The organism is Phytopseudomonas dryadis, from assembly GCF_004327355.1.
GTDB lineage: Bacteria > Pseudomonadota > Gammaproteobacteria > Pseudomonadales > Pseudomonadaceae > Aquipseudomonas > Aquipseudomonas dryadis.
This window is the reverse complement of the sequence record NZ_QJUM01000012.1, coordinates 112,736-167,033: the sequence shown is the minus strand read 5'-3', so window position 1 is coordinate 167,033 and position 54,298 is coordinate 112,736. Positions and strand designations below refer to the sequence as shown.

Sequence of the window (54,298 nt, the reverse complement as noted above, 5' to 3'; positions counted from 1 at the left end):
TTCCAGTTGCCGCCCCGGGTGTTCTTCCGCTGTACCGCGCTGGCCTTCTTCGGCTTCGTCGCCATCAATCTCTTCGATGCCTACCGTTTCCGCATGCGCGATCCGGGCCTGGCCACCCTGCAGGTCTGCGCCTTGGGGCTGGTACTGTTCTGGTTGAGCCTGTTCGCCTCCTACATGCAGAGCATGCGCCAGCGTATGCGTCAGCGCCGCTTCGCCCTGCAGGCGCACCAAGAAACCCTGCGCGGGATGATGCGCCAGCTCGAGGACCTGGCCGCCACCGATGAACTCACCGGCCTGTGCAACCGTCGGCATTTCCTGCGCCTGGCCGCCCGCGAACTGGACGGCCTTGGCCCCAGGCGCAGGCTCGGCCTGGCGCTGATCGATCTCGACCACTTCAAGCGCATCAACGACAGGTACGGCCATGCCGCGGGGGATCGGGTGCTGCAGGCATTCGCCGGGGTGGCCACGGCCTGCCTGCGTGAGGGTGACGTGGTCGCCCGTTACGGTGGCGAGGAGTTCGTGCTGCTGGTGCCCAATACCGACGCCGAAGCCTTCATGGCCTGCTGCGAACGCTTGCGGCAGGCATTCAGAGAGGCTGAACCGATCGGCGTTAAAGTGGATAATCTCAGCCTGTCCGTGGGAATGACGCTGGTGGCCATGCACGACGATCTCGATGAAGCCCTGCACCGCGCCGACCAGGCGCTCTATCAGGCCAAGCGCACCGGGCGCAATCGCTGCGCTTCGACCTGGGAGCAGGCGGATGCCTGAGCTGCTGGTCGGGGCCACCCGCGTGGCCGTCGCGCCTTCCGCCAACCTGCTCGACGCCTTGCTCGGCGCTGGCATTGCGGTGCCGTACAGTTGCCGCGCCGGCAGTTGCCACGCCTGCCTGGTGCGCTGTCTCGCCGGTGAGCCGCTGGACATGCAGCCGCAGGCGCTGGACGCCGCACGGCGACAGCAGGGCTGGCGACTGGCCTGCCAGTGCCGGGTGGTCGAGGATCTGCAGGTGCAGCCCTTCGACCCTGGGCGCGATGGGCGCCCGGCACGCATCGTCCAGTGCGACTGGTTGAGCGACGAGGTGCTGCGCTTGCGCGTGCAGCCGGAGCAGCCGCTGCGTTACCGCGCCGGCCAGCATCTGTTGCTGTGGACGGCCACCGGCATCGCCCGTCCCTACTCGTTGGCCAGCCTGCCGGGCGACGACGACTTTCTCGAATTCCATCTGGACTGCCGCCGGCGCGGTGCCTTCAGCGACGCCGCCCGGCAGTTCGCGGTGGGGGACGAGCTGCGCCTGGGCGAATTGCGTGGCGGTGCCTTGCATTACGACCCCGACTGGCAGTCACGACCGCTCTGGCTGGTCGCGGCGGGCACCGGCCTGGCGCCGCTGTATGGGGTGCTGCGCGAGGCATTGCGCCAGGGGCACCAGGGCGCCATCCGGGTCATTCACCTGGCGCATGACCAGGACGCGCATTACCTGGCCGGGCCCCTGGCAGCGCTGGCCGCCAGGCATCCACAGGTGCAGGTCGGGTTGTGGACTGCGGCCGAGCTGCCTGCGGCTCTGGCCGAACTGCGGCCTGTTTCGCGACAAACCCTTGCCTTGCTCTGCGGCCATCCCGATAGCGTCGAAGGTTTTACCCGGCGTTTGTACCTGGCCGGCCTGCCGCGCAGCCAGATGTATTGCGACCTGTTTCTACCGCACGCGCCCTGACGGCTTGGCGCCCATCGGAGGCATCGGCTGGTCGGGCGCGAAGACGGCGCTCAGGCCGCGGCGTAAGCCGGATTTTTCCCGTTTCATCAGTATCAGCCCTGTTCCCAGGGCGCGCCGAGCAGGCGTTGCTGCAGGAAGTCGCACAGCGCAAGCACCTTGCGCGAGGCTCGGCTGGAGCGCGGGTACATGGCGTAGATGGAGTAGGGCTTGGGGCGTGCCCGAGGCAACACCTCGATCAGCGAGCCGGCCTCGAGATGGTGATGGACGAGAAAGCTGGGTAGCAGGGCCAGGCCCTGGCCAGCCAGTACCAACTCGCGCATCGCTTCGCCGTTGTTGCTGGAGAACCGCCCCCGCGGCGCGACACTCGCCAGTTCGCCCTGTTCATCGGCATTCTCGAATGACCAGAACTTCCGCGAGGAGACGTTGCTGTAGCCGATGCAGTCGTGTTCATGCAGCTCCTCGATATGTTCCGGAATGCCATGGCGCTCCAGGTAGTCCGGGCTGCCGCAGAGTATCCGTGCACTGCTGGCCAGTTTGCGTGCAATGAGGGCGCTATCGCCAATGCGTGAAACGCGTACGCAGAGGTCATAGCCCTCGCGCTCGAAATCGCTGATCCGGTCGTCCAGGCGCAGGTTGACTTCCAGTTGTGGATGCTGGCCCATGAAGTCGGCGATCAGGGGCGCCAGCCACAACGTTCCGAAACTCATCGGCGCCAGCATGTGCAGGCGTCCGCGCAGGCCGCTGTCGTTGAAGGCCGCCGCCTCTGCCGCTTCGTTCAGGTCGAGCAGCACCTCCTTGGCCTGTCGATAGAAGAGCATGCCGTTGTCCGTTGCCGCGACCTTGCGGGTCGAGCGGTGCAGCAGTTTGGCGCCCAGGCGTTGCTCGAGATCGCTGAGGCGCTTGCTCACCACCGATTTCGACAGGCCCAGGTCTTCCGCTGCCCGGCTGACCCCACCCAGTTCCACCACGCGCAGATAGGTTTCGATTTCCTGCAGATCGAGCTTCATGTGTGCGTTCCTGATTCGACGTCATCAGGGTAATGCCTTCGCGGCGAGATACTGTTCGTTTTTTACGAAAAGCTATTTTCCCGCTGTGTGGTCGATCGCCGGGGACCTTGGCAATTACGCTGAAAACTCATCGAGATGAAATTGCTTCTCTCGTCATCCGAACAGGAGTTTTCCCCATGGCATTCACTTACAAGCGTCTGGACAAGGACGATGCCGTCGTATTGCTGATCGACCATCAGGCGGGTCTGCTTTCCCTGGTGCGCGACTACTCGCCGGACGAGTTCAAGAACAATGTCCTGGCGCTGGCCGACATCGCCAAGTTCTTCGAGCTGCCGACCATCCTCACCACCAGCTTCGAGGAAGGCCCCAACGGGCCGATGGTGCCGGAGCTCAAGGCGCTGTTCCCCGATGCGCCCTATATCGCCCGCCCGGGGCAGATCAATGCCTGGGACAACGAGGATTTCGTCAGGGCGATCGAGGCGACCGGGCGCAAGCAACTGATCATCGCCGGTGTGGTGACCGACGTCTGCGTGGCGTTCCCGACGCTCTCGGCGCTGGAGGCGGGTTATGAAGTCTTCGTGGTGACGGACGCCTCCGGCACCTTCAACACCGCCGTGCGCGATGCGGCGCTGGCGCGTATGGCTCACGCCGGGGCGCAACTGGTCAACTGGTTCAGTGTCGGCGGTGAGCTGCATCGTGACTGGCGCAACGATGTCGAGGGCTTCGGCGGCATCCTCGGCGGCCACCTGCCGGCCTATTCCAACCTGATCCAGAGCTACGACCAGAAGTGAAACGCAACGGCTGAACGCAAAAGGCCGCTCGATGAGCGGCCTTTTGCGTTCAACTGCGAATTACACGATTTGATCGCCGACATGCAGGATCTTCATGCCATTGGTGCCGCCGATGGTGTGGTAGCTGTCGCCCTTGGTCAGGATCACCCAGTCGCCCTGTTCCACCAGACCGCGCTTGAGCAGCTCGTCCACCGCCGCCTGGCTGACTTCGCCCAGGGGCAGGGCCGCCGGGTCGAAGGGGATGGTGTAGACACCGCGGAACATCGCGGCGCGGGCCTGGGTCTCGCGGTGCGGGGAAAAGGAGTAGATCGGCACCGAGGAGCGGATGCGCGACATGATCAGCGGGGTGTAACCGCTTTCGGTGAGGGCGATGATCGCCTTCACGCCGGGGAAATGGTTGGCGGTGTACATGGCCGCCAGGGCGATGCTCTCGTCGCAGCGTTCGAAGGTCTTGCCGATGCGGTGGCTCGAGCTCTTGCCGGTCGGGTGCCGTTCCGCGCCGAGGCAGATACGCGCCATGGCCTGCACGGCTTCCAGCGGATAGGCGCCGGCGGCGCTTTCCGCCGAGAGCATCACCGCATCGGTGTAGTCGAGCACGGCGTTGGCGACGTCGGAGACTTCGGCGCGGGTCGGCATCGGGTTCTGGATCATCGACTCCATCATCTGCGTGGCGACGATCACCGCCTTGTTGTGGCGGCGGGCGTGGAGGATGATCTTCTTCTGGATGCCCACCAGCTCGGCATCGCCGATTTCCACGCCCAGGTCGCCACGGGCGACCATGACCACGTCGCTGGCCTTGATCAGGCCGTCGAGGGTTTCGTCGTTGGCCACGGCTTCGGCACGTTCGATCTTGGCCACCAGCCAGGCCGTGCCGCCGGATTCGTCACGCAGTTTGCGCGCGTATTCCATGTCCGCGGCATCGCGCGGGAAGGACACGGCCAGGTAGTCCAGATCCATTTCCGCGGCGAGCTTGATGTCGGCCTTGTCCTTTTCGGTCAGGGCCGGCGCGGTCAGGCCGCCGCCACGGCGGTTGATGCCCTTGTGGTCGGACAGCGGGCCGCCGATCAGCACCACGCAGTTGAGGGTATCGGCGGTGGTGGTTTCGACGCGCATGACCACGCGGCCGTCGTCGAGCAGCAGTTCGTCGCCGACGCCGCAATCCTTCACCAGATCCGGGTAGTCGATACCGACGACCTGCTGGTTGCCCTCGTTCAGCGGATGGCTGGTGGAGAAGGTGAAACGGTCGCCGACCTTGAGTTCGATGCGCTTGTCGGCGAACTTGGCGATGCGGATCTTCGGCCCTTGCAGGTCGCCGAGCAGGGCGACGTGACGCCCGTGCTTGGCGGCCAGGTCGCGCACCAGTTGGGCCCGTGCCTTGTGGTCTTCCGGCGAGCCGTGGGAGAAGTTCAGGCGGGCCACATCCAGCCCGGCGAGAATCAGTTGCTCGAGTACTTCCGGCGAGTTGCTGGCTGGGCCGAGGGTGGCGACGATTTTGGTGCGGCGAACGGTCATGCGCGGACTCCTGAATTGAAGCAGACCGCGAGGCTACTACGCCGCCGCGCTGTAGTCATTGTTCCTCTGCACTACTTTTCGCCGGCATTTTCACCACCAGCAGGTCGCAGTCCACCGATTCCAGCAGGCGTTCGGCGGTGTGCCCGATGAGGATGGTATCCAGGCGGCCGCGGGCGATGCAGCCCATCACCAGCAGGTCGATTTCCTGCTTGCGCACGAAGCGCGGCAGCACGTTTTCCGGTGCACCTTCGAGCAGGTGGGCGGCGTCGGCGGCGATGTCGTACTGGCGTATCAGCCGTTCGAAGGCCTGGTGATGCTGCGCCGCTTCGTCGGCGATGTATTGCTGGTAGTCGGCCAGCAGTTCGACGTTGCTCAGCAGGGCGCGTGGCAAGGGCGCATGGCAGTGCACGTAGTCGGCGTGCAGGTCGAGTGTCGTGGCGAGGCCCTGGGCGGTCTGGATCAGGTGGTGGTCGAGCGCGGCCGGCTTGTCGTCCTGGTGCAGCGGGTCGACCGCGGTGCACAGGTTGTGGCCGCGCCATTCGGCGTGGTGCACCAGCCACAGCGGGGCCGGGCAATGGCGCATCAACTGCCAGCAGCTGTCGGTCAGCAACAGGCGCCGCAGCAGGTTGTTGTGCGCCGCGGATTTCAGTACCAGATCCGGCTGCAGCTCGGCGACCTTCTCCAGCACCGTTTCGTGCAGGCGCTTGCCCCAGCGTACGTCCTGCTGCAACGGCAGGCCCTCGTCGCGCAGCGGGGTGAGCAGATCCTGCAGCCATTTGCCGCGCTGTTCGAGCAGCGCCTCGCGGGCTTTGTTCTGCAGGCTGTTCTCGAGCAGGCTGCCGTCGAGGGCGGCGCTATACTCGACCAACAGTACGTGCAGGCTGGCGCTGGTTCTGCGCGCCAGCCAGGCGGCGCGTTCAAGGGCCGGGTGGCTGGGTTGGTTGGCGTCGATCACGACCAGTAGTTGTTCGAGTTGCATGGGGGTCGACCTCGCTGGGTTGGGTGGGCTGCATTGCACCCCATCGGCAGAGGGGGCGCGTTGACCTGAATCAGCGTAGAAGACCATCGCCATTCAGGGGTTGAAAACCTTTCATCCCGTGTACCGGTTCAGTTTTTCCGGCGCGCGCCGATAGCTCGCTCATTGGAGGAGAAACCTATGCGAATTCCATTGCTGCTGGCGCTTGTGCTGAGTGTTGTCGGTTGTACCCGCTGGTCGCTCGACCACCATCTGAACAAGGCCTACCGGGCCTATGACCGGGGCGAGTGCGAGGCGGTGATGCTGGAGTTGTCCCGTGCCGAGCGCATGAGCCGTTCGCGCAGCTACCTGCAGCCGGAAATCTCGCTGCTGCGTGGCCAGTGCCTGGAGCGGCAGAGTCTGTATGTCGATGCGGCGCAGACCTATCAGTTCATCATCACCCGCTACCCGAGCAGCGAGTACGCCTTCCGCGCCCGCGCCCGACTGGAAACCCTGCGGCAACTCGGCCATCATGGTGTGCCCGAGCCGGCCAAGGCTTCGCCGGCGGCGCTCTAGCCGGTCGGGACGGGCCGCAGGGCGTGGGTGCGTGGCGCCAGGCGCCGTTTACAGGTGCATGGCAGCGGCGAACGAGGCGACTGGCGTGGCGCTGAATTCGGCGCCGTCCATGTGGGTTGCGCAACCGGATATCCGAAGGTCGTTCCCGGGGCTGGCGCTAAGCCGGGCGCTGCGGCCATACTCGGCAGACATTCATAGCGATTTGCCATTATGCATGCCAATCGACATATAGAACGGCACCAGCTGCCGTACTACCTCAATGTGTTCAATCTCATCACCGACAAGCCGATGGGGCACCTCGGCAATGTGTCGCTGGATGGGCTGATGCTGATCAGCCAGTTACCCATGCTGGTCGGCGGGTGTTTCGACATGCGCCTGAAGATTCCGGGAGCGGACGCGGTACGGCATATCGACTTCACGGCCACCTGCCTGTGGTGCCGCGAAGACGTCACGCCGGGCAGTTTCGATTCCGGTTTCTCGCTGATCGCGCCGCCGGCGGAGTACGTCGAGATGGTCGAGGCGTTGCGTCACTATTTCAGCTTCCATCCCCTGCTCACCTCGGCCTGAGATGCCGTACCGGCAGCGCTAAGCCACAGGCTGCAAACGAAGGAGTGGGGAAGCCCCCGGTCCGCCTTTGCTTGCAGCTTGCAGCTTGCAGCTTGTGGCTTGCCGCTTGTAGCTGCTCAGGCCGGTACCGGCTCGCTCAGTTGCAGCACGGCATCCGAGCGCGACTGCACGGCGCGATACTGCTCGGCGTCGCTGGTCAGCACGGCGGAAGGCGCCGGGAATATCTCGTTCAGCTTGCTGCTCCACTGCGCCGAGGCAGCCTGCTCCGGGAAGCAGCGGCGGATCAGGTCGAGCATGATCGAGACGGTGACCGAGGCGCCCGGCGAAGCGCCGAGCAGGGCGGCGATGGAGCCGTCCTTGGCGGCCACCAGCTCGGTGCCGAACTGCAGCACGCCGCCTTTCTTGGGGTCCTTCTTGATGATCTGCACGCGCTGGCCGGCGATCTCCAGGCGCCAGTCGCTGGCCTTGGCCTGCGGATAGAAACCGCGCAGGGTATCGAGGCGCTGTTCCTGCGACTGCATCACTTCCTTGACCAGGTAGCGGGTCAGGTCGAAGTTGTCACGGGCCACGGCCAGCATCGGGCCGATATTGTTCAGGCGCACCGACAGCGGCAGGTCGAGGAACGAGCCTTTCTTGAGGAACTTGGTGGTGAAGCCGGCATAGGGTCCGAACAGCAGGGACTTCTTGCCGTCGACCACACGGGTGTCCAGGTGCGGTACCGACATGGGCGGCGAGCCGACTTCGGCCTGGCTGTACACCTTGGCCTGGTGCTGGCTGACCACTTCCGGGTTGTCGCAGCGCAGCCACTGGCCGCTTACCGGGAAACCGCCGAAACCCTTGCCCTCGGCGATGCCGGACATCTGCAGCAGCGGCAGGGCGCCACCGCCGGCGCCGAGGAACACGAAGCGGGCCTGCAGCTCGCGATGGTTGCCGTTCTTCAGGTTCTTGATGCCGACGCGCCAGCCCAGCTCGTTGCGGGTCAGGCCGGTGACCTTCTGGCTGCAGCTGACGCGGGCGTTGTCCTGCGCGCCCAGGTGGTCCAGCAGGCCCTTGGTCAGGGCGCCGAAGTTGATGTCGGTGCCGTTCAGCACGCGGGTGGCGGCGATCGGTTCCTGGGGATCGCGGCCCGGCATCATCAGTGGCATCCACTGGGTCATGGTGGCGCGATCTTCGGTGTATTCCATGTCCGCGAAGGCATGGTGCGCGGTCAGCGCCTCGAAGCGTCTCTTCAGGTAGTCGATGCCTTTCTGGCCACGGACGAAACTGAGGTGCGGAACCGGGTTGATGAAGGATTTGGGCGAACCGAAGGTGCCTTTGTCCACCAGGTAGGCCCAGAACTGTTTCGATTCCTCGAACTGGGCATTGATGCTGACCGCTTTCTTGATATCGATGGAGCCGTCGGCCGACTCGGGAGTGTAATTGAGCTCGCACAGCCCGGCGTGGCCGGTGCCCGCGTTGTTCCAGGGGTTGGAGCTTTCCACCGCACCCGAGTCCATCGCTTCCACGACTTCCAGGGTGATGCCCGGGTCGAGCTCCTTGAGCAGCACGGCCAGGGTCGCGCTCATGATGCCGGCTCCGACCAGCACCACATCTACTGCTTCGTAATCGTTCTGCGCCATTACCACGTCTCCAAAAAAATCAGCTTGCAATCGATGGCCTTGGGGCCTGGGCGTCGCAGACGCCTGTCAGCGGTTGTCGAGCTGTCCTGGAACGCTGGGTAACGGAAGGGGGTCGTCTTTGCCTGCCGCAAGATGATTCATATGTTCGCCACACTCTCGTGAAGTTGTTGAAACCGTTTTTTTCACGTCCTTTTGGAACGCGAACCTCAAAAGTTCATGTGCCTGTTGAGCGATCCCCGGCGGCAGTTGTTCCGCTGCAAAGCGGTAATCGTTGCGCAGAGCGGGAAGGGCTACTGGTATCGAGCAGCACGAAGTGGGCGACTCTCTGTGGCGTGGCCGATGGCTCGAAGTGCATCAGCGGTACGGCGAGGCCGATCAGGAGGCGTCCTTATAATCGGGGCGCGATTATAAGGCGAAAGCGAGAAAATTGATCGCTTGGGCGTGACTTTTATTGTGCGCGGCGTTCGCCACCGACAAGGTCGGGTCGCGCCGCTAATGGACAGCCAGGGCGCTGTCGGGCAGGGGCTTGTCCAGCCAGGAAAGGCGCTGCTCGTTGACCTCCCGCCAGTGCGCAGAGCCCGGCGCCTGGGCGCTCAGGCGAAAAGCCCGGCAAATGCCGTGCTCGTCGAGACGGGCGAAGATACGCGGTCGTGGCTGGGCGGCGAGACGCTTACGAAGTGGGCGCATCAGAAGAAATACTCATCAGGCAAAGCGACTAAAGTCTTATACCCACGGCCTGTTACGGGCATGTGACCGGAACCGGGGGCGCGCCATGGCGTCATCCGGCGGTCATGTGTTTCGAGGAAAACGCTGGAGTCTGGAAGACTCGACGCAAAGCCCGGCTTACCATCCAGCCCCCACACTCTTTTCGGTTCTTTGACGGCGTGGCTCGATCGCCCGTGGCCGGAACCTGCCCGGCTCATTGCGAGTCCGAAGAATTGGTTATACTGCGCGGTGCCTTAATGCGCCCCTCCATGGAGAAACGAGTATGCATCGCCTGTTGTTTGGTCTGCTTGCCATTATCGGTCTGGCCCTCGTTGGCTGCGCCCACAGCCCTCAGCAACTCAGCCCGCAGCCCAGGATCAACGGACCGCTGACCGCGGTCGGCCAGGGCCAGCCGGTCGTGGTGCGTGTAGCCGATGGTCGTCCGTCTCCCGTGCTGGGAACCCGTGGTGGCCTGTACCCGGAAACCAGTGCGATCAGCGTGACCGGCCAGGACATACTGCCGAAGCTGCAGGCCCAGGCCGAGGCCGCCGTGCGCCTGCTGGGCTTCACCCCGTCGCCCAATGCCTACAACGCGCCGCAACTGACCCTGACCCTGGCCGAACTGAAGTATCAGTCGCCGAAGGAGGGGCTGTACGTCACCGAGGCCGACATGACCGCCACCTTCCGTGCCGATGTGCAGAACAGCAACCGTCGTTACAGCGGCCGCTACGGCGCCTCGCTGAACCAGCGCTTCGGCATGGCGCCCAACCAGGAGACCAACACCAAGCTGGTCAGCGACGTGTTGAGCGATGCCCTGACCCGCGCCTTCAAGGACCCGACCCTGACGCAGATTCTCAGCGGCCAGTAGGCCGGTTGCCGATGGACAAAAGCCCCGATTCGTCGGGGCTTTTTTATGACTCACGGCCAAGTCTGCCCAGAAATCGCCAAACACCCCACCCTCTCCCCCGGCCCCTCTCCCGGAGGGCGAGGGGTGAACAGCGATAGTGTTCCGGCCTGCCATCCCTGGCGGCCACCCTGCGGGCTGTCGCAAGCGACGTCAAAAATGACTCCCGGTCATTTTTTGGATTCATCGCTCTCTCAACGGCGAGAAGGGGAACCGCGATAGCCTCTGTTGCGCCTGAGAAGAGCGGCGAACCGCCGTCCGTGTAGGAGCGTCGACCTCGGCGCGATGCGCTGGCGGCCATCGCACGAAGCGTGTCACGGCCACCCATCGCCGCGGGGCGCGGCTACAGAGCCTGGTCGAACCAAAGGCTTGACCGACTGGCATCAGGGGCCGGAGTCGTTCAGAGCGGCAGGCCGGCCTTGATGCGGTACTGGTTGCGCACCGGCATGGCGTACTGCAGGACCAGATAGGGCTGTTGCTCGGCCGGGCAGTCGGCCAGGCGCCTGTTCCACTGCTCCCGGGCCTTGGCCAGTTCCTGGGCGTCGAACAGTTGCTCGGCGCTCGGCACCGCCAGCCCGGCATCGCGCTCCTGCCACATGGCGTAGGCCAGGTAGTGCACGGGGAACAGGCGGTAGCCGGTGAGGATGTGCGCATCCATGATGGCGGCCAGCTGCTTGCTGTCGTCGAAGCCTTCGCTGACCGGATCGCCGAAGTGCACGTGCACGCGGCCCTTGTAGCCGGTGATGCCGAGGGCGATGCTCTGGTCATCCTCACCCGGCCCCTTGCTGTAGGTGCCGGTGGTGGCGCGGGTGAACAGTTCGCGCGCCTTGGCCTGGTCGCAGGGGTCGTATTCGTAGCTGATCGATACCGGGGTCAGTCGCAGGCTGCGGATCACGTCGGCGAAGGGTTCGTCCTTGCGGCTCATGTGGAACATCTTCAGGATCGCCGAATCGGTGCGATCGTCGCCGTCCTTGGCGCGGCCTTCGGCCTGGGCGATCCAGATCGATTCGCCGTCGTTGCGGATCGAATGGTTGATGTAGGCCGACAGCAACTGGTAGGCCGCCAGCTTCTCGCGCCTGCCGCTGATCGAGCGGTGTACGATGAAGCTCTTGTTCAGGCGCATCAGGTCGCTGACGAAGGGTTTCTGCAGCAGGTTGTCGCCGATGGCGATCCGTGGCGTCTGCAGCTTGGCGTGGTACACCGCGTAGTTGACGAAGGCCGGGTCCATGACGATGTCGCGGTGGTTGGCGAGAAACAGGTAGGCGCTGCCGGCCTTGAGGGTTTCCACCCCGGAGTAGGTCACGCCGTCGGTGGCGTTCTCGATGGTACGGTCGACATAGGGCTCGATCCTATCCTGTAGCGTGCCGATCGAGTCGATGGCGCGGAACTGCGCCCGCAGTCGATAGGCTATAAGAGGTTTGAGCAGCCAGCCGAACGAACCCGCCAGACGCGGGAAACGGAACTGGGTAAGGATGTCGAGGAATGCATCGTCGGCCAGCAGGCGTGCCAGTACCGCAGGAATTTCCGCGTCGGCATAGGGTCGGATGCTATCGAATTCGCCCATCATGATCTCTTGTGATTGTCGCTGCGTTTGAGTGGATTGGCCGCCGGAGCGGCAATAGACCGTCGATTATACCCTGCAAGTCACACGGAGGCGTCGATGCTGGAAACCCAGGACTACCAATGCCCTTATTGCGGTGAGCCGGTCGAGGCGCTGCTCGATCTTTCCGCGGGGGATCAGCAATACATCGAGGATTGCCCGGTGTGCTGCCGGCCGATCCTGTTCTCGCTCAGTACCGACGGTGTGGCCTGGGAGTTGGACGTGCGTGGGGAGAACGAGTGATGCAGCGTATCTACGAGCCGCAGGACCTGATGGAAGGCGAGTTGCTGCAGAGCATGCTGGCCAGCGAAGGGATCGAGGCGCATCTCACCGGGCGGCATCTGGTCGGCGCCGTCGGTGAGCTGCCGGCGTGCGGCCTGCTGGGGCTGTTGGTCGACGATGCCGACGCCGAGCGCGCACGCCGGTTGATCGCTGAGTACAATGGCGCGCAACCGCTGCCGGGCGATGAACCGGACAGTTTCCAAGGTGTATTGCTATGCTAGGGCGCCCGCGCGCCCGCTGGCGATCGACCGCTCAGCTGTAATCGAGTCGCCTCATGTGTGGACGTTTTGCCCTGTTTCGCTGGACGCCCGCGTTCGCCGCGTCGCCCGGATTTCCCGCTGATCAGCCGCCGCACTGGAGCCTCGCGCCGGGCAGCCAGGTGCTGCTGCAGCGGGCCGACGCGCAGGGCGCGCGTTCGCTGGTGCGCGCGCGCTGGGGGCTGACCCCGCCCTGGTTGAAGGATCTGTCGAAGACCCCGGCCCAGGCCCGGGCCGAAACCCTGGCCGAGCAGCCGATGTTCCGCGAAGCCCTGCGCCTGCGCCGCGGCCTGATACCGGCCAACGGTTTCTACGAATGGCGCGGTGCGGCGCGCAAGCGGCCCTACTGGCTCAGCGGCCAGGAACCGATGCTGTATTTCGCCGCCCTGTGGGAGGCCTACCCGGTCGAGGGGCACGTCTACCTGAGCACCGCGGTGGTCACCCAGGCGGCGGCCAGCCTGCGCCGCCCGCTGATCCTGAGCGAAGCCCAGCAGGCCCTGTGGCTGGCCACGGACACGCCGCTGGACAGCCTGCGCGACCTGCTCGCCGGCACCCAGCCGGTGCTGCGCGAGCGGGTGCTGGCGAACCTGGTCAACGATCCGCGCCTCGATGGCCCGGAGTGCCTGACACCTGCCTGAGGGCCTGGCTTGCGAGCGACCTTCGACACCTGGGGTCTGTTGCCGTTTCAACGCGGTTTGCGCTGAAACGGCAACAGACCCTAGCATACGTTGCCTACGTCCTATGGAGATTCAGCATGAAACCGTCGTTGTCCTTCACCACCCTGGCTGCGGCCTTGCTGCTGGCAGGATGCCAGGTCGTCAACACCACCAGCGGCGGCGCCGTGGGGGTCGAGCGCAAGCAGTACATGTTCAGCATGCTGTCGACCGATGAGGTCAACCAGATGTACGCGCAGTCGTATCAGCAGACCCTGAGCGAAGCCTCGAGCAAGGGTGTATTGAAGAAGACCGGCGCCGATGCCAAGCGTCTGCAGAGCATCGCCGACCGGCTGATCAAGCAGGCGCCGATCTTCCGTCCCGATGCGGCGCAATGGCAGTGGGAGGTCGCCCTGATCGACAGCCCCGAGCTGAACGCCAACTGTGGCCCTGGCGGCAAGATCATCTTCTACAGCGGGATCATCGAGAAGCTGAAACTGACCGATGACGAAATCGCCGCGGTCATGGGCCACGAGATCGCCCATGCCTTGCGCGAACACGGTCGCGAAGCGATGTCCAAGGCCTATGGCATCAGCCTGGCCAAGCAGGGCGCCGCCGCACTGCTGGGCGTGACCGAGGACAAGATGGCCCTGGCCGACGCCGCGGTGAATTACGGCATGACCCTGCCCAACAGCCGTGGCAACGAGAACGAAGCCGACCTGATCGGCCTGGAGCTGGCGGCGCGTGGCGGTTTCAATCCGAATGCCGCCGTCACCCTGTGGGAGAAGATGGCCGCGGCCAGCGAGGGCGCTCCGCCCGAGTTCATGAGCACGCACCCCTCGTCGGTGAGCCGGATCGCCTCGCTGCAGGCGGCCATTCCCAAGGTCATGCCGTTGTACGAGCAGGCCAAGAAGGGGAGCTGAGAACCTGGCCGCGGCCGAGAGGAGGCGTCGTGAAAATTGCCGTACTGGGTGCCACCGGCCTGCTCGGCCATCACACGGCCCGGGCCGTCAAGGCGGCGGGCCATGAGCTGGTGCTCATTCATCGCCTCTCTTCGCGCATCGAGCGCCTGGCTTACCTGGGCGCCGAGTGCCGCGCCGCCGAACTGCTCGATCAACGTGCCCTGAGCCGCGCCCTGCACGGCGTGGACGGGGTCATCTTCTGCGCCGGTCATTATCCGCGCCGGCCACGCCGCTGGCAGGACGAGGTGGCCAGCGCGCTGGATCAGACCCAGCATTTCTACGCCGCCTGCCAGGCCGTCGGGGTGGGACGCATCGTCTATGTCGGTTCGGCCATCGCCTTGCCGCGCCACCCACAAGGGTTGCCCGGTCATGAGGGGCTGTTCTACGAGGGCATGCCGCGCTGGCGCAACCCCTATGTCCTGTCGAAATGGGCGCTGGACGAACAGGCCCGCGAACAGGCCCGGGCCGGCCTGCCGGTGATGATCGGCATACCCGGGCTGAGCCTGGGCGAGCTGGATGCGGGGCCGAGCAGCGGGCGCCTGATCACGGCCATCGACAGCGGCGAGATGCGTGGCTATGTGCCGGGGCAGCGCAACCTGGTCGATGCCCGTGAAGCGGGGCGCGGGCTGCTGCTGACCCTGGAGCGCGGCCGGGTGGGCGAGCGTTACCTGATCACCGGCGAGAACATCCAGATGGCCGACCTGACGGCGCGGATCGCCGAGCGCCTGGGGGTGCCCATGCCGGTCGAGTTATCGCTGAGCAAGGCCAACGGCCTGGCGGCCTGGGGGCGTTTGCGCTATCGCCTGACCGGCGCCTGGCCGTGGCTGGATGAGACCGCCATCGCGCTGATGTCCGGCAGCCAGTTCCTCGATGGCCGCAAGGCCCGGGAGGAGTTGGGGTTCGTCGCGCGGCAATCGGTGGACGACACGCTGCAGCATACGATCCAGTGGTTCGCCGACAATGGCTACCTGCGGCAGCGGGCTGGCTGAGGCCCGCGCCGCGTTGCCGTCAGGCGCCGAGGTAGCCGCTCAGGATCAGGGCCTGGTAGCCCGCATAGATGGCCAGGGCGGCGAACGCGGCGGCGGCCAGGCGGCGGATCAGCGTCAGCGGCAGGCGGTCGGCGGCGAAGTTGCCGGCCAGCACCACCGGCACGTTGGCGATCAGCATGCCCAGCGTGGTACCGATCACCACCATGAGGAAGTGCGGATACTGGGCGGCCAGCATGACCGTGGCCACCTGGGTCTTGTCACCCATCTCGGCGAGGAAGAAGGCGATCAGGGTGGTGAGGAACGGACCGTAGCGTTTCAGGTTGGAGCTTTCGTCGTCATCCAGCTTGTCCGGTATCAGCGTCCACAGGGCCACGGCGATGAACGAGGCGGCGAGAATCCAACTGAGCAGGGCGGGCGAGAACAGGCCGGCGACCCAGTTGCCTACCGCGCCGGCGACCAGGTGATTGGCCAGGGTGGCGGCGACCATGCCCCAGATGATCGGCCACGGCCGGCGAAAACGGGCGGCCAGCAGCAGGGCGAGCAGCTGCGTCTTGTCACCGATTTCCGCCAGGGCGACGATCAGCGTGGGGACGAAGAGGGATTCCAGCATCAGGTTTTCCTAAAGGGGCGGGTCGACACGGCTATGACACGTACGACCTCCCCGCCCCGGGTAAGGTGTTCGTGTCATAGGTCTTGTCAAACCCAGCGCTCGCTTCGTGCCTGCAGTGGCCGAAATGGCGCAAGCCCGTCTTGGCGGGCCTTGGGTCGCACGCACCATGGTCATCGACCAAGTATGTTGATGCATGCCGGGCGAGCTGGCGCTCGCGGGAGACTACTCCCCTAGGACGCGCGCATTCTGCCCAAGTAGGGGCGATTGGGCAAGCACTGCGCGCACCTGACGCAGGCCGGGTTTCAGCCGCGGCTGGCCTGGTAGATGCGGAAACCGTCGGCGTCCGCCAGGGTCTGGCAGGGGCCGATGTATTGCTCGATCAGCGCGGGGTACCTGAGGAAGCGGTTGGCCACCAGGCGTATCTGCCCGCCGGGCCGCAGGTGCTGGGCGGCATGGCGCAGCAGGTCCTCGCTGGCCTGGTAGTGGGTGTGCACGCCCTGGTGGAACGGCGGATTGCTGAGGATGGCGCTCAGGGCATGGGGCGCGGCGGCAATGCCGTCGCCACTGACGACCTCGGCCTCCAGGCCATTGGCGGCCAGGGTCATGCGGCTGCTGGCCACGGCGAAGGCATCGACGTCCAGCAGGGTGACCCGGCTGTCCGGGTAGCGGCGTTTCAGCACCGCGCCGAGCACGCCGGCGCCACAGCCGAAATCCAGCAGGTGGCCGCTGGGCAATTGTCCGAGGTGTTCGAGCAGCAGGGCGCTGCCGACATCCAGGCGCCCATGGCTGAACACCCCGGGCAGGGTGACCACGCTGAGCGGGCCGTCATCCAGTTGCAGCTGGTAATGCTGCGCCAGAGCATCCAGTTGCGGCGTTGCCGGCGCCTGCTCCACGCGTACCTGCCAGAGCTGGCAATGGCGGGCGCTGTCCAGCTTGCGCGGCGTACCGTAGGCGCCCATTTGCCTGGCCGCCCGCTCCACGCCGGCGCGCTTCTCGCCGACCAGATACAGCAGGCCCCCGGACAGCCGCGCCGCCAGGGCATCGAGCAGGTAGGCGGTCAGCTCGCGGGATTTGGGCAGAAACAGCACCGCCGCGTCGAAGGCGCTCTGCGCTGGCGTCACGCCGAAGCTGCAGCGTGCGCCGAAGCGTGTTTCAAGGAGGGCCTGGTCGCCCGCATGCCAGCTCCAGCCTTGCGCCGCCGGCAAGCGGCCGAGCAGGTCGTCGGCCGGCAGGCCGGCGAGCAGCAGCGAACCGCCGAACAACTCGGCCTGACGCAGCAGCACTTCGCTTCGCGGATCCATGACACCTCCCCGGCAAAAGCGCGAAGGGTAGGGGGGCCAGCCTCAAGCTGCAAGCCTAAAGCTACAAGCGAAGCGGGGAGCCTTCAGTTCACTTGCCGCTTTGCCTGGCCAGACAGAAAACCTGCCGCGTTCTCGGCCAGTTGTCCGACGATCCGCTGGCGCGCCTCGCGGCTGCCCCAGGCACTGTGCGGGGTGACGATCAGCCGGGGGATATCCTCGGCCAGCAGCGGGTTGCCGTTCCTGGGCGGTTCCTCGGTCAGCACGTCCGTGGCGGCGCCGCCGAGGTGCCCGGCGCGCAGGGCGTCGGCCAGCGCCTGTTCGTTGACCAGGCCACCGCGGGCGGTGTTGATCAGGAAGGCGCCGGGTTTCATCAGGGCCAGTTCCCTGGCATCGATCAGGTTGCGGGTCTCAGGGGTGAGCGGGCAGTGCAGGGTCAGGGCGTCGACCTGGGGCAGCAGCTCATCCAGGGGCAGGCGATCGGCGCGTGGCGGGCGCCCGGGCAACTGGCCGAAGATCACCCGCATGCCGAAGGCTTCGGCGAGCCTGGCCACGGCACCGCCCAGTTCGCCATGGCCGAGCAGGCCCAGGGTCTTGCCTTCGAGCTCGACGATGGGGTGGTCGAGAAAGCAGAACATCGGCGACTGTTGCCAGCGTCCGGCGCGGATATCGCGCTGGTAGTCCGGCAGGCGGGTGGCCAGGGCGAGCAGCAGCATCAGGCTGTGCTGGGCCACCGAGGGGGTGCCGTAGCCCTGGCAGTTGCAGACGCTGACGCCCTGTTCCCGGGCGGCGCCCAGGTCGACGTTGTTGGTGCCGGTGGCGGCGACCAGGATCAGCTCGAGTTCCGCGCAGGCGGCGATGGTCCTGGCATCGAGCTGTACCTTGTTGCTGATCGCCACTTGGGCGCCTTGCAGGCGTTCGACGACCTGATCGGGCGTGCTGCTGTCGTGCAGGATCAGCTCGCCGAACGCCTCCCGCAACGGCGCCATGTCCAGGTCACCGAGATCCAGTGACGCGTAGTCGAGAAATACCGCGCGGCTTGCATTGCTCATCAGCTGTACCTTTTGTGCGAGTCGGGTGGGGGCGTAGAGTGCAGCCTATCAGAAGCTTTTCCTGTTCTTCCCCGTTGCGGAGCCGCTATGTACTGGATGGAATTCTTCACCGTGGCCCTGATCCACCTGCTGGCGGTCGCCAGCCCGGGGCCGGATTTCGCCATCGTGGTGCGCGAAAGCGTCGCCCATGGCCGGCGTACCGGGGTGTTCTGCGCGCTGGGCGTGGGCAGCGGGATCTTCGTCCATGTCGCCTACTCGCTGCTCGGCATCGGCCTGATCGTGTCGCAGTCGATCGTGCTGTTCAACGCCCTGAAATGGCTGGCGGCGGCCTACCTGCTGTACATCGGCTGCAAGGCGTTGCGGGCCAGGCCGGCCCGGGTCGAGGCCTGCGAGGAACAGGCGCCGGCCACGCCGCGCACGGGCAAGGGCGCCTTCGTCACCGGCTTCGTCACCAACGGCCTCAACCCCAAGGCCACGCTGTTCTTCCTGTCGTTGTTCACCGTGGTGATCAACCCCCACACCCCGCTGCTCGTTCAGGGCGGTTACGGCGTCTACCTGGCCGTGGCCACGGCACTGTGGTTCTGCCTGGTGGCGCTGCTGTTCAGCCAGCAGCGGGTGCGCAGCGGCTTCGCCCGCCTGGGGCACTGGTTCGACCGCCTGATGGGCGCGGTGCTGGTGGGGCTGGGCATCAAGCTGGCGTTCACCGAGCTGAAGTGAGTTCCGACCTGCAGCCATCGCCCGGTTCGGCAGGTCGGGCCAGGCTGCTGGCGACCCCAGGCGGCACGAGCCCTGTCTTACAGCAGCTCCACGGCGATTGCCGTGGCTTCGCCGCCACCGATGCAGAGCGAGGCGATACCGCGCTTGCCGCCGGTCTGGCGCAGGGCATTGAGCAGGGTGACGATGATCCGCGAGCCGGTGGAGCCGACCGGGTGGCCCTGGGCACAGGCGCCGCCGTAGATGTTGACCCTGGCCGGGTCGAGGCCGTGTTCGCGGATGGCCAGCATGGTGACCATGGCGAAGGCCTCGTTGATCTCGAACAGGTCGACCTCGTCCTTGTTCCAGCCGACCTTGCGCAACAGGTTGCTGATCGCGCCGATCGGCGCGAGGGTGAACTCGCTGGGGTCCTGGCTCTGGGTGGCGTGCCCGACGATTCTGGCCAGCGGCCGCAGGCTGCGCCCTTCGGCCTGTTCGGCGGTCATCAGCAGCAGCGCGCTGGCGCCGTCGGAGATGGAACTGGCGTTGGCGGCGGTGATGCTGCCGCTCTTGCTGAAGGCGGGCTTGAGGGTGGGGATCTTTGCCAGGTTGGCATTGCGCGGCTGCTCGTCCTCGTTCACCAGGACCACGCCCTGGCGGGTGGAGACGCTGACCGGAACGATCTCGGCGTCCAGCACGCCAGCGGCCATGGCCGTCTGCGCGCGTTTCAGCGACTCGATGGCGTAGGCGTCCATCTCTTCCCGACCGATGCCGTACTGGTCGGCGGTCTCCTGGGCGAAGGAGCCCATCAGCCGGCCACTGCGGGCATCCTCCAGGCCATCGAGGAACATGTGATCCTTGACCTCGCCATGGCCCATGCGCAAGCCGCCGCGTGCCTTCTCCAGCAGGTAGGGGGCATTGGACATGCTCTCCATGCCGCCGGCGAGCATCACCTGGTTGCTGCCGGCCTTGATCAGGTCGTGGGCCAGCATCACCGCTTTCATGCCCGAACCGCAGAGTTTGTTGATGGTGGTGCAACCGGTGGCGCTGGGCAGGCCGGCGCCGAGTGCGGCCTGGCGTGCGGGGCCCTGCTTGAGTCCGGCAGGCAGGACGCAGCCCATGATCACTTCCTCCACGTCCTCGGGGGCGATACCGGCACGGGCGATGGTTTCACGCAGGGCGATGGCGCCCAGTTCCACGGCCGAGACGCTGGACAGGCTGCCCTGAAAACCGCCCATGGGGGTGCGGGCGCCGCTGACGATGACGATATCGGACATGCTGTTACCTCTGCGCATAGGGTTCGATTCGGCGGTGTTTCAAGACCGCTTGTTGGATTCGATTCTATATCGTGACCGAAAATTAATGCACGGTCACATTGCAAATCATTCTTTAGGCTGATGGCGAGGGCTCTGCCACGGCGCTAGTGTCCGTATCCACATCCTGCTAACCCGGGGGCGGCGATACCGCGCGCAGCGCCCCGAGCCCATAACAATAGTCCAGCAGACAGGTATGCCCATGTTGTCGACCCGTGTCCTCGCGCCATCCGCCAGCGCCCATCACTATCCCTTGCTGATCAAGCACCTGCTGTTGTCCGGCAGCCGTTACGAGAAAACCCGGGAGATCGTCTACCGCGACCGGTTGCGCTACAGCTACGCGACCTTCAACGAGCGTGTCGCGCGCCTGGCCAACGTGCTCAGCGAAGCGGGGGTGAAGGCGGGCGATACCGTGGCGGTGATGGACTGGGACAGCCACCGCTACCTGGAGTGCATGTTCGCCGTGCCCATGCTCGGTGCCGTGCTGCACACCATCAACATCCGTCTGTCGCCCGAGCAGATCCTCTACACCATGAACCACGCCGAAGACCGCTTCGTACTGGTCAACAGCGACTTCGTGGCGCTCTACCAGGGGATCGCCGCCCAGCTCGAGAGCGTCGACAAGACGCTGCTGCTGACCGATGGCGAAAACAAAAGCGCGGATCTGCCCGGCCTGGTCGGCGAATACGAGCAACTGCTGGCGGCGGCCAGCCCAAGGTACGCGTTCGCCGATTTCGACGAGAACTCGGTCGCCACCACCTTCTACACCACCGGCACCACCGGTAATCCGAAGGGGGTGTACTTCACCCATCGCCAGCTCGTGCTGCACACGCTGTCCATGGCCAGTACCGTGGGCTGCCTGGACAGCATCCGCCTGATGGGCAGCGATGACGTGTACATGCCGATCACGCCGATGTTCCACGTGCATGCCTGGGGCGTGCCGTACGTGGCGACCCTGCTCGGCATCAAGCAGGTCTACCCCGGGCGCTACGAGCCGGAGATGCTGTGCAGCCTGATCAAGGGCGAGCAGGTCACCTTCTCCCATTGCGTGCCGACCATTCTGCAGATGCTGCTCAACGCCCCGGGCGCCCAGGGGCACGATTTCCAGGGGCTGAAAATCATCATCGGCGGCAGCGCCCTCAATCGGGCCACCTACGATGCCGCCAAAGCGCGCAACATCCAGCTGACCGCCGCCTATGGCATGTCGGAAACCTGCCCGCTGATTTCCTGCGGCTACCTCAACGAGGAACTGCGTGCCGGCAGCGAGGACGAACGCATCACCTACCGTATCAAGGCCGGCGTTCCGGTGGCGCTGGTCGAGGCCGCGATCATGGACGCCGATGGCAACTTCCTGCCGGCCGATGGCGAGACCCAGGGCGAGCTGGTGCTGCGGGCGCCCTGGCTGACCCAGGGCTATTTCCGCGAGCCGGAAAAGGGCGAGGAGCTGTGGGCCCATGGCTGGATGCACACCGGCGATGTGGCGACGCTCGACAGCATGGGTTTCATCGATATCCGCGACCGGATCAAGGATGTGATCAAGACCGGCGGCGAGTGGGTGTCCTCGCTGGAGCTGGAAGACCTGATCAGTCGCCACCACGCCGTGCGTGAAGTGGCGGTGGTCGGCGTAGCCGACCCGCAATGGGGCGAGCGCCCCTTCGCCCTGCTGGTCGGCCACGACGGGCAGGCACTGGACGCGAAGATCCTCAAGGAGCACCTCAAGCCGTTCGTCGAGCAGGGCCACATCAACAAGTGGGCCATTCCCACGCAGATCGCGCTTGTTACCGAAATTCCCAAGACCAGTGTGGGTAAGCTGGACAAGAAACGCATTCGCCTGGATATCGCCCAGTGGCAGGCGGCTGGAAGCGCCTTCCTGTCGACCCTGTAAGGCACGGCTTGCGTACCGCCGAAATGTGACTGATCAGTCAAACAAGCGTTTGGCTTGCTAATTGCTGTTTTCAAGCCATTCTTGGCTTGTCGCGGATGGGACTGATCCGCCGAAACCAGCGAGCCAGAGTGTCTCGGGCACTGCAAATCACACTTTCGAGGGATCAAGCAGTTCCGCCCGCTGGCTATAGTCACAGCAGCCATAACAAAAACAAACGGAGTAGCGTCGATGACAATCACAACAAGGCCGTTCTGGCGTCTGGCAAAACTGCCGCTGGCCGTCAGCCTCGCATCAACCCTCGCCAGCCCGGCATTCGCCGTCAATTTCAATATCGGTGAAATCGAAGGGCAATTCGACTCGGCGCTGTCCGTGGGCGCCAGCTGGTCGACCGCGAAGGCGGACAAGGACCTGATCGGCGCCAACAACGGTGGGCGAGGGCTGTCCCAGACCTCCGACGACGGGCGCCTGAATTTCAAGCGTGGCGAGACCTTCTCGAAGATCTTCAAGGGTATCCATGACCTCGAGTTGAGGTACGGGGATACCGGGGTTTTCGTGCGTGGCAAGTACTGGTACGACTTCGAACTCAAGGACGAGGGCCGCGAGTTCAAGGACATCAGTGATTCCAACCGCAAGGAGGGCGCCAAGTCGTCAGGCGGCGAGATCCTCGATGCCTTCGTCTATCACAACTATGCCATCGCCGATCAGCCGGGCACCGTGCGTCTGGGCAGGCAGGTGGTGAGCTGGGGGGAAAGCACGTTCCTGCAGAACAGCATCAACTCGATCAATCCGGTCGACGTAGCGGCTTTCCGCCGGCCCGGCGCGGAGGTCAAGGAAGCGCTCATCCCGGTCAATATGTTCTATGTGTCGCAGAGCCTGACCGACAGGCTGTCGATGGAGGCCTTCTATCAGATCGAATGGGATCAGACCATCACCGAGAACTGCGGCACATTCTTTTCCCAGGTCGATATCATCTCCGACGGCTGCGACAACAACCTGGCCGTGCTGAGCACCCGTGACACGGTCTACAACTCGCTGCTGGCCGCGACGGGCGGCAATGCCGCCCTCGCCAATGGCGTGCTTCAGCAACTCGTCGGCGCCGGCGCGACCTGGGGCAATCCCGATGAAGGGGTCATCGTGCGTCGCCATGGCGATCAGGATGCCCGCGACTCTGGCCAGTGGGGCGTTGCCTTTCGCTATCTGTTCGAACCGCTCGATACCGAGTTTGGCGCCTATTTCATGAACTACCACAGCCGGGCGCCGATATTCAGCGGCGTGGCGCCCAGCGCTGCCGGCCTGGCGACGGCCAATGCCGTCGCCAGCGCGCTGGCCGGCACGGTCGGCGCCGCCAACGCGGCACGCCTCGGCGCCCTGCCGCTGGCCGGCTCGGGTGGCTACTTCGCCGAGTACCCGGAAGACATCCGCCTGTACGGCTTGAGTTTCTCCACCACCCTGCCCACCGGTACCGCATGGAGTGGTGAAATCAGCTATCGCCCCAATGCGCCGGTGCAGCTGAACAGCACCGATGTGCTCTATGCCGGCCTGAAGGACATGGCGATCACCGTCGCCCCGGGTGTCGTGGTCAATCCCTACGGCGACGTTTCGCCGCTGAGCGCAGGGGCCGACGGTTTGCTGCACGGCTACAACCGCAAGGAAATCACCCAGATCCAGACGACCTTCACGCATTTCTTCGATCAGGTCATGGGCGCGTCGCGTCTGACCCTGGTCGGTGAAATCGGCTGGACGCACGTGGGTGGTCTGGAGAGCACACGCGATGTCCGTTACGGACGCGACCCCGTATTCGGCTCGGCGGGCGACATGTGCGTCACCGTCAACACCGGCACGGCGGGTCCCAACCCGGATCAGGGCAACATCGCCAAGGGCTGCGATCGTGACGGTTTCACCACCAGCAACTCATGGGGCTACCGGACCCGGGCCATCTGGGAGTACCCGGACGTGATCGCCGGCGTCAACTTCAAGCCCAACGTGGCCTGGTCCCATGACGTGAAAGGCTATTCCCCGGGCCCTGGCGGCAACTTCGAGGAAGGTCGCAAGGCGATCAGCCTGGGCCTCGATGCCGAATACCAGAATACCTACACCGCCAGCCTGGCCTATACCGACTTTTTCGACGGCAAGTACTCCACCGTCCACGACCGTGATTTCATTTCGCTCAGCTTCGGCATGAACTTCTAAGCGGCCCGTATTCTCGAGGAAGACAGATTCTATGAAAACAACAAAAAGACTCTTGCAGACCGGCGCCCTGACCCTGTCGTTGCTGGCTTGCGGCGTGATGGCCGCGGTTTCTCCGCAGGAGGCCGCCAAGCTGGGCACCTCGCTGACGCCGCTCGGCGCGGAAATGGCCGGCAATGCCGATGGCAGCATCCCGGCGTGGACCGGTGGGCTGCCGGTCAATGCCGGCGCGGTGGACGCCGCCGGCTTCCTGGCCGACCCGTTCCCCGACGAGAAACCGCTGTTCATCATCACCGCGCAGAACGTCGAGCAATACAAGGACAAGCTGACCCCCGGGCAGTACGCGATGTTCAAGCGTTATCCGGAAACCTACCGCATGCCGGTCTTCACCACGCACCGTACCGCCACGGTGCCGGAGAGGATCATCGCCGCGACCAGGAACAACGCGGTCAATACCCGGCTGGTGCAGGGCGGTAACGGCCTGGAGAACTTCGACCAGGCCAACCCCTTCCCGATTCCGAAGGACGGCCTGGAGGCGATCTGGAACCACATCACCCGCTATCGCGGCGGCAGCGTGCGGCGCAACGTCGTCCAGGTGACCCCGCAGGCCAACGGTTCCTACAGTCCGGTCAGCCTGCAGGAAGAGTTCGCCTTCCGCGGGTCGTTGAAGGATGCCGATACCAGCAAGCCGAGCAACGTGCTGTTCTACTTCAAGCAGCGGGTGACGGCGCCCTCGCGGTTGGCGGGCAACGTGCTGCTGGTGCACGAGACCCTCGATCAGGTGAAGGAGCCGCGCATGGCCTGGCTGTACAACGCCGGTCAACGCCGTGTGCGCCGTGCGCCGCAGGTTTCCTATGACGGCCCGGGTACTGCGGCCGATGGCCTGCGGACCTCGGACAACCTGGACATGTACAACGGCGCGCCGGATCGCTACGACTGGCAGCTGATCGGCAAGAAGGAAATCTACATTCCCTACAACAGCTACCGCCTCGATTCGCCGAAGCTCAAGTACAGCGACATCGTCAAGGCCGGCCACATCAACCAGGATCTGACCCGCTATGAGCTGCACCGTGTCTGGCACGTGACCGCGACCCTGAAACAGGGCGAGCGGCACATCTATGCCAAACGCGATTTCTACATCGACGAGGACACCTGGCAGGCCGCTGCGATCGATCACTACGACGGTCGCGGTACCCTGTGGCGCGTGGCCGAGGCCCATGCCCAGTACTACTACGACAAGCAGGTGCCGTGGTACAGCATCGAAACCCTCTACGACCTGCTCTCCGGCCGTTACCTGGCGCTGGGCATGAAGAACGAGGAGAAGCGTGCCTACGAGTTCGACTATCCCGCCAGGGAAAGCGACTACACGCCAGCGGCCTTGCGCCAGGCCGGCGTCCGCTGAGCCAAGCGAAGGGATGGGCCTAATGCCGTCAGTTAGGCATTGGGCCCGCAAAACGGCGGTTTGCCCTGGCCCTGTGGGAGCCGCGACCCCGCGGCGATTGCAGGTCGCACCACTGGTCTGCGGGATGGCCGCCATCGCATCGCGCCGAGGTCGATGCTCCTGCATGGGCAGCGGTTCGCTGCTCTTCTGTCGGCGCCCCCTGCTCCTACAAAAAACCTCATCTGGTCGGCCTTAGCCAGGGCCCGGCTTTTTTCCCTCTGCGCCAGCGCCGTTGCCCGCTTCCCGGCCGAGCGGGACTGACGCATCCTGAATCATCCATGGCGCTTATCGAGGCTTCAAATGCGCCAGGCAAGGGTCTAGTCTCAAGGTATCCGCGCGACCTGCCGCCGGCCTGTCCAAGAACCCGGGTGATGACCGACCTGCTTCCCTCTCCGCGCTTTGCCTGCCCCGTTCCGTCGGCCGTCGATCGGCAGGGGCATTTCTTCCGCCCACCGCTGCCCACGGCTTATGTGCAGCGTCCGCGCCTGTGCCAGCGCCTGGAGCAAGGGCTGGAGGGACGCCTGCTGCTGATCAGCGCCCCGGCGGGTTTCGGCAAGAGCTCCCTGGCCATCGAATTCTGCGAGCGCCTGCCGGCGCACTGGCAAAGCCTGTGGCTGGGGCTGAGTGCCCGTGACAGCGAACCGGGGCGTTTTCTCGAACGTCTGCTCGGTGGCTTGCAACCGTTCTTCCCCGGGCTGGGGGAGGAAGCCCTGAACCTGCTCAAACTGCGCCAGCGCCATCAGCCCTTCGCCTTCGAGGAGTGGCTCGACGGGCTGCTCGACGAACTGGCCGTGCGCCTCGAGCCCGGCCAGCCACTGCTGATCGTGCTCGACGATTATCACCTGGCCCAGGGCGCGGTTCTCGACGGCTGTCTGCAGTTCCTGCTCAACCATTTGCCGAACGGCCTGCTGTTGCTGGTCACCAGCCGTCAGCGTCCGCAATGGCACCTGGCGCGTCTGCGCCTCTCGCAGCAACTGCTGGAGCTGCATGAGCAGGACCTGCGCCTGAATGACCAGGAAATCGCCTCGCTGCTGGCGCGGCAGGGCGCCAGCCTGTCGGCCGCGGCACTGGCCAGCCTGCAGCAGCGCAGCGAAGGCTGGGTGGCCGGCCTGCGCCTGTGGCTGCTGGCGGCGGACGAGTCCGCCGAGTCCGTGGCGGGCCTGGCGCAGCCCCATGGGGCCCAGGGGCTGATCCGCGACTACCTGCTCGAGGAGGTCATCGAGCGGCAGCCCGTGGACGTGCAGACGTTCCTGTACCAGACCGCCGGCCAGGAGCGCTTCTGCGCCGAACTCTGCGACGCCCTGCGCGACGGCCACGACAGCGCCGCGATCCTGCGGCATCTGCAGGCGCACCAGGTATTCCTGGTGCCGCTCGACGAGCAGGGCAAATGGTTTCGTTACCATCATCTGTTCTCCGATCTGCTGCGCGCGCGGCCGGCGGGGCCATCTCCCGCGGCGCGCCACCTGCGCGCCTGTGGCTGGTTCGCCGCCCAGGGCCTGATCGACGAAGCGGTGGAGCAGGCCCTGCGCGCGGGGCAGCCCGATGTGGCGGCCAACCTGGTGCAGAACCTGTCCGAGGAAAAACTGCTCGGTGAGCAGAACGTCGCCACCCTGCTGCGCTGGAAGACCAACCTGCCCGACAGCCTGCTGGCCAGCACGCCGCGGTTGATCGTCCTGTACGGCTGGGCGCTGGCATTGGCCTGCCAGCTGGATGCGGCCGAGGAACTGGTCGGCCAGTTGCAACGCTTCGTTCCGGCTGCCAGTGCCGCCCAGCAACGCAGCCTGATGGCGCAATGGCTGGCGCTGAGCGGGGTGATCGCGCGTGGTCGTGGCGACAGCGAGCGGGCCCGGCAGTACTGTGAGGCGGCGCTGATCGACCTGCCCCAGGAGCGCTACGGGCAGCGTCTGATGTGCCTGTCGACGCTGGGCAACCTGGCTATCGTGCAGGGCGATTTCTGGCAGGCCCGCGGGCTCAATCGCCATGCGCTGGAGCTGGCGCAGCGGGTCGGCAACCCGCTGTTCGAGGCCCTGGCCCATTACGACCGGGCGCGTACCCTGCAGATGCGTGGCGAGGTGCTGCGGGCGCAGGACGAAGTGGAGCAGGGGCTGGCCCGCTTGCGCGATCTGCCACAGCGGCCCCACGTCGCCCATGCACGGCTGCGCATCTATCAGGGCCATCTGCTCGCCTTGCGCCTGCGCCCGCAGGAGGCCCGCGAGCGCCTGCGCGGCGCTATCGATGACGCCCGCGCCTGTCGCGACATCAGCCTGCTGCCGGGGCACTGTTCGCTGGCCGCCCTGGAGGGGCGGGCGGGGAACTTCGCCGAAGCCTTCGCGCAACTGGCCGAGGCCGAGCGGTTGATGCACATATGGGACGTGCCGGCGATCTACTACCTGGCGATCATCACCCTGAACAAGTGCGAGTTGTGGCTGGCCCAGGGCAGGACCGAACTCGCCGGCACCTGGCTGGAGCGCCTGGCCGAAACCTATTGCGGCGAGGCCGCCGCCGCGGCGCCGGAGTTCCATCCGCAACTGCCCGTGCATATCGCCTTGCTGCAGGCGAACCTGGCCGCCGTCACTGGCCGCCAGGAGGAGGCTGAACAACGCCTGCGCGGCCTCTGCCAGGCTCGCGCGGAGGGCGGCGACAGCCTGCCAGGGCTGATGGCCCGCACGCAGTTGACGGCGTTGTTGCGAGCCGCGGGCCGTGAGCGCGAGGCGCAGTTGGAACTGGGGATCTGTGTGCAGGCCGTCTCCGGTGGCGCCCTGCTACCGTTCCACTGTCTGTTGGCCCAGCAGGGCGATTGGCTGATCGAGCGCCTGCGCGGTTATCCGCAGTGTCCACTGCGTCGGATGCTGCTCGGCGAGTTACCGAGCATGCCACCCGGTCCGCCCGGCAGTGGCGCGGTGCCAAGCGCGCTTGCCGAAGCCTTGAGCAGCCGGGAGCTGGCCGTGCTGCAACTGATCGCCCAGGGCTGCTCCAACCAGGAGATCAGCGACCGCCTGTTCATCTCCCTGCATACGGTGAAAACCCACGCCCGGCATATCAACAGCAAGCTCAACGTGGAGCGGCGCACCCAGGCGGTGGCGCGGGCCAAAGGCCTGGGGCTGCTGAGTTGAGGTCGTTCTGCCGACGGCGCCACAAGATATCTGGCCAGGCGCTTGAACGGGCAGGGTCATTGCGGCCACCCTGTATTCCTGACCTCATCAAGACCGCCTTGCACAGGAACATCCATGCCCTCCACTGTCCCCAGCCTGATCCGCGAAACCTTTCCCGTCGGCCCGTTGCAGTGCAACTGCAGCATCATCGGCGATCCGCTGACCGGCAAGGCCATGGTGGTCGATCCGGGTGGCGATCCGGAGCTGATCATGGCGCGCCTGGAGGCGTTGGGGCTCAAGGTGGTCAGCATCATTCACACCCATGCCCATCTCGATCATTTTCTCGCCTCGGGACAGATGAAGGAGAAGACCGGGGCGACGCTGCACCTGCACAAGGACGATCAGTTCCTCTGGGACAACCTGGAAATGCAGTGTCGCCTGTTCGGCGTGCCCTACGTGCCGGTACCGGCGCCGGACCGGTGGCTGGTCGATGACGAGGCGCTGGCCTGTGGCTGTGGCGTGGCGTTGCACACGCCAGGGCATACGCCGGGCTCGATGAGTTTCTGGTTTCCCCGGGCCAAGCTGCTGATCGCCGGCGATACGCTGTTCCGCCGTGGCATTGGCCGTACCGACTTGTGGGGCGGCGATTACGCGACCATCGAGCGCTCGATCAGGCAGCGCCTGTACCGCCTGGATGAAGACGCCTGCGTGGTGACCGGCCATGGTGCCGATACCCGGCTGGGTGACGAGATGCGCGAAAATCCATTCGTCCGGGCTTGAGAAACCGGCTTTAGTGTAGGCTCTGCCGGGAACTTGACGGTGCTTACCGGCTCGAAGGGGCGCCGCCAGTTATGGCGGGCCACAAGAAACCTGACACAACACGCACGAATGCAAAGGAATCATCCATGAAGAAGTGGCGTCATCTGCTAGCCGCAAGCGCGGTTCTGACTGTTCTGGCCGGCTGTACGACCAACCCCTATACCGGTGAAAGCCAGGCGGGCAAGGCCGGTATCTATGGCGGGCTCGGCGCGTTGACCGGCGCGGCGGTCGGCGCCGCCACATCGAGCAAGAAGGATCGCGGCAAGGGCGCGCTGATCGGTGCCGCCGTGGGTGGCGCGGCGGGCGGCGGCTATGGCTACTACGTCGATACCCAGGAAGCCAAGCTGCGCCAGCAACTGCAGGGTACCGGTGTGCAGGTGCAGCGTAACGGCGATGACCTGAAGCTGATCATGCCGGGCAACATCACCTTCGCCAGCAACTCGGCGGATATTTCCAGTAGCTTCTACCCGACGCTCAACTCCCTGGTGCTGACCTTCAAGGAGTTCAACAAGAACGGGGTGAACATCGTCGGCCATACCGACAGCACCGGCTCCGCCGAGCTCAACCAGAACCTCTCCAACCGCCGGGCCCAGAGCGTGGCCTCGTACCTGTCGAACAACGGTGTCGCGGCGTCGCGCATCTCCGCCTATGGCGCCGGCCCGAGCCAGCCGATCGCGAGCAACGCCAACGAAGCCGGCCGCGCGCAGAACCGCCGCGTGGAAATCAACCTGCGTCCGCTGTAAGCGGGCGTCGTCGCGTTCTGCGGCCAATGGAAGAGGCCTCCTGCTCAGGAGGCCTTTTTCGTATCCGCCAGCTGTCGTCCGGCCGTCAGCCCGTGCAGGTCGGCCAGCCGGGCGTCCTTGTCGGCCCACAGCTGGTTGATCCATTGCTGGAAGCGCAGGCGATAGGTTTCGTCCTGATCGTAGTTGCGGCCGATGAAGTCCGCCGGAATCGGCAGGTGCTCGAGGCTCACCACCACTTCGTGCACTTCGCCGCTGAGCAGCGCCCAGAAGCCGGGGCTGCCCTGGGGGTAGTGGATGGTGACGTTGATGATGCCGTGCAACTGCTCGCCCATGGCGTCGAGCACGAAGGCGATGCCGCCGGCCTTGGGTTTGAGCAGGTAGCGGTAGGGCGATTGCTGTTCCCGATGCTTGGCCCGGGTGAAGCGCGTGCCCTCGACGAAGTTGAAGATGCCCACCGGGTTGTTGCGGAACTTGGCGCAGGTGCGTCGCGTGGTCTGCAGATCCTTGCCCTTCTTCTCCGGGTGCCTGGTCAGGTAGGCCTTGGAGTAGCGCTTCATGAACGGGAAACCCAGCGCCCACCAGCACAGGCCGATGACCGGCACCCAGATCAGTTCCTGCTTGAGGAAGAACTTCAACGGGCGGATGCGCCGGTTGAGCAGGTACTGCAGCACCAGAATGTCGACCCAGCTCTGGTGGTTGCTGGTGACCAGGTAGGAATGCTGGTAATCGAAGCGTTGCAGGCCCTCGACCTGCCAGCGCGTGGCGCCCAGCAGGTCCATCCAGGCCTTGTTGCCGCTGATCCAGGCTTCGTGGATGACGTTCATCAGCCGGTTGCACAGGCGCTCTACGGCGGCGAACGGCAGGACGATCCTGAGCAGGGTCACGGCGAACAGTGGCCAGCACCAGAACAGGGTATTGAGGGCCAGCAGGCTGGCTCCGAGCAGGCCGCGAAGGGGAGCGGGCAGAATGTGCAGCATGGCAGAGCGGGTCTCCGAAAACCGATGATCCCCGGCCCGCACTAAACAGGCCATGGAAAAACGTGGGCGATGGCAACGCAGGTAGTTTTGCAACGGTCTGCTGAGCCCGGCCGGGGCGACTGGCGCACAGGGTAACCGTTGCCCAGCGAACTGCAAGCCCGTGCAGATGCTGCCGGCGGCGCCCCTCCTTGGGCGCCGGGGCGGCGCCTCATTTCGGCAGGTTGGCGGCCTGGATCGCGGTCAGGGCGATGGTGTAGACGATGTCGTCCACCAGGGCCCCGCGCGAGAGGTCGTTCACCGGCTTGCGCAGGCCCTGCAGCATGGGGCCGACGCTGATGCAGTCGGCACTGCGCTGTACCGCCTTGTAGGTGGTGTTGCCGGTATTCAGGTCGGGGAACACGAACACCGTGGCGCGGCCGGCCACCTGGCTGTTGGGCGCCTTCTGCCGGCCGACGCTTTCGATGGCGGCGGCGTCGTACTGCAACGGGCCGTCGAGCAGCAGGTTGGGGTTGGCCTGCCTGGCCAGGCGCGTGGCTTCGCGCACCTTTTCCACTTCTTCGCCGCTGCCCGAGTCGCCGGTGGAGTAACTGAGCATCGCCACCCGTGGCGGAATGCCGAAGGCCGTGGCCGAGGCCGCGCTCTGCAGGGCGATTTCCGCCAGTTCCGATGCGCTCGGATCAGGGTTCACCGCGCAGTCGCCATAGACCACCACCTGATCCGGCAGGAGCATGAAGAACACCGAGGACACCAGCTTGTAGCCGGGGGCGGTCTTGATCAGTTGCAGGGCCGGGCGGATGGTGTTGGCGGTGGTGTGCACGGCCCCGGACACCAGCCCGTCGACCTCGTCCAGGGCCAGCATCATGGTGCCCAGCACCACGCTGTCCTCCAGTTGCGCGCTGGCCATGGGCGCGTTCAGGCCCTTGCCCTTGCGCAGCTCGACCATGGGCTCGACGTAGCGTTCGCGGATCAGGTCCGGGTCGAGGATCTCCAGCCCCGGCGGCAGTTCGATGCCCTGGGCCTGGGCCACGGCGTGCACGTCCTCGGCCTTGGCCAGCAGCACGCAGCGGGCGATGCCGCGCGCCTGGCAGATGGCCGCGGCCTGCACGGTGCGCGGTTCGGCGCCTTCGGGCAGGACGATGCGCTTGTTCGCCGCCTTGGCCTGCTGCACCAGTTGGTAGCGAAACGCCGGTGGCGACAGGCGCAGTTCGCGCGGCGTGCCGCAGCGGGCGGCGAGCCAGTCGTGGTCGATATGGCTGGCGACGAAGTCGGCGACCTTCTCGGCGCGCTCCTTGTCGTCGACCGGGATCTCCTTGTTCAGGCGGTTGAGGTTGGTCGCCGTGTCGTAGGAGCCGGTGCTCACGGTCATCACCGGCAGGCCGCTCTGCAGGGCGCCGCGGCACAGTTCCATGATCCGTGGATCGGGGGCGAAATCGCTGCACAGCAGCAGGCCGGCCAGGGGCATGCCGTTCATCGCCGCCAGGCTGGCGGCGAGGATGATGTCGTCGCGATCGCCGGGGGTCACCACCAAGGTGCCGGGCTTGAGCAGTTGCACGGTGTTGGCCACCGCCCGGGCGCAGAGCACGATCTTGAGCATGCGCCGCTGTTCGTAGTCACCGGCATTGAGCACCCGGGCGCCTAGCAGGTCGGCGATGTCGCGGGTGCGTGGCGCGTTCAGCTCTTCCAGCCAGGGAATGCAGCCGAGCAGGCGGAAATCGTCATGGCGCAGCAGCGAGGAATGCTCGTGCAGGCGTTCGGCGAACGCCTCCAGGCCATCGTCGCTGCGCACCTTGTTGAGGATCACGCCGAGTACCTTGGGGTCCTTCGGCCCGCCGAATTGCTGGGCCTGGATTTCCACGCGGTCGCACAGTTCGTTGAGGCTTTCCTGCTCCGGCGCCGACACCAGGATCACATCGGCGTCCAGGCTCTTGGCCAGGTGGAAGTTGACCCGCGCGGCGTAGCTGGCCTGGCGCGTCGGCACCATGCCTTCGACGATGACCACGTCCTTGCCCAGGGCGGCCTCCTGATAGAGGCTGATGATCTCTTCGAGCAACTCGTCCAGGTCGCCATCGCCCAGACGCCGTTCGACATGGGCCAGGGCCAGTGGCTTGGGCGAGTGCAGGCCGTGGGTGCGGGCGATCAGCTCGCTGGAGCGCTCCGGCCCGGCATCGCCCTGGTGGGGCTGGGCGATGGGCTTGAAGAAGCCGACCTTGAGCCCGGCACGCTCCAGGGCGCCGACCAGGCCCAGGCTGATGGAGGTGAGGCCGACGCCGAAACCGGTGGGGGCGATGAAGAAGGTATGCATGGTTTCTCCAGTCTTGTCAGGCGAGCGCCGCCTGTCGTTTGCTGCCGAGCGTGGCGACCGGGCCCGGGCTTTGTCGCCCTGCCCGGCATGCCGGTCCAGGTGGCAGGTCGGCGCTCGTGGCTATTCAGGTATCGAGCAGGGCCAGGGTGTCCAGGGCGATCTGCCGCTCCTCGTTGGTGGGGATCACCAGCACGCGCGGGTGGTCGGCGGCCTGGATGGGCCCGCTGACGCCACGGATGCAGCGGGCGTTGGCGTCCTCGTCCAGGGCCAGGCCGAGCAGGCGCAGGTGGGCGACGGTCTTGCTGCGGATCAGCGGCGAGTTCTCGCCGATGCCGCCGGTGAAGATCAGGCCGTCGAGCCTGGGCAGGGCGCAGCTCATGGCCGCCAGGGATTTGCTCAAACGGTAGCAGAACACCTCGATGGCCAGGGTGGCGCCGGCATGGCCCTGTTCGCGCGCCTGCTCCAGGCTGCGCATGTCGTTGGACAGCCCGGAGAGGCCGAGCAGCCCACTGTCGTGATTGAGCATGCGATCGGTCTGTTCCAGGCTCCAGCCCAGGGTGCGCGCCAGGTGGCTGTGCAGGTTGGGGTCGACATCGCCGCTGCGGGTGCCCATCACCAGGCCTTCCAGCGGTGTCATGCCCATGCTGGTGTCGCGGCTCTGGCCGTCGACCACGGCGCAGGTCGAGCAGCCATTGCCCAGGTGGGCGACCAGCCAGCTGCTGTCCGTGACGGCCAGCCCGGTGACCTCGGCGGCGCGCAGGCTGACGAAGCGGTGGCTGGTGCCATGGAAGCCGTAGCGGCGTACGCCATGCTCGCGGTACAGCTGTTGCGGTACCGCGTAGCGGTAGGCGTGCTCGGGCAGGGTCTGGTGGAAGGCGGTGTCGAACACCGCGACCTGGGGCAGTTCGGGATAGAGCGCGAGGGCGGCCTCGATACCCAGCAGGCTGGCCGGGTTGTGCAGCGGCGCCAGTGGCGCGATGGCGCGGATCGCATCGATCACCTCGGCATCCAGGCGCTGGGCGCTGGTGAAGCGCTCGCCGCCATGTACCACGCGGTGGCCGATACCGTGCAACTGGCCGTCGGCCGCTTCCTGGACCATGGGCAGCAGGTGGGCCAGGGCGCTGCGGTGATCGCCTCCGGCGATGGCCAGGCTGTGCTTGGCATTATCGCGTTGCCAGTGCAGCACCGCGTCGGTGCTGCCCAGGCGTTCGGCCAGGCCGCTGATGGCGAACTGCGCCTGGTCGGGTTTGACCAGGGCGAACTTGATCGATGAACTGCCGCAGTTGATCACCAGAATATTGCGTGAGGGCATTCAAGTGTCCTTGTTGTTGTTACTGGCGGTGGGCGTGCCGTGCGCTACTGCTGCGACACACCAGCCGCACCTGAAGTTCTGTCCTATGTGGGCGCGGCGCTGGGTTTCGTCGAGCACCCAGGCGCGATTCTGCCATGGCGGCTGGTGACGCAGGTGTTGAGTATGGCCACAAGATAAGACTGCCACCCAGTGACCGTCCTCGTCCTGACGAAAATCAACCAGGGTCTGTTGTGCCGGCATCGTCAGTCGCCGTGCCGCGGCCGTGATGAAGCGGCGCGGCGAGCCCATGCCACAGCGTTGCCCGCGGCCCGTCCGTCAGGGCTCGGGTCGCTTTCGTGCGCCCCCTTGGTTAAACTCCGGTCTTCTACATTCCTGAGCAAAAGGTCTCGCCCCATGCTGATCGCCGCCAATAAGGCCGTTTCCATCGACTATACCCTGACCAACGATGCCGGTGAGGTTATCGATAGTTCCGCTGGCGGCGCGCCGCTGGTCTACCTGCACGGTGCCGGCAACATCATCGTCGGCCTGGAAAAGGCACTGGTCGGCAAGCAGGCCGGTGACGAAGTGAAAGTGGCCGTCGAACCCGAGGAAGCCTACGGCGAGTACAGCGCCGAACTGGTGGCCACCCTCAACCGCTCCATGTTCGAAGGCGTCGACGAGCTGGAAGTCGGCATGCAGTTCCATGCCTCCGGCCCGGACGGCGGCATGCAGATCGTCACCATCCGCGAACTGGACGGCGACGACGTGATCGTCGACGGCAACCACCCGCTGGCCGGTCAGCGCCTGAACTTCGCGGTCAAGGTGGTCGACGTGCGTGACGCCAGCGCCGAAGAAGTGGCCCACGGGCATGTCCACGGCGAAGGTGGTCACCACCACTGATCGCCGTCCGTATGTCGGGCCATGGCCTGCCATTGGTGGCCGCCCGCCATACGTGACTGCTAAGCTGTCGTGGCTAAAAGGGCGCCTTTGAGGCGCCTTTTTCGTCCCCTGATCGACCTTCGTTTGCGTTACCCGGGAGCAAGTCATGAGCGCCTTTCACGACCTCAATCTGCGTGCACTGGATGGCCAGGATCTGCCTCTTGCACCCTTCAAGGGCAAGGTGTTGCTGGTCGTCAACGTCGCTTCGAAGTGTGGCCTGACGCCACAGTACGCCGGCCTGGAGCGGTTGCAGCAGCAATACCAGTCCCAGGGCTTCAGCGTGCTCGGCCTGCCCTGCAACCAGTTCGCCGGGCAGGAGCCCGACAGCGAAGAGGCGATCAGCCAGTTCTGCAGCCTGAACTACGGCGTGACCTTTCCCCTGAGCAGCAAGCTGGAAGTCAACGGCAGTGGTCGCCATCCGTTGTACCGCCTGCTGGCGGGCGAGGGCGCCGAGTTCCCCGGCGACATCACCTGGAACTTCGAGAAATTCCTGGTCGGCCAGGATGGCCGCGTGCTGGCGCGCTTCTCGCCGCGTACGGCCCCGGATGATCCGGCGCTGATCCAGGCCATCGAAAAGGCGCTTGGCTGAAGCGCTCGCTGATCCGCCACCGAGCCGATTCCCCCGCCTGGCGCTGACAGCCATGCCCAACCGAGCCATACCACCCATCGCCGCGGGGTCGCGGCTCCTACACCACGGGGGCTGTCAGCGACCCCGTAGGAGCCCCGACCTCGGGGCGATGCGATAGTGGCCATTGCGTTGAGATAGATCCTTTCACGTTACGCCTGTGCCCCGTCGGTCTTGCTGGCCGCCAGCGCAATGCCCTGGGTATCGAAAGCAACCTGTCTTCATTCGCCATGATCACCGCCATCGATAGTGCTGGTGAACCTGCCTTGAGCCACTCTATTCTGGCGCTCCGATACGTTCCGGCGGTGCTCCCGTGCGCCGCCACTTCCCGTCCGCCACGCTCCGGCCACTCTGTCCGCCGGGGTTGAAGCGCCTGTTGTCTGGCGCCCGAGGAGTCCTGATGAGCAACCCCGCCAGTGTCCTGTTCCGCCCCTTCACGCTCGGCAAGCTGGTGCTGCCGAGCCGCGTAGTGATGGCGCCGATGACCCGTTCCTTCTCGCCGGGTGGCGTGCCCAATGCCAAGGTGGTCGAGTACTACCGGCGCCGGGCGGCGGCAGGCGTTGGCCTGATCGTCACCGAGGGCACCACGGTTGGCCACAAGGCCGCCAACGGTTATCCCGACGTGCCGCGTTTCCATGGCGAGGATGCCCTGGAAGGTTGGCGCCAGGTGGTCGAGGCGGTGCATGCCGAGGGTGGGCGGATCGTGCCGCAGCTCTGGCACGTGGGTAACGTGCGCAAGCTGGGAACCGAGCCGGATGCCAGCGTGCCGGGCTATGGCCCCTGCGAGAAGGTCAAGGATGGCCGCGTGGTCGTGCATGGCATGAGCGAGGCGGATATCCACGAAGTGATCGCCGCCTTCGCCCAGGCCGCCCGGGATGCCCAGCGCATCGGCATGGACGGCGTCGAGATCCACGGTGCCCACGGTTACCTGATCGACCAGTTCTTCTGGGCCGGCAGCAACCAGCGCAGCGATGGCTACGGCGGTGATCTGGCCCAGCGCTCGCGTTTCGCCATCGAGCTGATTCAGGCGGTGCGCGCCGCCGTGGGTGCGGATTTCCCGATCATCTTCCGCTTCTCCCAGTGGAAGCAGCAGGACTACGGCGCGCGTCTGGTGCAGACCCCGGAGCAACTGGCGGCCTTCCTGCAGCCGCTGAGCGAGGCGGGCGTGGACATCTTCCATTGCTCGACCCGGCGTTTCTGGGAAGCCGAGTTCGACGGCTCGCCCCTGAACCTGGCCGGCTGGACGCGCAAGCTGACCGGCAAGCCGACCATCACCGTCGGCAGTGTCGGTCTCGATGGCGAGTTCCTGCAGTTCATGGTCGCCACCGACAAGGTCGCCCAGCCGGCCCGGCTCGAGGGGCTGCTCGAACGCCTGCGCCAGGAAGAATTCGACCTGGTCGCCGTGGGCCGCGCGCTGCTGGTCGATCCGGACTGGGCGGTCAAGGTGCGCGACGGCCGCGAGGCGGATATCCTGCCCTTCAGCCGCGCGGCCTTGAGCAGCCTGGCCTGATCAGCCGCTGCGCTGCGCGCCTGGCAGGGGCCGGGGCGCCGCGCTGGCGTTGCGCGGGGTGTTGGGCAGCATGGCCGTGCGCAGCAGTTCCTCGAAGCGTTCGACGATCGTCGACCAGCCTTGCCGGGCTGCGTGCTGACGAGCGTTGAGGCGTACCCGGCGCAGGTTCTCCGGGGTCTCCAGCAGCCATTGCGCGGCGTCGACGAAGCTCTGCGCGTCGTCCGCATTGGCCAGGGCGCCGTTGTGCCCATGCTCGATGTGCTGCGCCGCGGCGGCCTGGTCGAAGGCGACCACGCCGAGCCCCGCGGCCATGGCTTCGAGCAGCACGTTGCCGAAGGTTTCCGAGAGGCTGGGGAACAGGAACAGGTCGGCCGAGGCGTAGTGTTCGGCCAGGGCTTCGCCACGCCGTACGCCGCAGAACAGGGCGTCCGGCAGTTGCTGTTGCAGGCTGGCGCGTTGCGGGCCGTCGCCGACCACGATCAACTTCAGGCGCTGTGTCGGGTAGCGCACCCGCAGTGCGTCGAAGGTGCTGGCCAGCAGGCCGAGGTTCTTCTCCGCGGCCAACCGGCCGACATGCAGCACGGCGATATCCGTTTCCTCCAGGCCCCATTGGCGGCGCAACTCATCGCTGCGCCTGGCCGGGTTGAACAGCCCCGCGTCCACGCCGCGGGCGAGCAGTTCCAGGCGTTCGAAGCCACGGCGCTGCAGTTCGCTGCGCTGGCTGAGACTGGGCACCAGGGTCATGTGCGAGGCGTTGTGGAACCAGCGCAGGTAGTTGGTCAGCAGGCGGGTGAGCAGGGCGATGCCGTAGTGGCCGGTGTACTGCTGGAAGTTGGTGTGAAAGCCGCTGATCACCGGAATGCGCAGGCGCCTGGCGGCGCGCAGGGCGGACAGCCCCAGCGGGCCTTCGGTGGCGATGTAGAGCACGTCGGGCGGTTGCTTGCGCCACAGCCGCAGCAGCTTGTGCCGCGCCGACTGTCCCCATTGCAGGCCGCGGTAGCCGGGCAGCGGCCAGCCGCGGGTGAGCAGCAGGTCGGCGTCCTGGCAGGGGCGCGCATCGTTGCTCTGCCGGGGGCGTATCAGTTGCAGGCGATGACCGCGGGCCCGCAGGCCGCCGACCAGGTGGCCGAGGGTATTGGCCACACCGTTGATTTCCGGGGTGAAGGTCTCGCTGACCAGGGCGATGAATAGCGCGGGAGTGCTCATGACGACAGTGTCGGCCGCCGCCATGTAGCCTTTGTGACGTTAGCGTGGCGTTTGCGTGACGCTGCGCGCGCCGCCTTCGCGCACCCAGAACAGGGTGGCGCCAGCCACCGCGGCCGGCATCATCAGGAGATTGACGACGGGGATCAGCAGCGCGGCGTAGGTGATGCCGCCGAAGCCCAGGGACTGCCAGCGCTTCTCGCGCAGCCAGGCGAGCATGTCCTGCCAGCTCATCTTGTTGTTGTCGGCCGGGTAGTCGATGTACTGGATGGCCATCATCCACACGCCGAACAGCAGCCACAGCGGGGCGGCCACCAGGTTGACCACGGGAATGAACGAGAGGATCAGCAAGCCCAGCGCCCGGGGCAGGAAGTACGCCAGCTTGCGGGCCTCGCGGCCGAGGGTGCGCGGCACCATGGCCAGCAGCTCGGCCCAGCTGAAGGGCGGGAAGGTGTCTTCGCCGCGCACCACCACCTCGACCTTCTCCGCGAGAAAACCGTTGAAGGGCGCGGCGATGATGTTGGCCAGCATGGTGAAGCTGAAGAACACCATCAGCACCACCAGCACCACGAACAACGGCCAGAGGATGTATTGCAGAAAGCTCAGCCAGCTCGGCAGGCTCGGCATGAAGGCGTCGACCCAGCCGCTGAACTGCTGCGTGGCGAAACCGATCAGCAGCACGAACAGGAGCAGGTTGATCGCCAGCGGCAGCAGCACGAAGAGCCGAAGACCGGGGCTCAGCACCAGTTTCAGGCCTTCTCTGAGGTATTGCGGGCCGGACAGCACGGGGGCGGGCATGTCGATGTCTCCTGGGAGCAGAACGTCGCGCGACCTTACCGATTTTGCCCTCCCGGGGAAAGCGCGGCGGCGCTACCAGCCGTTACCGGCGTCATCATAGGCTGCGGCTATGCGCGGGATTGGCAAACGGCATTTCCGTCAGGCGGTACGCCACCTTAGTCTGCACGGCATCCCTTTGCGGAGCCATCCTTGCCTTCCCGCTTTTCGATGGCTCCTTTTTATGCTGGCGGCAGCCGTGCCGTGAGGAGTTCGTGATGTCTGCTACACGCCATGCCCGGGTGATCATTCTCGGTTCCGGTCCGGCTGGCTACAGTGCCGCGGTCTACGCGGCGCGCGCCAACCTCAAGCCCTTGCTGATCACCGGGCTGCAGGCCGGCGGCCAACTGACCACCACCACCGAGGTGGACAACTGGCCCGGGGGTGTCCACGGCCTTACCGGCCCGGACCTGATGCAGCGCATGCAGGCCCACGCCGAGCGTTTCGAGACCGAGATCGTCTTCGACCACATCCAGGCGGTGGACCTGGCTGGCCGGCCCTTCACCCTGATGGGCGACAGCACCCGTTACAGCTGCGATGCACTGATCATCGCCACGGGCGCCAGTGCCCGCTACCTCGGTCTGCCCAGCGAAGAGGCGTTCATGGGCCGGGGCGTATCGGCCTGCGCCACCTGCGACGGCTTCTTCTACCGCAACCGCGAGGTGGCGGTGGTCGGTGGCGGCAACACGGCGGTGGAGGAGGCGCTGTACCTGGCCAACATCGCCAGTCGCGTGACCCTGGTGCACCGACGCGGCGCCTTTCGCGCCGAGAAGATCCTGCAGAACAAACTGCAGGCCCGGGTCGCCGAAGGCCGCATCGAACTCGTTCTCAACGCCGAAGTGGACGAGGTACTGGGCGATGCCTCGGGGGTGACCGGCGTACGCCTGCGCCAGCAGGACGGCAGCGCCCGCACCCTGCAGGTCGACGGGCTGTTCGTGGCCATCGGACATACGCCGAACACGGCGCTGTTCGACGGGCAACTGGCGCTCAAGGACGGTTATCTGCAGGTCAACGGCGGCCGTGAAGGCAACGCCACGGCGACCAGTATTCCCGGCGTGTTCGCCGCCGGCGACGTGGCCGATCAGGTCTATCGTCAGGCGATCACCTCGGCCGGGGCCGGCTGCATGGCCGCGCTGGACGTGGAGCGCTATCTGGATGGCCTTTGAGGGACCTGCACGCCAGTGCGCTATTGCCAGACTCGTGTAGGAGCCGCGACCTCGCGGCGAATCGTGGCCATACCACGGATTCTGCGGAGTGGCCACGATCGCATCGCGCCGGGGGCGACGCTCCTACGCGGTCGGTGGTGTGCCGCGATCCCGTAGGAGCCGCGACCTCGCGGCGAATCGTGGCCATCCCGCGATTTCTGCAGCATGGCCGCCATCGCATCGCGCCGGGGTCGACGCTCCTACGCGGTCGGTGGTGTGCCGCGATCCCGTAGGAGCCGCGACCTCGCGGCGAATCGTGGCCATACCACGGATTCTGCGGAGTGGCCACGATCGCATCGCGCCGGGGTCGACGCTCCTACGCGGTCGGTGGTGTGCCGCGATCCCGTAGGAGCCGCGACCTCGCGGCGAATCGTGGCCATCCCGCGATTCCTGCAGCATGGCCGCCACCGCATCGCGCCGGGGTCGACGCTGCTACGTGCCGGACGCTTGCAGGCCAAGGAGCAAGACGCTATCCACGGACGGCGGCAGGCCCAGGTTTCAGTCCTTGCGGGTCAGCGGTTGCCGCTCGAAGCGCACGGCGCTCAGGCCGCTGCTCATCAGCGCGCGGATATTGCCGTGGTCGTTGCCGTCCGGTGTTGCCAGGACGCTGCGGTAATGCTCGCCGAAGCACAGCAGGCTTTCTTCCTGGCTCAGGCCTTCGAGCAGGGCCAGGCCGAGGGTCTTGCAGGAGCCTTCGTTCTGCCCGGCGGCGTTGTTCAGCGCGCCATTGCTGAAGGCGCTCGGCTGGTAATCGTAGTGTTCGGCGATGAACGCCAGGGTTTCGGCGAAGGCGAAATGTTCGGCGCCGAGGCGGGCGCGGAAGTCGTTCAGGGTACTCATGCTTGTCCTTTCGGGTTACGGGCGCCGAAGGCGGCCTGCTGTTCGGCGCTGGCTTCGGTCTGGTACCTGGCCTTCCATTCGGCGTAGGGCATGCCGTAGACCTCTTCGCGGGCCTGATCCGGGGTCACGTTCAGGTCGAGGTCGTCGGCGGCGGCCTTGTACCATTTGGACAGGCAGTTGCGGCAGAAGCCGGCGAGGTTCATCAGGTCGATGTTCTGCACATCCGGCCGGCTGCGCAGGTGCTGCACCAGGCGGCGGAAGGCGGCAGCTTCGATTTCCAGGCGTTCTTGATCGGTCATGGCGGTGCTCTCTGTGCCGACAGGGACATGGCGGCGATGATAAAAGCCTGCCGGGGGCTCGGCAATGGGCCAGCTCCACGGCGCGGCTGACGGGATGCGCCGCCGCCCGGCGCTCAGCGATGGCCGGCGAGGGTGATCGAGACCGATTCGGCGAAACGCAGGGCGTGGGGCTTGTCGACCTCGACCTCGGCGTAGCGCACGGCTTCGTGGCTCATCACCAGGTCGAGGATCTCCTGGGTCAGGCGTTCGAGCAGAGCGAAGCGATTGCCCTCCACGTGGCCGATGATGGCCTTGGTGATGGTGCGGTAGTTGAGGGCGTGATCGATGTCGTTGTCGCGTACCGCGTCGACGGCCGGGTAGAGGATGGTCAGGTTGATCAGCACGTCCTGCTTGTTGTTGATCTCCTCTTCCTTGATACCGATGAAGGTGCGCAGGCGCAGATCCTTGACGCGGATGCGCGCCATGCCGGGTTCCAGTCTGGGCATCGTTATTTGCTCCGTCCGATCAGTTGCAGGAATTCATGGCGGGTATTGTAGGACTCGCGGAAGGCGCCGAGCATCACCGAGGTGTTCATCACCGAGTTCTGCTTCTCCACGCCGCGCATCATCATGCACATGTGCTGGGCCTCGATGACCACGGCCACGCCGGCGGCCTGGGTCACCTGCGCGATGGCGTCGGCGATCTGCCGGGTGAGGTTCTCCTGGATCTGCAGGCGGCGCGCGTACATGTCGACGATGCGGGCGATCTTCGACAGGCCCAGCACCTTGCCGGTGGGGATGTAGGCGACGTGGGCCTTGCCGATGAAGGGCAGCAGGTGATGCTCGCACAGCGAGTAGAGCTCGACGTCCTTGACGATCACCATCTCGTCGCTGTCGGAGCTGAACAGCGCGCCGTTGACCACTTCTTCCAGGCTCTTCTCATAGCCGTTGCACAGGTACTGCATGGCCTTGGCGGCCCGCTTCGGGGTGTCCAGCAGGCCTTCGCGATCCGGGTTTTCGCCGAGGCCGAGGAGGATGTCGCGGTAATGGTCGGGCAGTGAAGGGTTCATCGTCAGGGTCCTCGCGGCGCCTCACTTGAGGTGGCGGCCGCCGTTCACGGTCAGGGTGGTGCCGGTGATGTAGGGCGTATCCAGCAGGTAGCGCAGGCTCTGGTAGATCACCTGGGGGCCGGGTTCGAAGCCCAGTGCGGACTTGCTCAATGCCTTGGCGCGGTATTCGGTGTCGTCTTCGGGGTTGAACATCAGCAGCGCCGGGGCGATGCCGTTGACCTTGATCGTCGGCGCGAAGCGGGCGGCGAAGGACAGCGTCAGGCTGTCCAGGCCGGCCTTGCTGGCGCAGTAGGCGGGGCGCTTGGCGCTGCCCTTGCGCGCCACGTCGTCGCTGATGTGCACGATGTCGGCTTCGGCGCTGCGCTCCAACAGGGGCGCGCAGTGCAGGTTGATCAGATAGGGCGCGAGCATGTGCACGGTGAACAGTTGCTGGAAATCGCTGGCCTGTTCATCGGCAGGCCAGGACGAGGCGTTGTGCACGATGGCGCGCAGGCTGTCGGTGTGGCCCTGCAATTGTTCGATGAAGGCCAGGATGCTCGCTTCGCTGTCGAAGTCGGCGTGCAAGGTCAGCGCGCCGCGCTCGCGCAGCGCCGCCAGTGCGGGTTTTTCATGGCGATAGGTGACGATCAGGCGATGGCCGTCGGCGAGCAGGCGCTCGGCGCAGTGCAGACCGACGCGCTGGCCGGCGCCGGTGATGAGGATCGGGGCGTTGCTGACGCTCATGGGCATTGGGCCGCGGATGGAGAGGGAGGGCGCCCGGTGGCCCCGGGCCCTGCAAAGTTATAGCAGGCACCGAAGCTGTACAACCCTGCAGACGGTGGGGGTGTGCAGGGTAAGGGGGCGGCCGTGCCTTGCGCCGGGCCGCCGCATTGGGAGCTGTTGCCGTTTCAGCGCCCGGTGGACGGGCTGATGCGGCGCAGCAGGCTGCCGGAGCGGTTGCCCTGCAGCCAGGGCGCCAGCAGGCGGGTGACCAGGGGGATGAACAGGTAGGTCATCAGCGGGGTCAGCGCCAGGGTGCTGAGCAGCACGCGCGGCACCAGGGCGACGTCCGCCAGCAGGTTGCCGAACAGCAGGTTGAAGGCCAGCGACACGGGAAAGAACGCCAGCCAGATGGCAACGGTCTGCTTCCAGCGCGGTGGTTGCCGGTGGCCACTGCCGAACCAGGCGTCGATGCCCAGGGCCCGGTGCTCGTGGGGCTGGGCGAACAGGCCCTTGCCACGGGCGAGCCAGGCACGGCGGGAGGCCGAATGCTCCCAGGTACTCATGGTCTGTTCGTCGGTGAAGCGGAAGACCATCTGGAATTCGTCATCGCCCGGTGGGGGGGCGAGGACGCCGGAGCCGAGATAGCCGGGGAAGTCGGTAGCCAGTTGCTCGCCTTCGCGCAGCCAGGCCATGAAGTCATGATAGCGCCCGTTGGCAACACGGCGCGCCACCATCAGGGTGACGGGTTCGGTAGACATTGTGTATCTCCAGTCAGGGCGCGTGGCCAGGGTAGGGCCGTGCGCATCGCGCGACTCGGGGTGATGAGTCGCGTGCTCGGGTCTGTTGCCGACAACAGACCCCTTGAACCAGCAAGGATTATTCCTGTTTTCGGGAAATTAGCCAGCGCCGTGTTGGATACGGCCCGCGAGTTCGCGGTAAGCCGCTGCACGGCCGGGCTCGGGCGACGGGCCGTTCGTCCGATGCCCACCAGGCCATCGAGCGGCGGGGTTGCGCCCGGCCGCTACAGGCACTGTCCAGGTGCAGGATGACCGGGGCGAAGGCCACATCCTGGTGCGTCCGGGACGCCGGCTGCTGCCGACGGCCGCTTGTACAAGGTTCGTACAATGAAAGGTAACGGGAGCTGGAGTACACTTGCAGGCTTCTGACCGCGTGGCGATTTCCCCATGTCCGATCTCGTTGATACCCAGGCGTTCGTTTCGAGTGTCCTCAAACAGCAGGAGCTGTTTCCCATTCGTGAGGTGGCGCGGCTGACGGGGGTCAATCCGGTGACGTTGCGGGCCTGGGAGCGACGTTACGGGTTGATTCAGCCGATCCGTACCGACAGTGGCCATCGCCTGTATTCCCAGGTCGACGTGGAAACGGTGCGCAGTGTTCTGGCCTGGATCGAGCGTGGCGTCCCGGTGAGCAAGGTCGGCAAGATCCTGGCCAGGAGCAGCATGGCCCAGGTGACCAGCGCGCCGGTCTACGAGGCGGCCACCTCCGTCGAGTGGGCGCAGTGGCAGAGCCGTGTGCACGAGGCGATCCAGGCCTTCGACGAGGCCGAACTGGATCGCGTGTACGGGCAGGTGTTTTCCAGCTATCCGTTGTCGGTGGCGTTCCAGGATATCCTCATGCCGCTCTGGCAGACCCTGTTGCTGCGCCAGGATCAGCGGGGGCGCAGCAGCGAGTGGCTGTTCTTCGACACCTTTCTGCGCGGCCGCGTGCTGCAGCGGCTGCACAACCTGCGCGACCAGCCGGGCGGCCGGCTGCTATTGGTGGCGCTGCCGGGACGTTGCCGGGAACTGGAGCTGCTGGTCAGCGGCCTGCTGTTGAACCCGGGCGAGGTGGTCATCCATGTCCTCGGCATCGGTCAGTCGCTGGAGGAGTTACCGCTGGTCTGCGCGAAGATGCGGCCTCTGGCCGTGGTGGTGTTCTCCAACCAGGCGCCGAACGACGACACGCCGAAGGCGCTGGAGCGCCTGGCGCTGACGCTCGAGTGTCCGCTGGTGATGGCGGGTGAGGGCGCCGATCTGCTGCAGGAGAGCCTCAGGGGGTCGCCCATCGCCTGCCTGGGCAGCGAAGGGCGCCTGATGCAGCGCCGTCTGCGCCAGTTCCTCGCCGGCCACCTGGATACCTGACGCGCCCGCAGGACATGGCTCAGGCGCGATGCGCCTGGGGATACAGCTGGCGGTGCTGCTGGTAGAGGTACTTCTGCAGGCGCGTACTGCTGTCTTCGTCCAGGGTGTTGATCTCGTAGGCCAGCAGCCCCTCGTCCGTGGTGCGGATCAGGCTGCCCTGCAGGGTGATCGGCGGTTGCCCGTGCAGGGGCAGATCCAGGCTGAATCGCTCGGGGGGCTGAGTGTCGGCGGTCTGTTCGAGCAGCAGTCCGCTCATCGAGACCTCGTGCACGCGCAGGTGGCTCGGCTCGCCGTTGCGGTCGAGCAGCGCCAGCGGCTTTTCCAGCGACAGACGCCAGGCGCGGTTGAGCGAACCTTCTTCGAAAATCTGCGGTACGCCGAGTTCCAGGTGCGGTGTGTCCTGCTCGTCCTTGACCAGGTGGGGGGTGAAGGACAGCCGTTGATTGGCGAAGTGCGCCTCGATGGTCAGTTGTTCCTTGGCGGCGCAGTTGGCGAGCAGGGCGGTGGTCTGCGTGGCGGCATCCACCTGCAGGCCGCTGTCCGGCTCCGGCCTGGATGACGGCGCGTCATTGAGGTGCTGGATGAACTCCAGTTCGAGTGGCGTAAGGAGAGGCGATTCCCGCATGGCGGCATTCTGCGCAAGGATGGTTGTCTAGTTGTGACAACCTTTTGCGTGTTTCGTTACCGCGTGGTGCGACCGTTCAGCCGATCCAGCTCCTGCCGCAGTGCGAGCACCTCGGCTTCGAGCTTTTTCACCCGCTCCTGGGCGTTGACGTACTCGGTGACGTTCTTCTGGATGCCGATGAAATAGGTGAGCTGATCGCCTTCGTTGAACACCGGGGTGATGGACAGCTCGTTCCAGAAGGCACTGCCGTCCTTGCGGTAGTTGCGCAGCACCTGGCGGCAGGGCTGCTGGCTGCGCACCGCCTGGCGAATGGCCGCGATCGCTGGCTGATCGCGATCACCGGCCTGGAGAAAGCGGCAGTCCTGGTAGAGGATTTCGTCGCTGCTGTAGCCGGTGAGCTGCTCGAACGCCGGGTTGGCATAGATGAGGATGTTGTCCTCGCCCTCCTGCTCGGCGATCACGATGCCGTCGTTCGAGGCGTTAATCGCCAGTTGCAGTAGTTTGGCATTGATCATGAGGGATATTCCCGATCCGGATGGCGCATTCTAGAACATCCGGTCAGGCTGTCCACTTGCGGCATACTGACCTAGGGTCTGTTGACGTTTCAGCGCAAGCCGCGTTGCCGCGTGAAATCTCGCCAGGCTAGGCGGAGGACGCCGGGAATGGCGTTCCCTTGCCAAGTCCTCCAACGACGCATGGCGAGATTTCCCGCGCACCCCGTAGGGCCGGGCCCGTTTTGCCGCGATGCGGCGTTTCTCGCCGGCTCATTTAGCCCACTAAACTTCGCGGCTCGTGCCTTGCCTCGCGGCAAAACGGGCTCCGGCGCGGTCGTGCTGAAACGTCAACAGACCCTAATGCCGATCAGACAAGGTTTTTTCAGAAGCAGGGGCGCCTGCAGAGGAGCGGCAGACCGCTGCCCATGTAGGAGCGTCGACCTCGGCGCGATGCGATGGCGGCCATCCCGCAGACCGGTGGTGCGACCAGCAATCGCCGCGGGGTCGCGGCTCCCACAGGGCCAGGGCAAAGCGTCTCTTTGTGGGCCAAGCGCTTAACTGGCTGGCATTAGGCATACTGGCCGGCGTTTTTATGGTTCAGCAGCGATGGTGTTTGCTCCGGTCTGCCTACCGGGTAGCCAGCCTGCTGGCCGCCGCTGCACGCCGTTAAAAACGTCTCCCGGAATCTTTCATCTGCAAGTGGAGTTTTCATGAAGATCGCTGTTCTTTCCGGTTCGGTTTACGGCACCGCCGAAGAGGTTGCCCGGCACGCCACGCGGCTGTTGCAGGAGGCCGGTTGCGACGCCCGGCACGACCCGCGCGCCAGCCTGGCGGATCTGCAGGCATTCGCTCCCCAGGCCTTCCTGACGGTGACCTCGACCACCGGCATGGGCGAGTTGCCGGACAACCTGCAGCCCCTGTACTACGCCATTCGCGATCATCTGCCGGCCTGGAGCGGTTTGCCGGGGGCGGTGATCGCCCTGGGCGATTCCAGCTACGGCGATACCTATTGCGCGGGTGGCGAACAGGTGCGGGAACTGTACGCCGAACTGGGCATTCGCGAGGTGCTGCCGATGCTGCGCCTGGATGCCAGCGAGAGTGTCACCCCCGAGCAGGACGCCGAGCCCTGGGTGGCCGAATTCATCGTAGCGCTGACAGCCTGATGGCGGCGCGGCGACCGTCCATCCACGGAGGCGAACCCCGCAAGCGGCGTGCCGGTCGTCTGTAAGAGCCTGCTCGTCATGCCTGGATCGCCAGGGACGTGCAGCCATCGGACGTACTGACACGAAGGTGACAACAATGAATAACATGAAGCTTTCCGTACTGCTGCTCAGTGGCCTGCTGGCCGGGGCGGGTCTGCCCGCCATGGCCGATTCCGGCGCGCCTGCCCCGACCGGGCCGACCAATCCGATCTCGCCACCGCCGCCGAGCGTGCCTTCGGATGACGATGGCATGGGCAATGACATGGACGACGGCACCCTGACGCCGGGCACCGATGGCAGCAGCACCGGGCCGGGTATGGGAAGCGGTACAGGTACGGGAACCGGCAGTGAAACCATGCCCGGCACAGGCCCCAACACCGGCGGTGGCGCAGGTAGTGGCGGTACGGGTGGTGCCGACGGCGCTGACGGTGCGGGGGATGGCGGAGCTGGTGCCGGCGGCGAGTAGCGCTTGAAGGGCAGGGGGATAGCGCTTCCTGCTCGCTGATCCAGCGCCCTTTCAGCCCTCTCTCCCGGTCCATGCGCCCGGGGAAGCGGGCTGAACGGCGATAGCCTTCGGACGCTGCGGGCCTCGCCGTGCGCCGACGAATGATGAGATCGCTGAAACTTAGCGTTTGCCGCCGATGCCGTACTTGCGCAGCCGCGTGGCGATGGCGCTGTGCGAGGTCTGCAGGCGCGCGGCCAGTTGTCGGGTCGATGGGTAGCTGGCGTAGAGTTTTTCCAGCAACCCCTTCTCGAAGCTGGAGACAGCGGCCTCCAGGCTCTCGACTTCTTCGCCCTCGATCCCTGGCGCCACGGCGGTGCCGGCGATATCCAGATCGTCGATCTGCACCAGGTTGCTGTCGCAGATCGCCGCGGCGCGGAAGATCACGTTCTGCAGCTGGCGCACGTTGCCCGGCCAGCGGTTGCCGAGCAAGGCCGGGTAGGTCTCCGGGGTCAGCCGACACTGGCTGCGCTGGATCTGCGCGCAGGCCTGCTGCATGAAGTGGCGCGCCAATAGCAGGATGTCCTGGCCGCGCTCGCGCAGCGGCGGCACTTCCAGGTTGAGCACGTTGAGGCGATAGAACAGGTCCTCGCGGAAGCCGCCTTCGCTGACCATGCGCTCCAGGTCGCGGTGGGTGGCGCTGAGAATCCGCACATCGACCCGTTCCTCGCGCTCGCCGCCGACCCGGCGGAAGGTGCCGTCGCTGAGAAAGCGCAGCAGCTTGGCCTGCAGGTAGGGCGACATTTCGCCGATCTCGTCGAGAAACACCGTGCCGTGGTTGGCCAGCTCCAGCAGGCCGGGCTTGCCGCCGCGCTGGGCGCCGGTGAAGGCCCCCGGGGCGTAGCCGAACAGTTCGCTCTCGGCCAGGTTCTCCGGCAGTGCGGCGCAGTTCAAGGCCAGAAAGGGGGCGGCCCGGCGGGCGCTGAGGGCGTGACAGGCGCGTGCCACCAGTTCCTTGCCGGTGCCGGTCTCGCCATGGATCAGCAGCGGTGCGTCGAGCGTCGCCACCCGCTGGGCGCGGGCCTTGAGGGTGCGCACCGGCGGTGAGTCGCCGAGCAGGGAGTCGAAGCCTTCGGCGTAGTCGTGGTGCAGGGCGGCCAGGCGCGCGCCGATGCGGCTGGGTTCGTAGAGCGTCAGCAGGGCGCCGGCCAACTGGTCGGTACCGGCGGTTTCGCTGATCGGCATGGCATCGAGCAGCAGGGCCTGGCCATTGAGGGTCACTTCGCGCAGCGGCAGGCGGAAATGCTGCGTCAGCAGCGCGTTCTGCAGGTCCGGTTCGTTGAACAGCTCGCCCAGGGCCTGGCCCTCGGGCTCCTGGCCACAGAGCGCGATCAGTGCCGGGTTGGCCAGCAGCACCCGACCGCCGCCGTCGACCGCCAGCACCGGATCGCTCATGGCCGCTAGCAGGGCGTCGAGCTGCAGGCGCCGCCGTTGCCCGGGGAGGATGTCGACGATGGTCACCGCCTGCACCCCGTGCACCTTGAACAGCGCCTCGCGCAGTTCGTCGAGTACCGCGGGGCTCAGCGTCGGCGCGTCGATGTAGACGTTGGGCGGCACCATTTCCACGGCGTCCAGGTTGAGGTTGCGCCCGCCGAGCAGGGCCAGCACTTCCTGGGTGATGCCGACGCGGTCGATGAAGGTGACGTGAATGCGCATGGGAAACCGGGCTGCTGGGTGACGGTGGCGCAGTATGCCCGGTCTGCGCGGTGGCGTTAACCGTCGGGCTGGGTGGCTGCATCGTTAACCTGATCGTAACGATATGACGCCGAGCGTGATTGATGACTGCCGGCTCCGGCTTCTACTGTGCAATCACCCAGCGGAACCCGTGGAGTCTTCAATGACAGCAACAATCGCCCCGCCGCCGCAGTGGTCGCGCCGTCGTGCTGAAAAGGCGCGGCGCCTCGATCAGGTGCGCAGCCTCGCAGATGGCGTGATTCTGCCCAGCGACAGGATCGTCGCGGCCCTCGAAGCGCTGATCGCGCCCGGCGACCGGGTGGTGCTCGAAGGCAACAACCAGAAGCAGGCGGACTTTCTGTCGCGCTCCCTGGCCCAGGTCGACCCCGCCCGCCTGCATGACCTGCACATGATCATGCCCAGCGTCAGTCGCGCCGAGCACCTCGATCTGTTCGAGCGCGGCATCGCGCGCAAGCTCGATTTTTCCTTCGCCGGCCCGCAGAGCCTGCGCATCGGCCAACTGCTCGAGGACGGGCAGATGGAAGTCGGTGCGATCCATACCTACATCGAGCTGTATTCGCGCCTGCTGGTCGACCTGATCCCCAACGTGGCGCTGGTGGCCGGCTTCCAGGCCGATCGTCACGGCAATGTCTACACCGGGCCGAGCACCGAGGATACGCCGGCGCTGGTCGAGCCCACCGCGTTCAGCGATGGCATCGTCATCTTCCAGGTCAACGAGATCGTCGACGAGCTGCCGCGGGTGGACATTCCCGCCTCCTGGGTCGATTTCGTGGTGGTGGCGGACAAGCCGTTCTACATCGAGCCGCTGTTCACCCGCGATCCACGCCATATCAAGCCGGTGCACGTGCTGATGGCGATGATGGCGATCCGCGGCATCTACGAGAAGCACAAGGTGCAGTCGCTCAACCATGGCATTGGCTTCAACACCGCGGCCATCGAACTGATCCTGCCCACCTACGGCGAGTCCCTCGGGCTGAAGGGCAAGATCTGCCGCAACTGGACGCTCAACCCGCACCCGACGCTGATCCCGGCCATCGAGACCGGCTGGGTCGAGAGCGTGCACTGCTTCGGTACCGAGCTGGGCATGGAGGGCTATATCGCCCAGCGTCCGGATGTGTTCTTCACCGGCCGCGACGGCTCGATGCGCTCCAACCGCATGATGTGCCAACTGGCTGGACAGTACGCGGTGGATCTGTTCATCGGCGCCACCCTGCAGGTGGACGGCGATGGCCATTCTTCCACCGTTACCCGCGGCCGCCTGGCCGGCTTCGGCGGGGCGCCGAACATGGGCCATGACCCGCGCGGGCGGCGTCACGGCACGCCGGCCTGGCTGGACATGTGCACCCCGGACGGCAACGGCCCGGTGACCCTGCTCGAGCGCGGCAAGAAGCTGGTGGTGCAGATGGTCGAGACCTTTCAGGAAGGCGGCAAGCCCACCTTCGTCGAGCGCCTCGATGCCGTGGACATGGCGAAGAAGACCGGCATGCCGCTGGCGCCGATCATGATCTATGGCGACGACGTCACCCATCTGCTCACCGAAGAGGGCATCGCCTACCTGTACAAGGCGCGTTCGCTGCAAGAGCGCCAGGCGATGATCGCCGCCGTGGCCGGCATCACCGCCATCGGCCTGCGCCATGACCCGAAAGACACCGGGCGCATGCGCCGCGAAGGCCTGATCGCCCTGCCGGAAGACCTCGGCATCCGGCGCAGCGATGCCCGCCGCGAACTGCTCGCGGCCAAGAGCATCGCCGAACTGGTCGAGTGGTCCGGCGGCCTGTACCAGCCGCCGGCCAAGTTCAGGAGCTGGTGATGAACGCACTCACGACGGTACCAGCGCAGCTGTCGCTCGGCGACTGGCTGGCGGACCTGGCGGTGCAAGCGCTGATCGACGAGGCCGAGCTGTCGCCCAAGCCGGGCCTGGTCGACCGCCGCGGCAGCGGCGCCCACAGCGACCTGCACCTGGGGCTGATGCAGGCGTCGGCGCTGTCGCTGTGGCCAATGTTCGGGGCCATGGCCGATGCCGCGCGCGACGCGGGTGAACTCAGCCAGCCTCTGCGTGAAACCCTGGGCCGCCTCGGCCGCGAGGGCGAGGCGGACATGCTGCGGGTCACCGGCGGGGTCAACACCCACCGTGGGGCGATCTGGGCCCTGGGCCTGCTCACGGCCGCCGCCGCCCTGGACAGCTCGGCTCTCGGGCCGGCAGCGGTGGCCCTGCGCGCCGCCCGTCTGGCCTTGCTGCCCGACCCTGGCGCGCCGGCCGGGCATGCCAGCCATGGTGCGCAGGTCTGCCGCCGCTACGGCGTGCACGGCGCCCGCGAGGAGGCGCAACTGGGCTTCCCGGCGATCATCCGGCAGGCCTTGCCGCAGCTGGCGCGTAGCCGCGAGGCCGGTGCCGGCGAGCAGAACGCGCGGCTGGACGCCCTGCTGGCGATCATGAGCGGTCTGGCCGACACCTGCGTGCTCTACCGCGCCGGGCTGGCCGGTCTGGCCTGCATGCAGGACGGTGCCCGTGCGGTACTCGAGGCCGGCGGTTGCGCCAGCCTGGCCGGCCGCCGCCGCCTGGGCGAGCTCGAACGCGACATGCTGCGCCTGCGCGCCTCGCCCGGTGGTGCGGCCGACCTGCTCGCCGCTTCTCTGTTCCTCGACCGCCTGCAGCCTGGACTGCCGGCGCAGATTGGGAGTGTCTGATGATGGAAACCCTGTCCTTTGAATTTGCCGCCGGGCAGCCCGCCCGCGGTCGTGCGCTGGTCGGCTGTGTCGGTTCCGGCGATCTGGAGGCGCTGCTCGAGCCTGGCGCCGGCGGCACCCTGGCGATCCAGGTGGTGACCTCGGTGAACGGCAGCGCGCCGCGCTGGCAGCAACTGTTCGAGCGCATGTTCAGCGAACAGCAGTGGCCGGCGCTGAACATCGTGATCCATGACTTCGGCGCCACGCCCGGTGTGGTGCGTCTGCGTCTGGAGCAGGGCCTGGAGGAGGTCGGACATGACTGATGTGCAGCGTTTGCTCGCCGGTCGCAGTTTCGTCGAACTGAACGCCCGGCAACGGGCGCGGCAACTGCTGGATGCCGGCAGCTTTCGCGAGTTGCTCGATCCGTTCCAGCGCATCATGTCGCCCTGGCTGGCGCGCCAGGGCGTGGTGCCCCAGGCCGACGATGGCGTGGTCATCGCCAAGGGCGCCCTGGATGGGCAGCCAGCGGTGGTCGCCGCCATCGAGGGCAATTTCCAGGGCGGCAGCATGGGCGAGGTGGGCGCGGCGAAGATCGCCGGCGCCCTGGAACTGGCTGTCGAGGACAACCGCCAGGGCATTCCCACGCGCGCCGTGTTGCTGCTGGAAACCGGGGGTGTGCGCCTGCAGGAGGCCAACCTCGGGCTGGCGGCCATCGCCGAGATCCATTCGGCCATCGTCGAGTTGCGCCAGTACCAGCCGGTGATTGGCCTGATCGCCGGGAGCGTGGGGTGTTTCGGCGGCATGGGCATCGCCGCCGGGCTGTGCAGCTACCTGGTGATGACCCGTGAGGCGCGCCTGGGATTGAACGGCCCGCAGGTGATCGAACAGGAGGCCGGTGTCGAGGAGTACGACTCCCGTGATCGGCCGTTCATCTGGAGCCTGTCCGGTGGCCAGCAGCGTCAGGCCTGCGGCCTCGCCGATCGCTA

The 54,298-nt window shown here is 66.1% G+C and carries 53 protein-coding genes and 1 pseudogene (2 of these 54 cut by a window edge); 29 read left to right on the top strand and 25 right to left on the bottom strand.

The genetic code is table 11. The features are described from left to right. Together DNK34_RS12500 and DNK34_RS12495 are read left to right on the top strand one after the other, a co-directional pair. Window positions 1-768: the 3' portion of a GGDEF domain-containing protein gene (locus tag DNK34_RS12500; RefSeq protein WP_131175219.1), read on the top strand. The gene continues 360 nt to the left of window position 1, outside the view; the window shows 768 of its 1,128 coding nt (coding positions 361-1,128); its start codon lies off the left edge, out of view; the stop codon is at window positions 766-768. After that, window positions 761-1,702, top strand: coding sequence for an iron-sulfur-binding ferredoxin reductase (locus tag DNK34_RS12495; RefSeq protein WP_131175218.1), 942 nt, complete (start codon window positions 761-763; stop codon window positions 1,700-1,702). The genes DNK34_RS12500 and DNK34_RS12495 overlap by 8 nt, the downstream gene beginning before the upstream one ends. Window positions 1,703-1,794: 92 nt before the next feature. On the opposite strand, the gene DNK34_RS12490 is transcribed toward DNK34_RS12495, so the two are convergent. Continuing rightward, entirely contained in the window at window positions 1,795-2,709 is a 915-nt protein-coding gene (locus DNK34_RS12490; RefSeq protein ID WP_131175217.1) for a LysR family transcriptional regulator, read from the bottom strand. Window positions 2,710-2,885: 176 nt separating this feature from the next. Between DNK34_RS12490 and ycaC the strand changes: the two genes are divergently transcribed. Next, window positions 2,886-3,500: an isochorismate family cysteine hydrolase YcaC gene (gene ycaC / locus DNK34_RS12485; RefSeq protein WP_131175216.1), complete on the top strand. Its 615-nt coding sequence runs from the start codon at window positions 2,886-2,888 to the stop codon at window positions 3,498-3,500. Between the two features lie 60 nt (window positions 3,501-3,560). Here ycaC and pyk read toward each other — a convergent pair whose 3' ends face one another. Then, window positions 3,561-5,012 (bottom strand): pyruvate kinase, encoded by a 1,452-nt coding sequence (gene pyk, locus DNK34_RS12480; protein ID WP_131175215.1) that lies wholly within the window; start codon window positions 5,010-5,012, stop codon window positions 3,561-3,563. A gap of 55 nt (window positions 5,013-5,067) precedes the next feature. Beyond that, a complete protein-coding gene (locus tag DNK34_RS12475) occupies window positions 5,068-5,991 on the bottom strand; it encodes a universal stress protein (RefSeq protein ID WP_131175214.1) in 924 nt (307 codons plus the stop codon). A 177-nt stretch (window positions 5,992-6,168) separates the two neighbouring features. Between DNK34_RS12475 and DNK34_RS12470 the strand changes: the two genes are divergently transcribed. After that, window positions 6,169-6,543 (top strand): tetratricopeptide repeat protein, encoded by a 375-nt coding sequence (locus tag DNK34_RS12470; protein WP_131175213.1) that lies wholly within the window; start codon window positions 6,169-6,171, stop codon window positions 6,541-6,543. Between the two features lie 210 nt (window positions 6,544-6,753). Continuing rightward, on the top strand, window positions 6,754-7,110 hold the full coding sequence (locus DNK34_RS12465) for a PilZ domain-containing protein (RefSeq protein ID WP_131175212.1): 357 nt from the start codon (window positions 6,754-6,756) through the stop codon (window positions 7,108-7,110). A 116-nt stretch (window positions 7,111-7,226) separates the two neighbouring features. Here DNK34_RS12465 and mqo read toward each other — a convergent pair whose 3' ends face one another. Next, window positions 7,227-8,729, bottom strand: coding sequence for a malate dehydrogenase (quinone) (gene mqo / locus DNK34_RS12460; RefSeq protein ID WP_131175211.1), 1,503 nt, complete (start codon window positions 8,727-8,729; stop codon window positions 7,227-7,229). Between the two features lie 492 nt (window positions 8,730-9,221). Continuing rightward, entirely contained in the window at window positions 9,222-9,416 is a 195-nt protein-coding gene (locus DNK34_RS12455) for a hypothetical protein (protein ID WP_131175210.1), read from the bottom strand. Window positions 9,417-9,717: 301 nt separating this feature from the next. On the opposite strand from DNK34_RS12455, the gene DNK34_RS12450 reads away from it, so the two are divergent. After that, window positions 9,718-10,302: a YajG family lipoprotein gene (locus DNK34_RS12450; RefSeq protein WP_131175209.1), complete on the top strand. Its 585-nt coding sequence runs from the start codon at window positions 9,718-9,720 to the stop codon at window positions 10,300-10,302. Window positions 10,303-10,738: 436 nt separating this feature from the next. Here the strand turns inward: DNK34_RS12450 and DNK34_RS12445 are convergent, their stop codons facing one another. Then, window positions 10,739-11,902: a 1-acyl-sn-glycerol-3-phosphate acyltransferase gene (locus DNK34_RS12445; protein WP_131175208.1), complete on the bottom strand. Its 1,164-nt coding sequence runs from the start codon at window positions 11,900-11,902 to the stop codon at window positions 10,739-10,741. Between the two features lie 96 nt (window positions 11,903-11,998). Here DNK34_RS12445 and DNK34_RS12440 point away from each other — a divergent pair, with 96 nt between their 5' ends. From DNK34_RS12440 to DNK34_RS12420, 5 genes are all read left to right on the top strand, one after another. Next, complete coding sequence (locus DNK34_RS12440; RefSeq protein WP_131175207.1) at window positions 11,999-12,181, top strand: CPXCG motif-containing cysteine-rich protein; 183 nt, start codon at window positions 11,999-12,001, stop codon at window positions 12,179-12,181. Beyond that, on the top strand, window positions 12,181-12,441 hold the full coding sequence (locus tag DNK34_RS12435) for a putative signal transducing protein (RefSeq protein WP_131175206.1): 261 nt from the start codon (window positions 12,181-12,183) through the stop codon (window positions 12,439-12,441). The genes DNK34_RS12440 and DNK34_RS12435 overlap by 1 nt, the downstream gene beginning before the upstream one ends. A gap of 53 nt (window positions 12,442-12,494) precedes the next feature. Beyond that, on the top strand, window positions 12,495-13,115 hold the full coding sequence (locus tag DNK34_RS12430; RefSeq protein WP_131175205.1) for an SOS response-associated peptidase: 621 nt from the start codon (window positions 12,495-12,497) through the stop codon (window positions 13,113-13,115). 116 nt (window positions 13,116-13,231) lie between these two features. After that, window positions 13,232-14,053 carry a M48 family metallopeptidase gene (locus DNK34_RS12425; RefSeq protein WP_131175204.1) on the top strand — a complete coding sequence of 274 codons (822 nt, stop codon included), beginning with the start codon at window positions 13,232-13,234 and terminating at the stop codon, window positions 14,051-14,053. Window positions 14,054-14,082: 29 nt separating this feature from the next. Next, window positions 14,083-15,081, top strand: a complete 999-nt coding sequence (locus DNK34_RS12420) for an NAD-dependent epimerase/dehydratase family protein (RefSeq protein WP_131175203.1) — start codon at window positions 14,083-14,085, stop codon at window positions 15,079-15,081. Window positions 15,082-15,100: 19 nt separating this feature from the next. Here the strand turns inward: DNK34_RS12420 and DNK34_RS12415 are convergent, their stop codons facing one another. The 3 genes from DNK34_RS12415 to DNK34_RS12405 all read right to left on the bottom strand — a co-directional run bounded on the left by DNK34_RS12415 (window position 15,101) and on the right by DNK34_RS12405 (window position 18,041). Beyond that, a complete protein-coding gene (locus tag DNK34_RS12415; RefSeq protein WP_131175227.1) occupies window positions 15,101-15,688 on the bottom strand; it encodes a TMEM165/GDT1 family protein in 588 nt (195 codons plus the stop codon). Window positions 15,689-15,993: 305 nt separating this feature from the next. Next, the gene (locus DNK34_RS12410) at window positions 15,994-16,992 is read right to left on the bottom strand and encodes a class I SAM-dependent methyltransferase (RefSeq protein ID WP_131175202.1); all 999 of its coding nucleotides are present in this window, start codon (window positions 16,990-16,992) and stop codon (window positions 15,994-15,996) included. 83 nt (window positions 16,993-17,075) lie between these two features. After that, window positions 17,076-18,041, bottom strand: coding sequence for a 2-hydroxyacid dehydrogenase (locus DNK34_RS12405; RefSeq protein ID WP_131175201.1), 966 nt, complete (start codon window positions 18,039-18,041; stop codon window positions 17,076-17,078). Window positions 18,042-18,128: 87 nt separating this feature from the next. On the opposite strand from DNK34_RS12405, the gene DNK34_RS12400 reads away from it, so the two are divergent. Continuing rightward, complete coding sequence (locus DNK34_RS12400; RefSeq protein WP_131175200.1) at window positions 18,129-18,758, top strand: LysE family translocator; 630 nt, start codon at window positions 18,129-18,131, stop codon at window positions 18,756-18,758. A gap of 77 nt (window positions 18,759-18,835) precedes the next feature. Here the strand turns inward: DNK34_RS12400 and DNK34_RS12395 are convergent, their stop codons facing one another. Next, complete coding sequence (locus tag DNK34_RS12395; RefSeq protein ID WP_131175199.1) at window positions 18,836-20,011, bottom strand: thiolase family protein; 1,176 nt, start codon at window positions 20,009-20,011, stop codon at window positions 18,836-18,838. Between the two features lie 238 nt (window positions 20,012-20,249). On the opposite strand from DNK34_RS12395, the gene DNK34_RS12390 reads away from it, so the two are divergent. The 6 genes from DNK34_RS12390 to DNK34_RS12365 all read left to right on the top strand — a co-directional run bounded on the left by DNK34_RS12390 (window position 20,250) and on the right by DNK34_RS12365 (window position 30,214). Then, entirely contained in the window at window positions 20,250-21,932 is a 1,683-nt protein-coding gene (locus tag DNK34_RS12390; protein ID WP_131175198.1) for a fatty acid--CoA ligase, read from the top strand. A 228-nt stretch (window positions 21,933-22,160) separates the two neighbouring features. After that, a complete protein-coding gene (locus DNK34_RS12385) occupies window positions 22,161-24,122 on the top strand; it encodes a DUF1302 domain-containing protein (protein WP_131175197.1) in 1,962 nt (653 codons plus the stop codon). 31 nt (window positions 24,123-24,153) lie between these two features. Then, window positions 24,154-25,521 carry a DUF1329 domain-containing protein gene (locus DNK34_RS12380; RefSeq protein WP_131175196.1) on the top strand — a complete coding sequence of 456 codons (1,368 nt, stop codon included), beginning with the start codon at window positions 24,154-24,156 and terminating at the stop codon, window positions 25,519-25,521. Between the two features lie 410 nt (window positions 25,522-25,931). Further along, entirely contained in the window at window positions 25,932-28,673 is a 2,742-nt protein-coding gene (locus DNK34_RS12375) for a winged helix-turn-helix domain-containing protein (protein WP_131175195.1), read from the top strand. A 114-nt stretch (window positions 28,674-28,787) separates the two neighbouring features. Next, the gene (locus tag DNK34_RS12370) at window positions 28,788-29,432 is read left to right on the top strand and encodes an MBL fold metallo-hydrolase (RefSeq protein ID WP_131175194.1); all 645 of its coding nucleotides are present in this window, start codon (window positions 28,788-28,790) and stop codon (window positions 29,430-29,432) included. A gap of 125 nt (window positions 29,433-29,557) precedes the next feature. Continuing rightward, window positions 29,558-30,214, top strand: coding sequence for a YiaD family glycine zipper/OmpA-like lipoprotein (locus tag DNK34_RS12365; protein ID WP_131175193.1), 657 nt, complete (start codon window positions 29,558-29,560; stop codon window positions 30,212-30,214). Window positions 30,215-30,258: 44 nt separating this feature from the next. Here the strand turns inward: DNK34_RS12365 and DNK34_RS12360 are convergent, their stop codons facing one another. The 4 genes and pseudogenes from DNK34_RS12360 to DNK34_RS25925 form a co-directional block, all read right to left on the bottom strand. Next, on the bottom strand, window positions 30,259-31,191 hold the full coding sequence (locus DNK34_RS12360; RefSeq protein WP_131175192.1) for an acyltransferase: 933 nt from the start codon (window positions 31,189-31,191) through the stop codon (window positions 30,259-30,261). Window positions 31,192-31,399: 208 nt separating this feature from the next. Continuing rightward, window positions 31,400-33,493 carry a phosphate acetyltransferase gene (gene pta / locus DNK34_RS12355; RefSeq protein ID WP_131175191.1) on the bottom strand — a complete coding sequence of 698 codons (2,094 nt, stop codon included), beginning with the start codon at window positions 33,491-33,493 and terminating at the stop codon, window positions 31,400-31,402. 124 nt (window positions 33,494-33,617) lie between these two features. Next, entirely contained in the window at window positions 33,618-34,805 is a 1,188-nt protein-coding gene (locus DNK34_RS12350) for an acetate kinase (protein ID WP_131175190.1), read from the bottom strand. Beyond that, window positions 34,806-35,230, bottom strand: a pseudogene (locus tag DNK34_RS25925) (DUF3565 domain-containing protein). Here DNK34_RS25925 and DNK34_RS12340 point away from each other — a divergent pair. From DNK34_RS12340 to DNK34_RS12330, 3 genes are all read left to right on the top strand, one after another. Further along, window positions 35,199-35,684 carry an FKBP-type peptidyl-prolyl cis-trans isomerase gene (locus DNK34_RS12340; protein WP_131175188.1) on the top strand — a complete coding sequence of 162 codons (486 nt, stop codon included), beginning with the start codon at window positions 35,199-35,201 and terminating at the stop codon, window positions 35,682-35,684. The pseudogene DNK34_RS25925 and the gene DNK34_RS12340 overlap by 32 nt on opposite strands. A 145-nt stretch (window positions 35,685-35,829) precedes the next feature. Further along, the gene (locus DNK34_RS12335) at window positions 35,830-36,312 is read left to right on the top strand and encodes a glutathione peroxidase (protein ID WP_131175187.1); all 483 of its coding nucleotides are present in this window, start codon (window positions 35,830-35,832) and stop codon (window positions 36,310-36,312) included. A gap of 436 nt (window positions 36,313-36,748) precedes the next feature. Next, a complete protein-coding gene (locus DNK34_RS12330; protein ID WP_131175186.1) occupies window positions 36,749-37,858 on the top strand; it encodes an NADH:flavin oxidoreductase in 1,110 nt (369 codons plus the stop codon). Here the strand turns inward: DNK34_RS12330 and DNK34_RS12325 are convergent, their stop codons facing one another. Both DNK34_RS12325 and cysZ read right to left on the bottom strand, forming a co-directional pair. Continuing rightward, entirely contained in the window at window positions 37,859-39,064 is a 1,206-nt protein-coding gene (locus tag DNK34_RS12325) for a glycosyltransferase family 4 protein (RefSeq protein WP_131175185.1), read from the bottom strand. A 39-nt stretch (window positions 39,065-39,103) separates the two neighbouring features. Beyond that, entirely contained in the window at window positions 39,104-39,859 is a 756-nt protein-coding gene (gene cysZ / locus DNK34_RS12320; RefSeq protein WP_131175184.1) for a sulfate transporter CysZ, read from the bottom strand. A 254-nt stretch (window positions 39,860-40,113) separates the two neighbouring features. Between cysZ and trxB the strand changes: the two genes are divergently transcribed. Beyond that, the gene (trxB, locus tag DNK34_RS12315; RefSeq protein ID WP_131175183.1) at window positions 40,114-41,061 is read left to right on the top strand and encodes a thioredoxin-disulfide reductase; all 948 of its coding nucleotides are present in this window, start codon (window positions 40,114-40,116) and stop codon (window positions 41,059-41,061) included. Window positions 41,062-41,598: 537 nt separating this feature from the next. Here the strand turns inward: trxB and DNK34_RS12310 are convergent. The 6 genes from DNK34_RS12310 to DNK34_RS12285 all read right to left on the bottom strand — a co-directional run bounded on the left by DNK34_RS12310 (window position 41,599) and on the right by DNK34_RS12285 (window position 44,747). Continuing rightward, on the bottom strand, window positions 41,599-41,940 hold the full coding sequence (locus tag DNK34_RS12310) for a HopJ type III effector protein (protein ID WP_131175182.1): 342 nt from the start codon (window positions 41,938-41,940) through the stop codon (window positions 41,599-41,601). After that, window positions 41,937-42,239, bottom strand: a complete 303-nt coding sequence (locus DNK34_RS12305) for a DUF1244 domain-containing protein (protein WP_131175181.1) — start codon at window positions 42,237-42,239, stop codon at window positions 41,937-41,939. Before DNK34_RS12305 ends, DNK34_RS12310 begins: the two co-directional genes overlap by 4 nt. 113 nt (window positions 42,240-42,352) lie before the next feature. Beyond that, window positions 42,353-42,724 (bottom strand): dihydroneopterin triphosphate 2'-epimerase, encoded by a 372-nt coding sequence (folX, locus tag DNK34_RS12300; RefSeq protein WP_131175180.1) that lies wholly within the window; start codon window positions 42,722-42,724, stop codon window positions 42,353-42,355. 2 nt (window positions 42,725-42,726) lie between these two features. Continuing rightward, the gene (gene folE / locus DNK34_RS12295) at window positions 42,727-43,287 is read right to left on the bottom strand and encodes a GTP cyclohydrolase I FolE (protein ID WP_131175179.1); all 561 of its coding nucleotides are present in this window, start codon (window positions 43,285-43,287) and stop codon (window positions 42,727-42,729) included. A gap of 21 nt (window positions 43,288-43,308) precedes the next feature. Beyond that, window positions 43,309-44,010 carry a dihydromonapterin reductase gene (folM, locus tag DNK34_RS12290; protein ID WP_131175178.1) on the bottom strand — a complete coding sequence of 234 codons (702 nt, stop codon included), beginning with the start codon at window positions 44,008-44,010 and terminating at the stop codon, window positions 43,309-43,311. A 164-nt stretch (window positions 44,011-44,174) separates the two neighbouring features. Next, complete coding sequence (locus DNK34_RS12285) at window positions 44,175-44,747, bottom strand: antibiotic biosynthesis monooxygenase (RefSeq protein WP_131175177.1); 573 nt, start codon at window positions 44,745-44,747, stop codon at window positions 44,175-44,177. 426 nt (window positions 44,748-45,173) lie between these two features. Here DNK34_RS12285 and DNK34_RS12280 point away from each other — a divergent pair, with 426 nt between their 5' ends. Beyond that, window positions 45,174-46,127 carry a MerR family transcriptional regulator gene (locus tag DNK34_RS12280; protein WP_131175176.1) on the top strand — a complete coding sequence of 318 codons (954 nt, stop codon included), beginning with the start codon at window positions 45,174-45,176 and terminating at the stop codon, window positions 46,125-46,127. 19 nt (window positions 46,128-46,146) lie between these two features. Here the strand turns inward: DNK34_RS12280 and DNK34_RS12275 are convergent, their stop codons facing one another. Then, complete coding sequence (locus DNK34_RS12275; protein ID WP_131175175.1) at window positions 46,147-46,752, bottom strand: PilZ domain-containing protein; 606 nt, start codon at window positions 46,750-46,752, stop codon at window positions 46,147-46,149. Between the two features lie 56 nt (window positions 46,753-46,808). Then, on the bottom strand, window positions 46,809-47,267 hold the full coding sequence (locus tag DNK34_RS12270; protein ID WP_131175174.1) for a PAS domain-containing protein: 459 nt from the start codon (window positions 47,265-47,267) through the stop codon (window positions 46,809-46,811). 689 nt (window positions 47,268-47,956) lie between these two features. Between DNK34_RS12270 and DNK34_RS12260 the strand changes: the two genes are divergently transcribed. Beyond that, window positions 47,957-48,409, top strand: coding sequence for a flavodoxin (locus DNK34_RS12260; RefSeq protein ID WP_131175172.1), 453 nt, complete (start codon window positions 47,957-47,959; stop codon window positions 48,407-48,409). A gap of 136 nt (window positions 48,410-48,545) precedes the next feature. Continuing rightward, window positions 48,546-48,914, top strand: coding sequence for a hypothetical protein (locus DNK34_RS12255; RefSeq protein WP_207390811.1), 369 nt, complete (start codon window positions 48,546-48,548; stop codon window positions 48,912-48,914). Between the two features lie 159 nt (window positions 48,915-49,073). Here DNK34_RS12255 and DNK34_RS12250 read toward each other — a convergent pair whose 3' ends face one another. Continuing rightward, window positions 49,074-50,606 (bottom strand): sigma-54-dependent transcriptional regulator, encoded by a 1,533-nt coding sequence (locus DNK34_RS12250; RefSeq protein WP_131175171.1) that lies wholly within the window; start codon window positions 50,604-50,606, stop codon window positions 49,074-49,076. A gap of 181 nt (window positions 50,607-50,787) precedes the next feature. Here DNK34_RS12250 and mdcA point away from each other — a divergent pair, with 181 nt between their 5' ends. The 4 genes in view from mdcA to DNK34_RS12230 are tightly spaced (at most 2 nt apart) and all read left to right on the top strand, a layout consistent with a single transcriptional unit that may run on beyond the window. Then, window positions 50,788-52,455 carry a malonate decarboxylase subunit alpha gene (mdcA, locus tag DNK34_RS12245; RefSeq protein ID WP_131175170.1) on the top strand — a complete coding sequence of 556 codons (1,668 nt, stop codon included), beginning with the start codon at window positions 50,788-50,790 and terminating at the stop codon, window positions 52,453-52,455. Beyond that, window positions 52,455-53,333 carry a triphosphoribosyl-dephospho-CoA synthase gene (locus tag DNK34_RS12240; protein ID WP_131175169.1) on the top strand — a complete coding sequence of 293 codons (879 nt, stop codon included), beginning with the start codon at window positions 52,455-52,457 and terminating at the stop codon, window positions 53,331-53,333. Before mdcA ends, DNK34_RS12240 begins: the two co-directional genes overlap by 1 nt. Window positions 53,334-53,335: 2 nt before the next feature. Further along, a complete protein-coding gene (locus DNK34_RS12235) occupies window positions 53,336-53,635 on the top strand; it encodes a malonate decarboxylase subunit delta (protein ID WP_131175226.1) in 300 nt (99 codons plus the stop codon). Beyond that, window positions 53,628-54,298: the 5' portion of a biotin-independent malonate decarboxylase subunit beta gene (locus tag DNK34_RS12230; RefSeq protein WP_131175168.1), read on the top strand. The gene runs 178 nt beyond the window's last position; only the first 671 of its 849 coding nucleotides appear in the window; its start codon is at window positions 53,628-53,630; its stop codon lies beyond the right edge, outside the window. Before DNK34_RS12235 ends, DNK34_RS12230 begins: the two co-directional genes overlap by 8 nt.

What these genes read in the sequence shown, in the direction of transcription:
- DNK34_RS12495 (WP_131175218.1), top strand. Translation starts at nt 761, where the DNA reads ATGCCTGAGCTGCTGGTCGGGGCCACCCGCGTGGCCGTCGCGCCTTCC.
- DNK34_RS12490 (WP_131175217.1), bottom strand. Translation starts at nt 2,709, where the DNA reads ATGAAGCTCGATCTGCAGGAAATCGAAACCTATCTGCGCGTGGTGGAA.
- ycaC (WP_131175216.1), top strand. Translation starts at nt 2,886, where the DNA reads ATGGCATTCACTTACAAGCGTCTGGACAAGGACGATGCCGTCGTATTG.
- pyk (WP_131175215.1), bottom strand. Translation starts at nt 5,012, where the DNA reads ATGACCGTTCGCCGCACCAAAATCGTCGCCACCCTCGGCCCAGCCAGC.
- DNK34_RS12475 (WP_131175214.1), bottom strand. Translation starts at nt 5,991, where the DNA reads ATGCAACTCGAACAACTACTGGTCGTGATCGACGCCAACCAACCCAGC.
- DNK34_RS12470 (WP_131175213.1), top strand. Translation starts at nt 6,169, where the DNA reads ATGCGAATTCCATTGCTGCTGGCGCTTGTGCTGAGTGTTGTCGGTTGT.
- DNK34_RS12465 (WP_131175212.1), top strand. Translation starts at nt 6,754, where the DNA reads ATGCATGCCAATCGACATATAGAACGGCACCAGCTGCCGTACTACCTC.
- mqo (WP_131175211.1), bottom strand. Translation starts at nt 8,729, where the DNA reads ATGGCGCAGAACGATTACGAAGCAGTAGATGTGGTGCTGGTCGGAGCC.
- DNK34_RS12455 (WP_131175210.1), bottom strand. Translation starts at nt 9,416, where the DNA reads ATGCGCCCACTTCGTAAGCGTCTCGCCGCCCAGCCACGACCGCGTATC.
- DNK34_RS12450 (WP_131175209.1), top strand. Translation starts at nt 9,718, where the DNA reads ATGCATCGCCTGTTGTTTGGTCTGCTTGCCATTATCGGTCTGGCCCTC.
- DNK34_RS12445 (WP_131175208.1), bottom strand. Translation starts at nt 11,902, where the DNA reads ATGGGCGAATTCGATAGCATCCGACCCTATGCCGACGCGGAAATTCCT.
- DNK34_RS12440 (WP_131175207.1), top strand. Translation starts at nt 11,999, where the DNA reads ATGCTGGAAACCCAGGACTACCAATGCCCTTATTGCGGTGAGCCGGTC.
- DNK34_RS12435 (WP_131175206.1), top strand. Translation starts at nt 12,181, where the DNA reads ATGCAGCGTATCTACGAGCCGCAGGACCTGATGGAAGGCGAGTTGCTG.
- DNK34_RS12430 (WP_131175205.1), top strand. Translation starts at nt 12,495, where the DNA reads ATGTGTGGACGTTTTGCCCTGTTTCGCTGGACGCCCGCGTTCGCCGCG.
- DNK34_RS12425 (WP_131175204.1), top strand. Translation starts at nt 13,232, where the DNA reads ATGAAACCGTCGTTGTCCTTCACCACCCTGGCTGCGGCCTTGCTGCTG.
- DNK34_RS12410 (WP_131175202.1), bottom strand. Translation starts at nt 16,992, where the DNA reads ATGGATCCGCGAAGCGAAGTGCTGCTGCGTCAGGCCGAGTTGTTCGGC.
- DNK34_RS12405 (WP_131175201.1), bottom strand. Translation starts at nt 18,041, where the DNA reads ATGAGCAATGCAAGCCGCGCGGTATTTCTCGACTACGCGTCACTGGAT.
- DNK34_RS12400 (WP_131175200.1), top strand. Translation starts at nt 18,129, where the DNA reads ATGTACTGGATGGAATTCTTCACCGTGGCCCTGATCCACCTGCTGGCG.
- DNK34_RS12395 (WP_131175199.1), bottom strand. Translation starts at nt 20,011, where the DNA reads ATGTCCGATATCGTCATCGTCAGCGGCGCCCGCACCCCCATGGGCGGT.
- DNK34_RS12390 (WP_131175198.1), top strand. Translation starts at nt 20,250, where the DNA reads ATGTTGTCGACCCGTGTCCTCGCGCCATCCGCCAGCGCCCATCACTAT.
- DNK34_RS12385 (WP_131175197.1), top strand. Translation starts at nt 22,161, where the DNA reads ATGACAATCACAACAAGGCCGTTCTGGCGTCTGGCAAAACTGCCGCTG.
- DNK34_RS12380 (WP_131175196.1), top strand. Translation starts at nt 24,154, where the DNA reads ATGAAAACAACAAAAAGACTCTTGCAGACCGGCGCCCTGACCCTGTCG.
- DNK34_RS12375 (WP_131175195.1), top strand. Translation starts at nt 25,932, where the DNA reads ATGACCGACCTGCTTCCCTCTCCGCGCTTTGCCTGCCCCGTTCCGTCG.
- DNK34_RS12370 (WP_131175194.1), top strand. Translation starts at nt 28,788, where the DNA reads ATGCCCTCCACTGTCCCCAGCCTGATCCGCGAAACCTTTCCCGTCGGC.
- DNK34_RS12365 (WP_131175193.1), top strand. Translation starts at nt 29,558, where the DNA reads ATGAAGAAGTGGCGTCATCTGCTAGCCGCAAGCGCGGTTCTGACTGTT.
- DNK34_RS12360 (WP_131175192.1), bottom strand. Translation starts at nt 31,191, where the DNA reads ATGCTGCACATTCTGCCCGCTCCCCTTCGCGGCCTGCTCGGAGCCAGC.
- pta (WP_131175191.1), bottom strand. Translation starts at nt 33,493, where the DNA reads ATGCATACCTTCTTCATCGCCCCCACCGGTTTCGGCGTCGGCCTCACC.
- DNK34_RS12350 (WP_131175190.1), bottom strand. Translation starts at nt 34,805, where the DNA reads ATGCCCTCACGCAATATTCTGGTGATCAACTGCGGCAGTTCATCGATC.
- DNK34_RS12340 (WP_131175188.1), top strand. Translation starts at nt 35,199, where the DNA reads ATGCTGATCGCCGCCAATAAGGCCGTTTCCATCGACTATACCCTGACC.
- DNK34_RS12335 (WP_131175187.1), top strand. Translation starts at nt 35,830, where the DNA reads ATGAGCGCCTTTCACGACCTCAATCTGCGTGCACTGGATGGCCAGGAT.
- DNK34_RS12330 (WP_131175186.1), top strand. Translation starts at nt 36,749, where the DNA reads ATGAGCAACCCCGCCAGTGTCCTGTTCCGCCCCTTCACGCTCGGCAAG.
- DNK34_RS12325 (WP_131175185.1), bottom strand. Translation starts at nt 39,064, where the DNA reads ATGAGCACTCCCGCGCTATTCATCGCCCTGGTCAGCGAGACCTTCACC.
- cysZ (WP_131175184.1), bottom strand. Translation starts at nt 39,859, where the DNA reads ATGCCCGCCCCCGTGCTGTCCGGCCCGCAATACCTCAGAGAAGGCCTG.
- trxB (WP_131175183.1), top strand. Translation starts at nt 40,114, where the DNA reads ATGTCTGCTACACGCCATGCCCGGGTGATCATTCTCGGTTCCGGTCCG.
- DNK34_RS12310 (WP_131175182.1), bottom strand. Translation starts at nt 41,940, where the DNA reads ATGAGTACCCTGAACGACTTCCGCGCCCGCCTCGGCGCCGAACATTTC.
- DNK34_RS12305 (WP_131175181.1), bottom strand. Translation starts at nt 42,239, where the DNA reads ATGACCGATCAAGAACGCCTGGAAATCGAAGCTGCCGCCTTCCGCCGC.
- folX (WP_131175180.1), bottom strand. Translation starts at nt 42,724, where the DNA reads ATGCCCAGACTGGAACCCGGCATGGCGCGCATCCGCGTCAAGGATCTG.
- folE (WP_131175179.1), bottom strand. Translation starts at nt 43,287, where the DNA reads ATGAACCCTTCACTGCCCGACCATTACCGCGACATCCTCCTCGGCCTC.
- folM (WP_131175178.1), bottom strand. Translation starts at nt 44,010, where the DNA reads ATGAGCGTCAGCAACGCCCCGATCCTCATCACCGGCGCCGGCCAGCGC.
- DNK34_RS12285 (WP_131175177.1), bottom strand. Translation starts at nt 44,747, where the DNA reads ATGTCTACCGAACCCGTCACCCTGATGGTGGCGCGCCGTGTTGCCAAC.
- DNK34_RS12280 (WP_131175176.1), top strand. Translation starts at nt 45,174, where the DNA reads ATGTCCGATCTCGTTGATACCCAGGCGTTCGTTTCGAGTGTCCTCAAA.
- DNK34_RS12275 (WP_131175175.1), bottom strand. Translation starts at nt 46,752, where the DNA reads ATGCGGGAATCGCCTCTCCTTACGCCACTCGAACTGGAGTTCATCCAG.
- DNK34_RS12270 (WP_131175174.1), bottom strand. Translation starts at nt 47,267, where the DNA reads ATGATCAATGCCAAACTACTGCAACTGGCGATTAACGCCTCGAACGAC.
- DNK34_RS12260 (WP_131175172.1), top strand. Translation starts at nt 47,957, where the DNA reads ATGAAGATCGCTGTTCTTTCCGGTTCGGTTTACGGCACCGCCGAAGAG.
- DNK34_RS12255 (WP_207390811.1), top strand. Translation starts at nt 48,546, where the DNA reads ATGAATAACATGAAGCTTTCCGTACTGCTGCTCAGTGGCCTGCTGGCC.
- DNK34_RS12250 (WP_131175171.1), bottom strand. Translation starts at nt 50,606, where the DNA reads ATGCGCATTCACGTCACCTTCATCGACCGCGTCGGCATCACCCAGGAA.
- mdcA (WP_131175170.1), top strand. Translation starts at nt 50,788, where the DNA reads ATGACAGCAACAATCGCCCCGCCGCCGCAGTGGTCGCGCCGTCGTGCT.
- DNK34_RS12240 (WP_131175169.1), top strand. Translation starts at nt 52,455, where the DNA reads ATGAACGCACTCACGACGGTACCAGCGCAGCTGTCGCTCGGCGACTGG.
- DNK34_RS12235 (WP_131175226.1), top strand. Translation starts at nt 53,336, where the DNA reads ATGGAAACCCTGTCCTTTGAATTTGCCGCCGGGCAGCCCGCCCGCGGT.